General features: G+C 75.4%; 58 protein-coding genes (2 of these 58 running past the window's edge). 30 read left to right on the top strand and 28 right to left on the bottom strand.

The window, feature by feature from the left end; all coding sequences use genetic code 11:
* Both AC07VC_RS01415 and AC07VC_RS01410 read right to left on the bottom strand, forming a co-directional pair.
* Window positions 1-1061: the 5' portion of a Gfo/Idh/MocA family protein gene (locus AC07VC_RS01415; protein ID WP_494674686.1), read on the bottom strand. It extends 106 nt beyond the left edge of the window; 1061 of the gene's 1167 nt are visible here — the first part of the coding sequence; the start codon lies at window positions 1059-1061; its stop codon lies beyond the left edge, outside the window.
* Window positions 1058-1918 carry a sugar phosphate isomerase/epimerase family protein gene (locus AC07VC_RS01410; protein WP_494674687.1) on the bottom strand — a complete coding sequence of 287 codons (861 nt, stop codon included), beginning with the start codon at window positions 1916-1918 and terminating at the stop codon, window positions 1058-1060. Before AC07VC_RS01410 ends, AC07VC_RS01415 begins: the two co-directional genes overlap by 4 nt.
* Before the next feature lie 171 nt (window positions 1919-2089).
* On the opposite strand from AC07VC_RS01410, the gene AC07VC_RS01405 reads away from it, so the two are divergent.
* Both AC07VC_RS01405 and AC07VC_RS01400 read left to right on the top strand, forming a co-directional pair.
* Window positions 2090-2833, top strand: a complete 744-nt coding sequence (locus AC07VC_RS01405) for a copper homeostasis protein CutC (RefSeq protein WP_494674688.1) — start codon at window positions 2090-2092, stop codon at window positions 2831-2833.
* Complete coding sequence (locus AC07VC_RS01400) at window positions 2830-3834, top strand: bile acid:sodium symporter (RefSeq protein WP_494674689.1); 1005 nt, start codon at window positions 2830-2832, stop codon at window positions 3832-3834. Before AC07VC_RS01405 ends, AC07VC_RS01400 begins: the two co-directional genes overlap by 4 nt.
* 154 nt (window positions 3835-3988) lie before the next feature.
* Here AC07VC_RS01400 and AC07VC_RS01395 read toward each other — a convergent pair whose 3' ends face one another.
* Window positions 3989-4417 carry a hypothetical protein gene (locus tag AC07VC_RS01395; RefSeq protein ID WP_494674690.1) on the bottom strand — a complete coding sequence of 143 codons (429 nt, stop codon included), beginning with the start codon at window positions 4415-4417 and terminating at the stop codon, window positions 3989-3991.
* Window positions 4418-4606: 189 nt separating this feature from the next.
* Here AC07VC_RS01395 and glsA point away from each other — a divergent pair, with 189 nt between their 5' ends.
* The 3 genes from glsA (at window position 4607) to AC07VC_RS01380 (ending at window position 7389) form a co-directional block, all read left to right on the top strand.
* Window positions 4607-5590, top strand: a complete 984-nt coding sequence (glsA, locus tag AC07VC_RS01390) for a glutaminase A (RefSeq protein ID WP_494674691.1) — start codon at window positions 4607-4609, stop codon at window positions 5588-5590.
* An 82-nt stretch (window positions 5591-5672) separates the two neighbouring features.
* Window positions 5673-6830 carry an LLM class flavin-dependent oxidoreductase gene (locus tag AC07VC_RS01385; RefSeq protein WP_494674692.1) on the top strand — a complete coding sequence of 386 codons (1158 nt, stop codon included), beginning with the start codon at window positions 5673-5675 and terminating at the stop codon, window positions 6828-6830.
* A gap of 55 nt (window positions 6831-6885) precedes the next feature.
* Window positions 6886-7389, top strand: coding sequence for a MarR family winged helix-turn-helix transcriptional regulator (locus tag AC07VC_RS01380; protein ID WP_494674693.1), 504 nt, complete (start codon window positions 6886-6888; stop codon window positions 7387-7389).
* A 67-nt stretch (window positions 7390-7456) separates the two neighbouring features.
* Here AC07VC_RS01380 and AC07VC_RS01375 read toward each other — a convergent pair whose 3' ends face one another.
* Complete coding sequence (locus AC07VC_RS01375; RefSeq protein WP_494674694.1) at window positions 7457-8512, bottom strand: alpha/beta fold hydrolase; 1056 nt, start codon at window positions 8510-8512, stop codon at window positions 7457-7459.
* Between the two features lie 158 nt (window positions 8513-8670).
* On the opposite strand from AC07VC_RS01375, the gene AC07VC_RS01370 reads away from it, so the two are divergent.
* Both AC07VC_RS01370 and AC07VC_RS01365 read left to right on the top strand, forming a co-directional pair.
* Window positions 8671-9033 carry a PadR family transcriptional regulator gene (locus tag AC07VC_RS01370; RefSeq protein ID WP_494674695.1) on the top strand — a complete coding sequence of 121 codons (363 nt, stop codon included), beginning with the start codon at window positions 8671-8673 and terminating at the stop codon, window positions 9031-9033.
* Window positions 9030-10418, top strand: a complete 1389-nt coding sequence (locus AC07VC_RS01365; protein WP_494674696.1) for a hypothetical protein — start codon at window positions 9030-9032, stop codon at window positions 10416-10418. The genes AC07VC_RS01370 and AC07VC_RS01365 overlap by 4 nt, the downstream gene beginning before the upstream one ends.
* A gap of 45 nt (window positions 10419-10463) precedes the next feature.
* Here AC07VC_RS01365 and AC07VC_RS01360 read toward each other — a convergent pair whose 3' ends face one another.
* Entirely contained in the window at window positions 10464-10853 is a 390-nt protein-coding gene (locus AC07VC_RS01360; protein WP_494674697.1) for a VOC family protein, read from the bottom strand.
* Window positions 10854-10965: 112 nt separating this feature from the next.
* On the bottom strand, window positions 10966-11901 hold the full coding sequence (locus tag AC07VC_RS01355) for a helix-turn-helix transcriptional regulator (RefSeq protein WP_494674698.1): 936 nt from the start codon (window positions 11899-11901) through the stop codon (window positions 10966-10968).
* A 337-nt stretch (window positions 11902-12238) separates the two neighbouring features.
* On the opposite strand from AC07VC_RS01355, the gene AC07VC_RS01350 reads away from it, so the two are divergent.
* The 5 genes from AC07VC_RS01350 to AC07VC_RS01330 all read left to right on the top strand — a co-directional run bounded on the left by AC07VC_RS01350 (window position 12239) and on the right by AC07VC_RS01330 (window position 16507).
* Window positions 12239-13045 carry a sugar phosphate isomerase/epimerase family protein gene (locus tag AC07VC_RS01350; RefSeq protein WP_094114670.1) on the top strand — a complete coding sequence of 269 codons (807 nt, stop codon included), beginning with the start codon at window positions 12239-12241 and terminating at the stop codon, window positions 13043-13045.
* On the top strand, window positions 13042-14151 hold the full coding sequence (locus AC07VC_RS01345; RefSeq protein ID WP_494674699.1) for a Gfo/Idh/MocA family protein: 1110 nt from the start codon (window positions 13042-13044) through the stop codon (window positions 14149-14151). The genes AC07VC_RS01350 and AC07VC_RS01345 overlap by 4 nt, the downstream gene beginning before the upstream one ends.
* 117 nt (window positions 14152-14268) lie before the next feature.
* Entirely contained in the window at window positions 14269-15000 is a 732-nt protein-coding gene (locus AC07VC_RS01340; protein ID WP_494674700.1) for an alpha/beta fold hydrolase, read from the top strand.
* A complete protein-coding gene (locus AC07VC_RS01335) occupies window positions 14997-15830 on the top strand; it encodes a HEAT repeat domain-containing protein (protein WP_494674701.1) in 834 nt (277 codons plus the stop codon). The genes AC07VC_RS01340 and AC07VC_RS01335 overlap by 4 nt, the downstream gene beginning before the upstream one ends.
* Before the next feature lie 86 nt (window positions 15831-15916).
* Window positions 15917-16507, top strand: coding sequence for a dienelactone hydrolase family protein (locus AC07VC_RS01330; protein WP_494674702.1), 591 nt, complete (start codon window positions 15917-15919; stop codon window positions 16505-16507).
* Window positions 16508-16578: 71 nt separating this feature from the next.
* Here the strand turns inward: AC07VC_RS01330 and AC07VC_RS01325 are convergent, their stop codons facing one another.
* Complete coding sequence (locus tag AC07VC_RS01325) at window positions 16579-17385, bottom strand: hypothetical protein (protein ID WP_494674703.1); 807 nt, start codon at window positions 17383-17385, stop codon at window positions 16579-16581.
* The gene (locus tag AC07VC_RS01320; protein WP_494674704.1) at window positions 17382-17888 is read right to left on the bottom strand and encodes an RNA polymerase sigma factor; all 507 of its coding nucleotides are present in this window, start codon (window positions 17886-17888) and stop codon (window positions 17382-17384) included. Before AC07VC_RS01320 ends, AC07VC_RS01325 begins: the two co-directional genes overlap by 4 nt.
* 252 nt (window positions 17889-18140) lie before the next feature.
* Between AC07VC_RS01320 and AC07VC_RS01315 the strand changes: the two genes are divergently transcribed.
* Together AC07VC_RS01315 and AC07VC_RS01310 are read left to right on the top strand one after the other, a co-directional pair.
* On the top strand, window positions 18141-18857 hold the full coding sequence (locus tag AC07VC_RS01315; protein WP_104291165.1) for a CHRD domain-containing protein: 717 nt from the start codon (window positions 18141-18143) through the stop codon (window positions 18855-18857).
* Between the two features lie 185 nt (window positions 18858-19042).
* Window positions 19043-19525, top strand: coding sequence for a class F sortase (locus AC07VC_RS01310; RefSeq protein ID WP_494674705.1), 483 nt, complete (start codon window positions 19043-19045; stop codon window positions 19523-19525).
* Window positions 19526-19538: 13 nt separating this feature from the next.
* Here the strand turns inward: AC07VC_RS01310 and AC07VC_RS01305 are convergent, their stop codons facing one another.
* The 4 genes from AC07VC_RS01305 to AC07VC_RS01290 all read right to left on the bottom strand — a co-directional run bounded on the left by AC07VC_RS01305 (window position 19539) and on the right by AC07VC_RS01290 (window position 23007).
* A complete protein-coding gene (locus AC07VC_RS01305) occupies window positions 19539-19802 on the bottom strand; it encodes a hypothetical protein (RefSeq protein WP_494674706.1) in 264 nt (87 codons plus the stop codon).
* 14 nt (window positions 19803-19816) lie between these two features.
* Window positions 19817-20098 (bottom strand): hypothetical protein, encoded by a 282-nt coding sequence (locus AC07VC_RS01300; RefSeq protein ID WP_494674707.1) that lies wholly within the window; start codon window positions 20096-20098, stop codon window positions 19817-19819.
* 164 nt (window positions 20099-20262) lie between these two features.
* Window positions 20263-21510: a hypothetical protein gene (locus AC07VC_RS01295; protein WP_494724447.1), complete on the bottom strand. Its 1248-nt coding sequence runs from the start codon at window positions 21508-21510 to the stop codon at window positions 20263-20265.
* A 222-nt stretch (window positions 21511-21732) separates the two neighbouring features.
* Window positions 21733-23007 carry a hypothetical protein gene (locus tag AC07VC_RS01290; protein WP_494674709.1) on the bottom strand — a complete coding sequence of 425 codons (1275 nt, stop codon included), beginning with the start codon at window positions 23005-23007 and terminating at the stop codon, window positions 21733-21735.
* A gap of 168 nt (window positions 23008-23175) precedes the next feature.
* Between AC07VC_RS01290 and pcp the strand changes: the two genes are divergently transcribed.
* Together pcp and AC07VC_RS01280 are read left to right on the top strand one after the other, a co-directional pair.
* On the top strand, window positions 23176-23817 hold the full coding sequence (pcp, locus tag AC07VC_RS01285) for a pyroglutamyl-peptidase I (RefSeq protein WP_494674710.1): 642 nt from the start codon (window positions 23176-23178) through the stop codon (window positions 23815-23817).
* Window positions 23818-24070: 253 nt separating this feature from the next.
* The gene (locus AC07VC_RS01280) at window positions 24071-25264 is read left to right on the top strand and encodes an FAD-dependent oxidoreductase (protein ID WP_494674711.1); all 1194 of its coding nucleotides are present in this window, start codon (window positions 24071-24073) and stop codon (window positions 25262-25264) included.
* 75 nt (window positions 25265-25339) lie between these two features.
* Here the strand turns inward: AC07VC_RS01280 and sufU are convergent, their stop codons facing one another.
* The 3 genes from sufU to AC07VC_RS01265 form a co-directional block, all read right to left on the bottom strand.
* A complete protein-coding gene (gene sufU / locus AC07VC_RS01275) occupies window positions 25340-25780 on the bottom strand; it encodes a Fe-S cluster assembly sulfur transfer protein SufU (RefSeq protein WP_494674712.1) in 441 nt (146 codons plus the stop codon).
* Window positions 25777-27084 (bottom strand): SufS family cysteine desulfurase, encoded by a 1308-nt coding sequence (locus AC07VC_RS01270; protein ID WP_494674713.1) that lies wholly within the window; start codon window positions 27082-27084, stop codon window positions 25777-25779. Before AC07VC_RS01270 ends, sufU begins: the two co-directional genes overlap by 4 nt.
* Window positions 27085-27176: 92 nt before the next feature.
* A complete protein-coding gene (locus AC07VC_RS01265) occupies window positions 27177-28571 on the bottom strand; it encodes an MFS transporter (RefSeq protein WP_494674714.1) in 1395 nt (464 codons plus the stop codon).
* Between the two features lie 58 nt (window positions 28572-28629).
* Between AC07VC_RS01265 and AC07VC_RS01260 the strand changes: the two genes are divergently transcribed.
* On the top strand, window positions 28630-29379 hold the full coding sequence (locus AC07VC_RS01260; protein WP_494674715.1) for a phosphotransferase: 750 nt from the start codon (window positions 28630-28632) through the stop codon (window positions 29377-29379).
* Between the two features lie 34 nt (window positions 29380-29413).
* Here AC07VC_RS01260 and AC07VC_RS01255 read toward each other — a convergent pair whose 3' ends face one another.
* Window positions 29414-29842, bottom strand: coding sequence for an NUDIX hydrolase (locus tag AC07VC_RS01255; RefSeq protein ID WP_494674716.1), 429 nt, complete (start codon window positions 29840-29842; stop codon window positions 29414-29416).
* On the bottom strand, window positions 29839-30351 hold the full coding sequence (locus AC07VC_RS01250; RefSeq protein ID WP_494674717.1) for a MarR family transcriptional regulator: 513 nt from the start codon (window positions 30349-30351) through the stop codon (window positions 29839-29841). Before AC07VC_RS01250 ends, AC07VC_RS01255 begins: the two co-directional genes overlap by 4 nt.
* A gap of 228 nt (window positions 30352-30579) precedes the next feature.
* On the opposite strand from AC07VC_RS01250, the gene AC07VC_RS01245 reads away from it, so the two are divergent.
* The 3 genes from AC07VC_RS01245 to AC07VC_RS01235 all read left to right on the top strand — a co-directional run bounded on the left by AC07VC_RS01245 (window position 30580) and on the right by AC07VC_RS01235 (window position 33423).
* Window positions 30580-31242 (top strand): hypothetical protein, encoded by a 663-nt coding sequence (locus AC07VC_RS01245; RefSeq protein WP_104291155.1) that lies wholly within the window; start codon window positions 30580-30582, stop codon window positions 31240-31242.
* An 88-nt stretch (window positions 31243-31330) separates the two neighbouring features.
* A complete protein-coding gene (locus AC07VC_RS01240) occupies window positions 31331-32479 on the top strand; it encodes a S26 family signal peptidase (RefSeq protein ID WP_494674718.1) in 1149 nt (382 codons plus the stop codon).
* A gap of 14 nt (window positions 32480-32493) precedes the next feature.
* Window positions 32494-33423, top strand: a complete 930-nt coding sequence (locus AC07VC_RS01235; RefSeq protein ID WP_494674719.1) for a LamG domain-containing protein — start codon at window positions 32494-32496, stop codon at window positions 33421-33423.
* A gap of 114 nt (window positions 33424-33537) precedes the next feature.
* On the opposite strand, the gene AC07VC_RS01230 is transcribed toward AC07VC_RS01235, so the two are convergent.
* From AC07VC_RS01230 to AC07VC_RS01200, 7 genes are all read right to left on the bottom strand, one after another.
* Complete coding sequence (locus tag AC07VC_RS01230; protein ID WP_494674720.1) at window positions 33538-34515, bottom strand: nuclear transport factor 2 family protein; 978 nt, start codon at window positions 34513-34515, stop codon at window positions 33538-33540.
* Window positions 34516-34824: 309 nt separating this feature from the next.
* Window positions 34825-35517 (bottom strand): hypothetical protein, encoded by a 693-nt coding sequence (locus AC07VC_RS01225; protein ID WP_494674721.1) that lies wholly within the window; start codon window positions 35515-35517, stop codon window positions 34825-34827.
* 125 nt (window positions 35518-35642) lie between these two features.
* Window positions 35643-36248: a TasA family protein gene (locus tag AC07VC_RS01220; RefSeq protein ID WP_494674722.1), complete on the bottom strand. Its 606-nt coding sequence runs from the start codon at window positions 36246-36248 to the stop codon at window positions 35643-35645.
* Window positions 36245-36889 carry a signal peptidase I gene (locus AC07VC_RS01215; protein ID WP_494674723.1) on the bottom strand — a complete coding sequence of 215 codons (645 nt, stop codon included), beginning with the start codon at window positions 36887-36889 and terminating at the stop codon, window positions 36245-36247. The genes AC07VC_RS01220 and AC07VC_RS01215 overlap by 4 nt, the downstream gene beginning before the upstream one ends.
* Window positions 36886-37746, bottom strand: coding sequence for a sortase (locus AC07VC_RS01210; RefSeq protein WP_494674724.1), 861 nt, complete (start codon window positions 37744-37746; stop codon window positions 36886-36888). Before AC07VC_RS01210 ends, AC07VC_RS01215 begins: the two co-directional genes overlap by 4 nt.
* A gap of 140 nt (window positions 37747-37886) precedes the next feature.
* A complete protein-coding gene (locus AC07VC_RS01205) occupies window positions 37887-38768 on the bottom strand; it encodes a TasA family protein (RefSeq protein WP_494674725.1) in 882 nt (293 codons plus the stop codon).
* A complete protein-coding gene (locus AC07VC_RS01200) occupies window positions 38765-42112 on the bottom strand; it encodes a DUF7507 domain-containing protein (protein ID WP_494674726.1) in 3348 nt (1115 codons plus the stop codon). The genes AC07VC_RS01205 and AC07VC_RS01200 overlap by 4 nt, the downstream gene beginning before the upstream one ends.
* A 473-nt stretch (window positions 42113-42585) precedes the next feature.
* Here AC07VC_RS01200 and dnaK point away from each other — a divergent pair, with 473 nt between their 5' ends.
* From dnaK to AC07VC_RS01170, 6 genes are all read left to right on the top strand, one after another.
* Window positions 42586-44457: a molecular chaperone DnaK gene (gene dnaK / locus AC07VC_RS01195; protein WP_317230324.1), complete on the top strand. Its 1872-nt coding sequence runs from the start codon at window positions 42586-42588 to the stop codon at window positions 44455-44457.
* Window positions 44454-45107, top strand: coding sequence for a nucleotide exchange factor GrpE (locus AC07VC_RS01190; protein ID WP_494674727.1), 654 nt, complete (start codon window positions 44454-44456; stop codon window positions 45105-45107). The genes dnaK and AC07VC_RS01190 overlap by 4 nt, the downstream gene beginning before the upstream one ends.
* A 120-nt stretch (window positions 45108-45227) precedes the next feature.
* On the top strand, window positions 45228-46241 hold the full coding sequence (locus AC07VC_RS01185) for a DnaJ C-terminal domain-containing protein (protein ID WP_104291267.1): 1014 nt from the start codon (window positions 45228-45230) through the stop codon (window positions 46239-46241).
* A 1-nt stretch (window position 46242) separates the two neighbouring features.
* Window positions 46243-46791, top strand: coding sequence for a heat shock protein transcriptional repressor HspR (locus AC07VC_RS01180; RefSeq protein WP_494674728.1), 549 nt, complete (start codon window positions 46243-46245; stop codon window positions 46789-46791).
* Window positions 46788-47981 (top strand): class I SAM-dependent methyltransferase, encoded by a 1194-nt coding sequence (locus tag AC07VC_RS01175; RefSeq protein ID WP_494674729.1) that lies wholly within the window; start codon window positions 46788-46790, stop codon window positions 47979-47981. Before AC07VC_RS01180 ends, AC07VC_RS01175 begins: the two co-directional genes overlap by 4 nt.
* A 56-nt stretch (window positions 47982-48037) precedes the next feature.
* The gene (locus tag AC07VC_RS01170) at window positions 48038-48478 is read left to right on the top strand and encodes a DUF1905 domain-containing protein (protein WP_494674730.1); all 441 of its coding nucleotides are present in this window, start codon (window positions 48038-48040) and stop codon (window positions 48476-48478) included.
* A 48-nt stretch (window positions 48479-48526) separates the two neighbouring features.
* On the opposite strand, the gene AC07VC_RS01165 is transcribed toward AC07VC_RS01170, so the two are convergent.
* From AC07VC_RS01165 to AC07VC_RS01150, 4 genes are all read right to left on the bottom strand, one after another.
* Window positions 48527-49600: an acyltransferase family protein gene (locus AC07VC_RS01165; RefSeq protein WP_494674731.1), complete on the bottom strand. Its 1074-nt coding sequence runs from the start codon at window positions 49598-49600 to the stop codon at window positions 48527-48529.
* A 163-nt stretch (window positions 49601-49763) separates the two neighbouring features.
* Complete coding sequence (locus tag AC07VC_RS01160) at window positions 49764-50000, bottom strand: helix-turn-helix domain-containing protein (protein ID WP_494674732.1); 237 nt, start codon at window positions 49998-50000, stop codon at window positions 49764-49766.
* Window positions 50000-50638: a hypothetical protein gene (locus AC07VC_RS01155; RefSeq protein ID WP_494674733.1), complete on the bottom strand. Its 639-nt coding sequence runs from the start codon at window positions 50636-50638 to the stop codon at window positions 50000-50002. Before AC07VC_RS01155 ends, AC07VC_RS01160 begins: the two co-directional genes overlap by 1 nt.
* A gap of 81 nt (window positions 50639-50719) precedes the next feature.
* Window positions 50720-51139, bottom strand: a complete 420-nt coding sequence (locus AC07VC_RS01150) for a BLUF domain-containing protein (protein WP_317231010.1) — start codon at window positions 51137-51139, stop codon at window positions 50720-50722.
* Between the two features lie 508 nt (window positions 51140-51647).
* On the opposite strand from AC07VC_RS01150, the gene AC07VC_RS01145 reads away from it, so the two are divergent.
* The 4 genes from AC07VC_RS01145 to AC07VC_RS01130 form a co-directional block, all read left to right on the top strand.
* Complete coding sequence (locus AC07VC_RS01145; RefSeq protein WP_494674734.1) at window positions 51648-52706, top strand: amidohydrolase family protein; 1059 nt, start codon at window positions 51648-51650, stop codon at window positions 52704-52706.
* 75 nt (window positions 52707-52781) lie between these two features.
* The gene (locus AC07VC_RS01140) at window positions 52782-53762 is read left to right on the top strand and encodes an ABC transporter ATP-binding protein (protein ID WP_494674735.1); all 981 of its coding nucleotides are present in this window, start codon (window positions 52782-52784) and stop codon (window positions 53760-53762) included.
* The gene (locus AC07VC_RS01135) at window positions 53759-54748 is read left to right on the top strand and encodes an ABC transporter substrate-binding protein (RefSeq protein ID WP_494674736.1); all 990 of its coding nucleotides are present in this window, start codon (window positions 53759-53761) and stop codon (window positions 54746-54748) included. Before AC07VC_RS01140 ends, AC07VC_RS01135 begins: the two co-directional genes overlap by 4 nt.
* 22 nt (window positions 54749-54770) lie before the next feature.
* Window positions 54771-54844, top strand: partial view of an iron ABC transporter permease gene (locus tag AC07VC_RS01130; protein WP_494674737.1) — the beginning only. The gene runs 2086 nt beyond the window's last position; 74 of the gene's 2160 nt are visible here — the first part of the coding sequence; it begins with the start codon at window positions 54771-54773; its stop codon lies off the right edge, out of view.

Below are 54844 nucleotides of genomic sequence, written 5' to 3'. Positions count from 1 at the left end.
TGGTCGAGCCGCACCTCGCGACCGGTCGCGGCCGACTCGTAGACGGCCTCGAGGATGCGCGTGAGGTGCAGGCCGTGCGTCGCCGGCGCCGTGGACGCGCCCTCTCCGCGCACCATGCGCACGAACGCGTCGATCTCCGCCTGGAAGCCCTCCTCGAGGTCGAACGACAGCGCGTCGATGTTGGGTCGCAGCTCCACCACCGTGTCGTGCAGCTCCGTCGTGATCCGGAGCTCGGGCTCGAGCGTCGCCCCGCCGCGCTCGCCGAATACCTCGAACGACAGGTCGTCGCGCCCGTGCACGGAGTAGGAGGTCTCGATCGAGAGCACCGCGCCGTCCGCGAAGCGCACGAGCGCGCCCGCCAGGTCCTCGACGGGGTCGGTCGACGGCACCTGGTCGGCGCTGAGGTAGCGCGTCAGTCCGCGGATGTTCGTCCGGCCGCCGAGCTTCCGGAACGTGTACCCGGTCACCGCGACGGGCTCGGGGAAGTCCATGAGATACAGGGCCATGTCGATGAGGTGCACGCCGAGGTCGACGAGCGGACCTCCGCCGGAGATCGACCGGTCGGAGAACCAGCCGCCCGGATCGCCCGCCTGCCGGAGGAAGACCGCCTTCGCGTAGTAGATCGGCCCGAGGTCGCCCGCGTCGACGAAGCGCTTGAGGGTGACCGCGTTGGAGGAGTGGCGGCGCACGTAGCCGACCTGCACGGATCCGCTGCTCGCCGCCTCCGCGCGGACGATCGCCTCCGCCTGCGCGACGGTCAGGGCCATCGGCTTCTCGAGGAGCACGCTCTTGCCGGCCTCGAGCGCGGCGACGGCGATCTCCGCGTGCGTGTCGTTGCGCGTGCAGACGCTGACGGCGTCGATGCCGGGGGAGGCGAGGAGCTCCCGGTGGTCGGTCGCGACGAGGGTCGCGCCGGCCTCGGCGGCGCGTGCGGCCGCCCGGTCGGCGTCGACGTCGCAGATGCCCGCGACCACGACGTCCGGGTTCTGCGCGTAGGCCGCGAGGTGCAGGCCCGCGATGGTGCCGGCGCCGATGACGCCGATGCGCACGGGACCCCTCATCGGACGGCCTCCGCGGCGAGGCGCTGCGCGGCGGCGAGGCCCGCGGCGAAGCCCGTGAGCGGGTCCTCGAGCCCCTCGTACTCGATCGACACCGGCCCGTCGAAGCCGGATGCCGCGACGAGCCCGAGGAGGCGGCCGATGGGCAGGTCGCCCGAGCCGACGACCGCGCCGCGGATGCCGCGGCCGCCGAGCGTCGTCATCCACGTGTCGTCGGGCGGCACGTCGCGCACGTCGAAGTCCTTGAGGTGCACCACGGCGGCGTGGGGGAGGAGGCGCGGGACGGCGGCCTCGGGATCCTCGTCGACGCACAGGGAGTTGCCGACGTCGAGCGTGACGCGGAAGCCCGGCCGGTCGACGGCCTCGACGAGCCGGAGGACGCGGTCGCTCGCGTTCATGCTCATGCCGTGGTTCTCCACGGTGGTGGCGATGCCGAGCGTGGCGGCGTGGTCCGACAGCGCCCGGCAGACGGGCACGATGGTCGCGAACGCGCGCTCGAAGGCGTCGTCGTCGGCCTCCCGCCACGGCCAGGCGAACACGTCGTGGCGCAGCAGCGGGATCCCCAGCTCGTGCGCGACCCGCAGGTGTGCGTGCAGGCGGGCGACCTGGGCGTCGAGGTCGGGGTCGAGCAGGTCGGCGCCGACCGCGTAGTTCGCGAGCTCCACCCCGCGGGCGTCGGCGCGGTCCCGGATGGCGGCGACGAGGCCCGGGTCGTCGACGAGCTCGCTGCCGAGCCCCGCGATGGAGATCTCCAGGTGGCTGGCGTCGGAGTCGGCGACGAGGTCGATCACGTCGGGGACGGTCATGGTGCCGGCCTCCAGGGCCGGGGCGAACGTGTAGGAGCTGACGCCGATGCGCATGTGCGGCCTTCCGGATCCCGCGGCCGAGCGGCCGACGTGACCCACGGTAGGCGGGCGCCGTCCGCGGGCGGTTCGGACGCGACCGGTTCGACGGAGACGTAACCACCTCCCGGCGGACGGGGGAACGGCGGGGGTGGGCGCGACCCCGGCCGCCCGTGCTTCCATGGGCGCATGCCCCGACCCTCCGACCCGTCCCCCCGTCGACGCGTGGCCGTGGAGGTCGCGGTCCAGGACGCCGCGTCCGCGCGCACCGCGGCATCCGCCGGCGCCGACCGGGTCGAGCTGTGCTCCGCGCTCGCGACGACGGGCGGCGTGACCCCGAGCATCGGGCTCGTGGAGGCGGCGGTGGCCGTGGGGCTGCCCGTCCACGTCCTCGTGCGCCCGCGCCCCGGCGGGTTCGTGCACGACGCCGACGAGCGCGCGGTCATGCTGCGCGACGTCCGGGCGGCGCTCGCCGCGGGGGCGGCGGGCATCGTCTCCGGCGGGCTCACGGACGACGGGCGCGTCGACGCGGACCTGGTCGCCCGCCTGGTCGACGCCGCGGGCGGCGCCGTCGTCACCTTCCACCGCGCGATCGACGCGGTCGAGGACCGGCGGGCCGCGCTCGACGTGCTCCTCGCGGCGGGGGTCGGCCGCGTGCTCACGTCCGGCGGCGCCGCACGGGCGGGCGACGGGCTGCCGGCCCTCGCGGAGCTCGTGGCTCGGGCGGACGGGCGGATCGAGGTCCAGGCCGGCGGTGGCGTCACGGTCGAGGCGATCCCCGCGCTGGTGGCCGCGGGCGTCGACTCCGTGCACCTCTCCGCGCGGCGGCGCGTGGCCGCGTCCCGCGTCGGGCCCGGCGGCGGGGAGGCCGCGCACGACGTGACGGACGGGGACCTCGTGGCGGCGGCCGTACGGGCGGCGCGCGCGCTGTGACCGGCGCCGCCACCGGCGTCGTGCCGTGGCTCGAGCGCCACCAGGTCGCCCTCTACCTCGCCGCGATCGCCGTCGGCGCCGGCATCGGGCTCACGGTCCCCGGCGCCCATCACCTCGAGGCCGCCATCGAGCCGGTGCTCGCGCTGCTGCTGTTCGCGACCTTCCTCGGCGTCCCGTTCGCCGCCATGGGACGCGCGCTCCGCGACGTCCGGTTCCTGGCCGCGGTCGTGGTGGCGGACTTCGTCGTCGTGCCGCTGATCGCGTACGGCCTGTCCCGATTCGTGGCCGACGACCCCGCGCTGCTGTTCGGGGTGCTCCTGGTGCTGCTGACCCCGTGCATCGACTACGTCATCGTCTTCGCCGGGCTCGCCGGCGGCGCCGCCGACCGGCTCCTCGCCGCGGCGCCGCTGCTGATGCTCGCCCAGATCCTCCTCCTGCCGGCGTACCTGCTCCTGTTCATCGGACCGGAGGGCGTCGCCGTGGTGGAGGTCGGGCCGTTCGCCCGCGCGTTCGTGGTGCTCATCGTCCTCCCGCTGACCGCGGCGGCGATCGTGCAGGGCATCGCCCGCCGTGGCCACCCGACGGGACGTGTCATCGAACGGTCGATGCTCGCGGCGATGGTCCCGCTCATGATGGCCACGCTCCTCACCGTCGTCGCGTCCCAGGCGGCCGCCGTCGGCGCCGCGGCCGGCCGGCTGCTGATCCTGGTCCCGATCTACGTCGGGTTCCTCCTCCTCGCGACCCTCGCCGGCATCGGCCTGGGGCGGCTGTTCCGGCTCGACGTGCCGGCGACGCGGGCGCTCGTGTTCAGCGGAGCGACCCGCAACTCCCTCGTCGTGCTGCCGCTCGCCCTGGCGCTGCCGGCGTCTCTCGCGCTGGCCCCGGTGGTCGTCGTCACCCAGACCCTCGTCGAGCTCGTCGGCATGGTGGTCCTCGTCCGGGTGATGCCGCGCCTCGTCCCGTCGACCGTCGCCGGGGATCCGCGCGACGCCGTCGGCTGAGCCGGCTCGCGGGTCCGCCCCGCACGGCGCCGCGCCGCCGCCGCGCAGTCGCCGCCGCGCGGACGACGATGCGGCCGGCACCGTGGAGGTGCCGGCCGCGTCATGCCGTGATGTCCCTGTCGGACGCGGGACCGCGAGGTCCCCGCGGGCGAGGTCAGTAGGCGGCCCGGGGCGGCCGCGCGTCGTGCACGGACCACCGGACGGACCTCGCCGGGTCGATCGCTCCCTTCGAGCCGATGAAGTGGAGCTCGTCCGTGCACTCGCCGTCGCCGTAGCTGAACGCCTCGTACGACTGGCCCTGCCGCAGCAGGATCCTGTTGACCACGTAGCCGTTCGTGAGCCGCGTGGCGTTGGGGCCCGCGCCGACGATCAGGGGCACGCAGACGCTGTTGCTCCCGCCATCCGTGACCAGGACGGAGAGGACGTCGCTGGACGCCCCGGTGTGGCGGGTCTGGATGTCGATGGACCTCAGCGCGCCGCTGGCGTCGGCGGGGGCGGTGCCGGCGGCGAGGAGGGCTCCGCTGATGAGGAGCGTGGCGACGACGGCGCCGCGGCTGGTCCTGCGGGGATGGATCCTGGGCATGGCTCTCTCCTGTCGGAAGGGGGGGGTGGCGCGGGGAGGGACGGTGCTCGCGCGAGCCGATCGCGGGGGATCGCGCGGCACAGGAGTCTGCGCCGACACGACGGCACGTCCGGCACGATGTCCCCAGCCGGCGGGCCGGAGCGCCGGGCCGGGCCGTCGCCCGCGGCCGCACCCTGCGAGGGTGGGAGCATGCCCGCACCCGGATCCGCCCCGCACGACCCTGCACGCGACCCCGCCCACGACCCCGCCCACGCGCTCGACCTCGAGCGGATGCTCGCGGGCGTCGCGGAGGAGGACGGCGGCGCGGTCGACGACAGCATCCCGCAGCTGGCCGACGCGGATCCCGGGCTCGCGGGCATCGCGCTCGTCACGCCCGACGGCCGCACGCACCGCGCCGGGGACAGCGCGCACCCGTTCTCCGTCCAGTCGGCGGTGAAGCCGTTCCTGTTCGCCCTGGCGCTCGCCGACACCGACGGGGACGCGCTCGACGCGGTCGGCATCGAGCCGACGGGCGAGGCGTTCGACGCGATCAAGCTGGAGAGCGGCACCGGCCGTCCGCCGAACCCGATGGTCAACGCGGGCGCGATCCTCACGGCGAGCCTCGTCCGCGGGTCGTCCCTGGCGGAGCGCTCGGAGCGGATCCTCGCGGGCCTCGGCGCGTTCGCGGGCCGCCGCCTCGAGGTCGACGAGGAGGTCGCGGAGTCCGAGCGCCTCCTCGGCGACCGCAACCACGCGCTCGCGCACCTGATGCGCTCGGAGGGCACGCTGCACGTGACGGCCGACGAGGGCGTCGCCGCGTACGCCCGCGCGTGCGCCGTGCTCGTCTCGGCCGAGACGCTGGCGGCGATGGGCGCGACGCTCGCGTGCGGCGGCCGGAACCCGCTGACGGGCTCGCGCGTGGTCTCCGAGCGCGTCGCGCGCGACGTGGTCTCCGTGATGGCGACCTGCGGCGTCTACGACGGGTCCGGCCGGTGGATGCGACGGGTGGGCGTGCCCGCCAAGTCGAGCGTGTCCGGCGCCCTCGTGCTCGCGGCGCCGGGTCGGCTGGGGGCCGCGGTCTTCAGCCCGCCCCTCGACGACCAGGGCACCAGCGTGCGCGGCGCGCGGCTCGCGCAGGGCCTCGCGGACGCCCTGGGCCTGCATGCGTTCGGCGCGGTCCGCCCCGAGGGTTGACACGTCAACCACTCTGCGAGATGGTGGACACGTCAACCACCGCGTCGGGCTCCCGGCGCGCGACCGACCGGGAGGATCCGCCATGACCGCCGCCGAGGCCACCGCCGGGGCCGCTCCCGGGCGACCCGCGATCATCGACCCGACGCGGTTCGAGATCGGCCTGGACTCGTTCGGCGAGCTCGCGACCGACGGCGACCGGGTCCTCGGCGACGCCGAGACCGTGCGCCTGCTCGTGGAGGAGGCGCAGCTCGCGGAGGCCGTGGGCCTCGACGTCTTCAGCGTCGGCGAGCACTACCGGGCGGGCAACGTCGACTCGGCCACGCCGGTCCTCCTCGCCGCGGCCGCGCAGGCCACCTCGACCATCCGGCTCGGCACGTCCGTCACGGTGCTGTCGACGCAGGACCCCGTCCGGCTCTACCAGGAGTTCGCGACGGTCGACGCGATCTCCGGCGGACGCACCCAGGTCGTGCTCGGCCGCGCATCCGCCACCGAGTCCTTCCCGCTGTTCGGCTACGACATCGCGCAGTACGAGGAGCTGTTCGAGGAGAAGCTGGAGCTCTTCGTGCGGCTCATGCGCGAGGAGCGCGTCACCTGGTCCGGCCGGCACCGCCCGCCGCTGGACGACGTGCGCCTGCAGCCGCGCATGCCCGAGGGCGGCATCCCCGCCTGGATCGGCATCGGCGGCAGCCCCGACTCCGTGGTGCGCGCGGCCCGGTACGGCCTGCCGCTCATGATGGCGATCATCGGCGGGCGCCCCGAGCGCTTCGCCGGCCACGCGGCGCTGTACCTCCGCGCCCTCGCGCAGGCCGGCCACGCCGAGCTGCCCATCGGCCAGCACTCCCTCGGCCTCGTCGCCGACACCGACGAGGAGGCCCGCGAGCTGTACTGGCGCCACTGGGAGCCGGTCGTCACGCGGATGAGCGAGGAGCGCGGCTTCTACGCGCCCACCCGCGAGCGGTACACGGAGGAGACGGTCACCGGATCCCTCTTCGTCGGCTCGCCCGACACCGTCGCCCGCCGCATCGCGTGGATCGCGCGCGAGAACCACCTCTCCCGGTTCGACCTCAAGTACGACCTCCTGCACATGCCGCGGCAGGCGCGCGAGCGCAGCATCCGCCTGCTCGGCGAGGAGGTCGCGCCGCGCGTGCGCGAGCTGCTCGCCGCCGACACCGGGGGCGCGCGGCTCGCGGGCCGCCCGCCGGCGCGCATCACCGCGGACGGCGGACCCGTGCACGCCTGAGCCCGACCGGGGCCGGCGACGCCCCGGTAACCTGGATCCACCGAGGAGGACGACCGTGCACGAGACGCCCGCAGCCCCGCGCCGCCGGCGCTCGCCGACCCCGGCGGAGCTGCACGTGTGGCGCGAGTACCTCGAGACGGCCGAGGCCGTGCGCCGCACCCTGGCGTCGGACTTCCAGTCGACCTCCGGCATCTCCACGGGCGACTACGGCGTGATGCTGGCGCTCAGCGAGGCGCCGGAGCACCGGCTCCGCTCGTCCGACCTCGCCGACGTCGTCGGCTGGGAGCGCAGCAGGCTGTCGCACCACCTCCGCCGCATGGAGGAGCGGGGCCTCATCCGCCGCGACCGGGACGCCTCCGACAGCCGCGGCGCGTGGATCACCCTGACCGCCGAGGGCGCCACCGTGTTCCGCAGCTCCTCCTCCTCGCACCTGCGCCTCGTCCGGGAGGTGTTCATCGACGCGCTCGACCCCGAGGAGCTCGAGGCGGCGCGCGTCGTCGCGGCGGCCCTCCGCCGCCACGCCGCCGCACGGGCCGCGTCCCACCCGCCGGCTCCCTGACCGCCGAGCGCCCCTGACCTCTGGCGGCACCTGTCCGCCGACGGCCCCTCGTGCGTGCCGGCTCCGCCTACCCGGCGCCCTCGCGGCGCTCGCGGGCACGCTCGGCCGCATCGGCCATGGCCTCCGCGTGCGCGGTCTTCGCGGCCCCGAGGGCCTGGTCGTCGTCCCGGAGGATGGCGACGCCCTCCGCGACCTGGGCCGTGAACGCGCGCAGCGAGTCGGCGGGGGTGGGCGCGAAGTCCTCGTGCTCGTCACCGTCGCCCGCCAGCTCCTCGGGGAGGCGCCGCAGCTCGGCCGATCCCGCGTCCTCGGCGCGCCGCGCGGCGTGCTCGACGCAGAGGCGGGCGACCTCGTCGGCGTGCGCGTGCATCACCGAGTGCGCCGCCCCGGGGATCTCCCACAGCCGGGCCCGCGGCAGCAGCCGTCCCATCTCCTCCACCCAGGCGCGCGGGGCGACGGCGTCGTGCTCCCCGCGGATGACGAGCGTGCTGGCTCGGATGCGGGGGAGGCGGTCCTCGATCCGGTACCGCATCATCTTCGGCAGCACCCGGAGGAACCAGCGCACCCCGCAGACCAGGTAGGCGCGGATCGCGAGCACCTTGATGCGCGACGGCTCGTGCAGCGTCGACTGCAGGAACCGCACCGCGGCCCGCGGGATGGTGCGCTCCCGCGGGTACACGACCGGGCCGATGAGCACCAGCGTGCTGAGCCCGGGCCGCCGGGAGGCGAGGTCCGCCACCACCTGCGTGCCCATCGAGTGGCCGACGAGCACCGGGTCGTCGAGGCCGAGCCCGTCGATCGCGGCGCCCACCAGGTCGGCGTACTCGCTGATCTCGAGGGCGCGACCCGGGTGCGCGACGCCCGCGAAGCCCGGCAGGTCGAGGGCGTGCACCGGGCCGTGGTCGTTGAGCACGGGGGCGAGGCGCTCGAAGTAGTCCGACGAGACGCCGATGCCGGGGACGAGCACGAAGGGGCGGTCGCCGTCGGTGCCGATGGTGCTGATCCGCACCGCGAGGCCGTCGCGGACGACGCGCGTGACGGTGACGCGCGTGTCGGAGCGGTCGCGCGGTCGGGGAGCGGGACGGCGGCCCGCCGGTCGGGCGGCGTGCGGGCGGTGGGCCATGCGGGCTCCTCGGGGTGGACGGCGCGCGGATCCGCGAGGCGTCCACGCTAGGGCACCGCGCCTCGGGGGACGCCGTGCGGGGGCCGGGCGGACAGGCCGGCCGCGGGGCGCCTGCATCACCATTGCCGACATATTCCCACTGTGGGTATGCTCCGACCATGACCGAGACCGCCTTCTGGATCCTCACCGCGCTCGCCGCGGGCCGTCGCCACGGCTACGCCGTCCTCGCCGACGTCGCCCGGCTGAGCGACGGCGCCGTGACGCTGCGCGTGACGACGCTCTACGCATCGCTCGACCGGCTGGTGCGCGAGGGCCGGATCCGCGCGTCCGGCGAGGAGGTCGTCGACGGCCGCGCGCGCCGGTACTACGAGATCACCGACGCCGGCCGCGGCGAGCTCGAGGCCGAGGCCGACCGCCTCGACGCGCGCGCCCGGGCGGCGCGCGCGAGCATCGCCCGTTCGGCGCCCCGGCCGCGTCCCGTCGCCACCCCCCGCGCCACCTCGACGGCGGCGACCGCGTGAGCGCCTCCCGCCGCGCGGCCTACGCGCGGCTGCTCCGCTGGTACCCCGCTGCCTGGCGTCGCGCCGACGGCGGCGTGATGCTCGACACCCTCGAGGAGCACGCCGACGCGGAGGGCCGCGCCCGACCCGACCGCGCCGAGGCGTGGTCCATCCGGGCGCACGGGCTGGTGGAGCGCACGACCCCGCGGGCGGTGCTCGCGCTCGCCGCCCTCGCGCTCGTGCTCGCCCTGGTCGGGCCGGTCTCGCTCCTCACGGGAGCCGGCGCCCTCCTCGACTCGCCCCTCCCGCTGGCCCTGCCGTGGGCGGGAGCCCTCCTCGCGAGCCTCGCGCTCGTCGGCCTGGTGGCGCGGGCCGGCGCCCTCCGCGCCGAGCACGCCCTGCTGGGGGCGGCGCTCGCCGGGCCGGCGTGGATCCTCGGCGGGCTGGCGGCCGCGTCCTGGGCGATGGGCTTCGCCGACGCCGACGCGGGGGTGCCGGTCGGCCTCCTCGGTCGCGCCGCCGTGGTGCTCGCGCCCGGCGCGTGGATCCTCGGGGCGGCGGCGCTGGCGGTCGTGCTCGACGGGCTCCTCGCCATCCCGTCGCGCCCGGCCCGGAGGATCGTCGCGGTCGGCGTCGCGCTCCCGGGCGCGCTCCTCCTCGGGCTGCTCGCCCTGTCGTACGGCGCCGTCGCGCTGGCGATGGCGGCGCTGCTCGTCGCCGCGCGGCGGCGGATGCGCGAGGCGGACGGCGGGGCGGTCGCGGTCCCCGTCGCCCCGGGTGCCGTCGCGACCGCCGAGTCCTCCGGCGGGGCGTCCGTCCGGGGTCCCGGTCGCGTGCCCGTCCACCCGGCGCCGCTGACCGCGCGCGCCCGCCGGGCCGTCGTGGTCGCGGCGCTCGCCGGATCCGCCCTGGGCCTCGCATGCGCCGCCTTCGCGCTCGCGGGCAGCGCGTGGCTGCCCGCGGTCGGCGACGCGACGGATGCCATGCGCGCCGGGATCCTCGCGGGCTCCCTCGTCGCGCTCCTCCCGCTCGCGGCGGGCGCCGCGGCGGTCCGCCCGCGTCTCGGCCGGGTGGCGGTGCCCGCGGCCCTGGCGATGGGCGCGGCGCTCGTCACGGTCGCGGCGAGCTACGCGGTCCCCGGCATCGACGCCGCCGCGGGAGAGCTGCTCCCGCTCGCGGCGGCGCTCGTCGGGCTGGCCGGCGCCCTGCTGCTGCTCCCCGTGCTGCCCGGCGGTCCGGCCCTGCGCGGCCTCCTCCTGATGGGCGCGGCGCTCGGGATCGCGGCGGTCGCCGGCATGACGGTCGCCCTGGTCGCCGCGTTCGTGGCGCCGGTCCTCGGCATCGTCGTCGCGGTGCGCGTCGGACGTCGGTCCACCCGCGCGCGTCCGCGGCAGCAGCCGGCCTAGGGACGGCAGCCGGCCCGGGTCGGCTGCCGTCCCTAGGCCAGCTGCTCAGGCGGTGGCGTCCCCGCCCGAGACGCAGAGGCAGAACGGGTGGCCCGCGGGATCCGCGTACACGTCGAAGCGGTCGGCGGCCGTCGGGTCCTCGGCGGGCTGCAGCAGGCGCCCGCCCAGGGCGAGCACGCGCTCGCGGCCCGCGTCGAGGTCGTCCACGTAGAGGTCGAGGTGCATCTGCATCTGCTGGCGGGGGCCCTCGCCCGGCCACGTCGGCGGGACGAAGTCGGGCGCGAGCTGGAACCCGAGGCGCCACTCGCCGTCGACGCGGACGCTGTGCCAGTCGTCCTCCGCGTCGACCTCCCCGCCGAGGAGGCCGGCCCAGAAGGCGCTCTCCGCGGCCAGGTCGGAGGCGTCGAACACGGTGATGGTGCGGTGGATCCTCACGGCTGCTCCTCCTCGTCGTCGAGCGGTGCTGCCAGCCTGGCACCCGGTCGACGGTCCGGGAAGGGCGGTCCGGGACGGGCGGTCGCTCGGAGCGCGCACCGGGAGCCGACGGCTAGCGGTGCAGCGTGACCGCGGGATCGACGCCGTACGCGTCCCGGTAGTGCCGGGCGAAGCGCCCGACGTGGGGGAAGCCCCACCGCAACGCAATGTCCGCGACGCTCGGCCCCCGCGTGGGGTCCGCGTCGACGAGGTCCATGTGCGCCGCGGCCAGCCGCGTCCGGCGGAGGTACCGGCCGGGGGTCACGCCGTCGACCCCGTGCGCGGCGAAGGCGCGCTCGAGGTCCCGCACGCTGACCCCGGCGGCCTCGGCGGCGTCCGCCGGGGTCACCGGCAGGGAGGCGTGGTCGTCGAGGAACCCCGTCGCGCGGTGGTACGCGGTGCGCAGGGCCGCCACGGTCTCGTGCCGCCGCACGCGGTCGCCCGTGAGCCGGAACGCCTCGAGCGTCGCGACGGAGACGAGCCGCAGCGCCTCGGCGCGCAGCATCGCGGTGTCGAACGACGCCGAGAGGGACGCGGCGGCGTCGTACGTGCGCAGCCACAGGCGCGCCGTCTCGTCGCTGACCGGGTGCGGGTCGTCGAAGCGCAGACGCAGCCGGTCGTCCGCGTACGTGACCCGGGCGAGGCGCTCGAGCTCGACGGGATCGAGGACCAGGGTGCGGGCGCGCACGTGGTCGACGCGGGCGGTCAGGCGCGTGCCCGGCTGGAAGAGCGCGGGGGCGCGGGAGAGCTCGCCGGACTCGCGCCCGGACTCCCAGGCGTAGCCGGCCGCGGGGGCGCACGTGACGGTGATGGCGCGGCTCTCCGCCACGCACTGGAACGTGCCGTCGAACACCACGGAGCCGAGCGCGAACCGGGGCTCGGCCACCATGTCCTCGGCGTAGCCGAAGTCGTCCCCCGCCAGCTCGACGTGGCCGTACAGCTCGCGGAGGGTCCGCTCGGCCTCGTCCGCCCGGCGGGTCCGGACGCGGTGGCGCACCAGCTCGGTCACGGGACCTCCGTTCGACGTCGGGGGCCGCCCCGACGACGGCCGCGCACCTGGCCGCCCGCTGACGTGCTCCGTGCTGTGAGAGGGAGGATACCGCCGCCCCCGGGGGTCCGCCACGCCGGGCGGGGGAGGGGCGGCTCCCGTCGCATCGGGGGCCCGGCGGGATCCATGACCGGATGCGTCGCCGCGGCACTGGGATCCGACGCCCGACCGGCGGTAGGTTTGACGACGGCGCCTCTCGCGCCGACCACCCTGCGGGCATCGTCGCTCAGGTCGTCCACGGACGGCGGGAGCGGACGACGGCCGTCGGGCCACCAGTCCCCTCCTGAAAGGAGCGACCATGACCGCCCCCTCCGTCCAGCTCTACACGGTCCGCGACGCTGTCTCCGCGGACCTCCAGGGCGCCGTCGCCCGCGTGGCCGAGATCGGCTACACGCAGGTCGAGCCGTACGCGTTCGTCGAGCGCGCCGACGAGTTCGCCGCGGCCTTCGCCGCGTCCGGCGTCACCGCGCCGTCCGGCCACGCGCCCGTCATCGACGGCGACGACGACCAGGCCGCCCGCACCTTCGACGCCGCCGCGAAGCTCGGGATCCGCACCGTCATCGACCCGTTCATCCCCTCGGAGCGCTGGCAGACCGCCGACGACGCGCACCGCATCGCCGACCGGGTCAACGACCTGCAGGCGCAGGCCGCCGCGCGCGGGCTCGCCTTCGGGTACCACAACCACCAGTGGGAGTTCGCGAACAAGGTCGACGGGCGCCCCGTCTACGAGCTGTTCGTCGAGCGCCTGAACGCCGAGGTCGTGCTCGAGCTCGACACGTTCTGGTCGACCGTCGGCGGCATGGACACGCCCGCGCTCCTCCGCTCGCTCGGCGACCGCGTGCAGTTCCTGCACGTGAAGGACGGCAGGATCTCCGAGGCGATCGCGAAGGTGCTCCCGAGCGCCGAGTCCGCGCTCGAGGTCCCGGCGGAGCTCGCGCAGGCGTTCAAGCTGCAGCTCCCCGCCGGCCAGGGCGACGTCGACGTCGCCGCCGTGCTGGCCGCCGCGCCGCACGCGCTGCGCGTCGTGGAGTTCGACGACTACGAGCACGACGTGTTCGACGGCATCGCGGCGTCGTACGCCTGGCTGCAGGAGAACGACAAGTGAGCCGCGGCACCGGCCGCGTCGGCGTCGGCGTCATCGGAGCGGGCGTCATCTCGGGCACCTACCTGGAGAACATGACGGCGTTCCCGGACCTCGAGGTCCTGTTCGTCGCCGACATCGACCTCGACCGGGCGCGCTCGCGCGCCGAGGAGCACGGCGTGCCGGGACACGGCACCGTCGAGGAGCTGCTCGCGATCGACGAGATCGAGATCGTCGTCAACCTCACGCTGCCCGCCACCCACGCCGAGGTCGGCCGCCGCATCGTCGCCGCCGGCAAGAACGTCTGGAGCGAGAAGCCGCTGGCCCTCGACCACGCCTCGGGCGCGGATCTGCTCGAGGCGGCCCGCGCGGCCGGCGTGCAGGTCGCGTGCGCCCCGGACACCGTGCTCGGCGCGGGGATCCAGAGCGCCATGCGGTCCATCGCCCGCGGCGACATCGGCGAGCCGCTCACGGCGACGACGATCTTCCACGTGCCCGGCCCCGACGCCTGGCACCCGAACCCCGAGTTCCTGTTCGCGCACGGCGCCGGACCCCTCTTCGACATGGGCCCGTACTACGTGACGACGCTGGTGCACGCGTTCGGCGCGGCCGAGAAGGTGAGCGCGGTGTCCTCGACGTCGCGCACCACCCGCACCATCGGCAGCGGCCCGCGCGCGGGCACCGACTTCCCGGTGGAGGTGCCCACGCACCACGCGGCGCTCATCTCGTTCGCGGGCGGCCAGTCGGCGCAGTCCACGTTCAGCTTCCAGAACGCGCTGCCGCGGGCCGGCTTCGTCGAGATCTCGGGCAGCGAGGGCACCATCGTGCTCCCCGACCCGAACATGTTCGACGGCGAGAGCCAGCTGTGGCGCTTCGGCCAGGAGGAGCCCGAGACGCTGGCGGCGGCCGGATCCACGTACGGCCGGGGCTCCGGCGTGCTGGACCTGGCGCGCAGCATCCGCGGCGGCGACCCGGTGCGCGCGTCCGGCGAGGTCGCGGCGCACGTCCTCGACGTGCTGCTCGCGATCCGCGACGCGGCCGAGAGCCGCGAGGTCGTGCAGGTCGCGTCCACGGTCGAGAAGCCGACGCCGCTCGCCGAGGACTGGGACCCGGCGGCCGCGACGCTGTAGCGCCGCACCCGCACGACCCGCACGACCCGCTCGACCTGACGGCCCCGCATCCTCCCCTGGATGCGGGGCCGTCGTCATGCGGCCCCGCGGGCCCCGCGCCGGGAGGACACTGGACCCATGCAGCTGCACCGCGTCACCACCGGGTCCGGTCCCCGCCATGTCGGCCTGGTGCACGGGCTCGGCGCGGACGGCGCCACCTGGGCCCCCGTCGTCGACCGGCTCGTGGCGACCGGCCGGTTCACCGTCACCGCGATCGACCTCCGCGGGCACGGCCGGAGCGACCGCGCCGGGTCCTACGGCGTCGAGGAGATGGCCGACGACCTCGCGGAGTCCCTGCCGCGCGGGCTCGACGCGGTCGTCGGGCACTCGCTGGGCGGATCCGTGCTGGTGCGCGCCGTCGCCCGCCTCGAGCCCGCGCACGCCGTGTACCTCGATCCCGGGTTCCGGCTCGCGCTGCCGACCGCCGGGATCCGCGGCCGCCTGTTCTGGGCCGCGCCGCTCGTGGGCCTGGCCGCCGCGCAGATCCCGCGCGCGCGTGCGGCCGCCCGCGTGCGCGCCGCGTACCCGGCCGCGGTCCGCGCCTCCCTCGACGCCGCGCAGGGGCGCTTCGACCGGCGCATGGCCGTGGGCGTGTTCCGCGACGTCGCCTTCCACCCGGTCGCCGTGAGCGCGCCGGCCGTGCCGTCGACGATCGTGCTCTCCGACGACGCCCCCGCCGTGCTGCCCGACGCGTACGCCGCCGAGCTGACCGCCGCGGGATGGGATGTGCGCCGCCTCCCGGGCATCCACCACGACATGCAGCTCGAGGACCCGGACCGGGTGCTCGCCGAGGTCGGGGACGTGCTGTGACCGACGGCCCCGAGGCCGCGGAACGGCCCGACCGCCCGGCCGACGCGGAGATCGCCGCCCGGCTGGCCGCCGCCCTGCGCGCGCCCGACCCGTCCGCGCGCCTCCAGGCCGCGCTCACCGCGGGCACCCGGCCGGACCCGGCGCTCGTCGAGGGCCTCGTGCACCGCTGCCGAGTGGAGCCCGACCTCAACGTGCGCGAGATGCTCACGTGGGCGCTCCTCCGCCACGACCGCGAGGCCACGATCCCGGCGCTGGTCGCCGAGCTCGCCTCGCCCATCCCGCAGGCGCGCAGCCAGTCGCTGCACACGCTCTCCAAGATCGGGGACCGGCGGGCGCTGCCGGCGATCACCCCCGCGCTCCTGCGGGACCCGGACGAGCACGTGGCGCGGACGGCCTGGCGGACGGCCTCCGGGCTGCTCGACGCCGACCGCGACCCGGCCGGTGCGCGCCTGCTGCTCCGCGAGCTGGCGTCGCAGCTCGGCCGCGGATCCGCCGAGATGCAGCACAGCCTGACGCGCGCGTTCGTCGCGGTCGGCCGGGCGTCGCAGCCCGTCGTCGAGCGGTCGCGGCAGGCGGCGGACGCGCGGGTGCGGATCCACGCGCTCGCCACCCTCGCCATGCTCCGCGACCCGGAGCTGCGCTTCGACGACGCGGTGGACGCGGCGCGGCGCTCCTCGTTCGGCGCGCACCTGGTGCGCCCTCCGGCTGGCGGGCAGCCGGTGGGCGATGCGTCGGCGGACAGGGGTCCCCGTGGCACGGGCCCCGCGGGCACGGACGCCGCGGGCAGCGCCGCCGCCGATGCCTCCGCCGACGGCCCTTCCGCCGGCTGACCGCGCTCCCTATCGTGGGCAGCGACGGCCCCGCGCGGCGCAGGGCCGCGAGGACCCGCGTCCGCGCGGCGGACGGAGGCGCACCCGTGGCCGAGATCGTGCTGTTCCACCACGTGCAGGGCGCGACGCCCGGCGTCCATGCGCTCGCGGATGCGCTCCGGGACGGCGGGCACGCCGTGCACGTGCCCGACCTCCTCGCCGGCGCCCTGCCGGAGAGCGTCGAGGCGGGCCTCGCGCTCATGGCGGGACTCCACGACGACGTCATGGCCGATCGCACCGCGCGCGCCCTCGACGGGCTGCCCGCGGGGCTCGTCTACGCGGGCGTCTCCTGGGGCGGATCCATCGCCCAGCGCCTCGCGCAGACCCGCCCCGGCGCGCGCGGCGCGCTCCTCTACGAGTCGTTCGTGTCGCTCACGGCCGAGTGGGCGTTCGGGCCGTGGCCCGCGGGGGTGCCGGTGCAGGTGCACGGCATGGCGCGGGATCCGTTCTTCGCGGGCGAGGGCGACCTCGAGGCCGCGCGCGAGCTGGTGGACGCGGTCGGCCCCGAGCTCGCGGAGGTGTTCGTCTACGACGGGGATGCCCACCTGTTCACGGACGCGTCGCTGCCGTCGTCGGATCCCGTGGCCACCGCGCTCGTGCTCGAGCGCTCCCTGGAGCTGCTGGCGCGCATCGGCTGAGGGCGCACCGGGCGGCTGCCGACCGGGTCCCCGCGGCGGCGGGACTCGATGCCGAGCGTGTCCGGCAGGGGTCAGGCGTCCACGGGCGGCAGCTCGGCGACCGCGACCCGGTCGCCGGCGGCGTCGCGGATCTCGACGGACGCCGCGTCGGCGCGGAGCACGTCGGCGTTCATGCGGCAGTCGATGCGCACGGCGGATCCGAGCATGGACCCGGACGCGTGCTCGCCCCCGCGGGCGTCGACCACCACGACCGTGAAGGCGTCGCCCGCGGGCAGCCCGTCGATCGACAGGACGGTCTCGGTGCCCCACGTGTGCGCGACGACGTCGCCCTCGACGTCCACCCCCGCGGGCGCGCCCGCGAACGTCACGTCCTCGACGGCGCCCAGCGTCCCCGCCGGTCCCGTGGCCACGTCGGCGCGCGGCGTCGCGAGGGACGCGCCGCCCACGGCACCGACCACGAGGCACGCGGCGGCGCCGGCGACGAGGAGCAGCGGGCGGCGTCGGGAGCGGGCGGTGCGGCGCGCGGCGAGGTCGTCGGCGGCGGGGCCGTCGTCGGCGGGACCGTCGTGGTCGGGGCCGCGATCGGGGGTGCCGGCCGGGTCAGCAGCCTCGCCGTCGCCCGCCGCGACGCGCTCCACCCGCCGGGCGAGCTCGGCACTCGGTCGCGCGTCCTGCCACGCGCCGATGCCGCGGATCGCCGACGGCAGGCCGCCCAGCAGCGCGATCTCCGCGTCGATCGTCGGGTCGGCCGCGCGCAGCGCGTCGAGCTCGGCGATCTCGGCGGGCGAGAGGTCGTCGGCGAGGGCCGCGGCGATGAGCTCGGCGCGCCGGTCGTCGGTGTCGTCGGCGCCCGGGTCGGGGGTGCGGTCGTCGGTCATGGGCGGGGGTCCACTTCGTCGAGATGCGTGCGGAGTGCGCGGAGCGCGTGGAAGACGCGGGTCCGCAGGGTGGCGACGGGCACGCCCGTGGCCGTGGAGAGCTCCTGGTAGCTGAGGCCGGTGAGGTGCACGGCGACGACGGCCTCGCGGTGCGCCTCGCTGAGCCGGGCGAGGCCCTCCACGATGCCGAGCCGGTCGAGCGGATCCGCCTCCTGCGTCGCCGCCTCGGGCGCCTCCTCCTCGGCCACGATCCGCGGGGTGCGGGCCCGGGCGCGGTGCACGTCGAGGATCACGCGCCGCTCGATCGCGAAGAGCCAGGTGCGGGCGCTGCCGCGTCCGCCGTCGAAGGAGTCGCGGGCCCGCCACGCGCGGAGGAACGTCTCCTGCACGCAGTCCTCGGCGAGGCCGCGGTCCTGCAGCGCGTTCACCGCGAAGCCGAGGAGCGCGCTCCCGTGCTCCGCGAACGCCTGGCGCACGTCGAGCCCCGGCGTGCCTGCGCTCATCGTGCTCCGCTCGGGGGAAGGTGCCGGGGGCGTCAGGACGAGCGCCATCGTGATCCCCCTCAGCCTAGGCGCGCGGGATGCGCGCCCTCGAGGGGGGATACGCGCGCCGAGGGCCGGGCGTTCACCGGCGGGTCGCATCACGTGCGGCGGGACGGATCCGCTCCGCCGATGAACGCGGACCGCCCGCCGTGCGTATGCCCTGTCAGGAGCGGCGTCCGTCCGGGGTGCCGCGGTCCACGAAGGGCGCACGCGATGACGCACACGAACCTGATCCGCACCATGACCATCGGAGGCGCCGCCGCGGCTGCCCTCACCCTGCTCGTCGCCACGCCGGCGTCCGCCGAGACGACCGTGCCGACGCCGGACCGCTTCACGAGCGCGTTCACCGTGATGGCGACGCCCGACCAGGTGCTCAACGCCGACGGCGTCGCGACTCCCGGCGAGTCCGGCGCGACGGGCCGCTTCGACCTCCGCCTCGACTCCGCGTCGAACACCATCTGCTACGACATCACGCTCACGGGCGTGACGGGCGAGTACCAGAGCCCCGCGAAGACGGCGACGCACATCCACCAGGCCGCGGTCGGCAAGGCGGGCCCGCCCCGCATCGCGTTCCCGAACCCGACGGACGCCGGGAACGGCACGCGCACGAGCTCCGGCTGCATGCAGGGGCCCTTCACCACCGGGATCATGAGCCCCCAGGGCGCGGACACCGGCGAGGGCTTCACGGTCGCGCAGATCGAGGCCGACCCGTCGGCGTTCGCGGCCGACACCCACACCGCCTCGTTCACGGCCGGCGCCGTGCGCGGCCAGCTGACCCAGGTGCCGGTCGGCGGCGTCGACACGGGCGCGGGCGGATCCGCGACCTCCTCGACCGACGCCCTGCCGCTCGTCGGCGCGGGTGCCGGCGCCGTGGCGCTCGCCGCCGCGGGCGTCGTGCTGATGCGCCGCCGCCGGGCCCAGGAGTCCTGATCCCCGGAGACCGCACCCCGACGGGCGCGCCGCACGCGCGGCGCGCCCGTCTCCCGCGCGTGCTCGCGGGTGCGCTGATCCCGCTGCTCCTCGCGGGATGCGCGGCCGCGGATCCGGGGGCCGGAGCCGCCCCCGCCGCGCCGCCGGCTCGCGCGTCCGCCGCGCCCTCGCCCTCGCCGGATGCGGTGCCGCCCACGACGGCGCCGCAGGTCGTGCAGGGCACAGGCGTCGTGCCGACCCGCGTCGCGATCCCCGACATCGACCTCGACCAGCCGCTCATCGGCCTGGGCATCGCCCCGGACGGCCGCATGGAGGTGCCCGTCGACTTCGACGACGTCGGCTGGTTCACGGGAGGCGGGCGCCCGGGCGGCCGCGGACCCACCGTGATCGCCGCGCACGTCGACTCGCGCGTCGGCCCGGCCGCGTTCGCGCGGCTGGCGGAGCTCGAGGTGGGCGACGAGGTGCAGGTGGCGGACGTCGACGGCGGCACGACGCGCTACGCCGTCACGGAGGTCGCCGACTTCGCCAAGGCCGACTTCCCCACGGCGCGGGTCTTCGGCGCGCAGCCCACGGACCAGCTGCGGCTCATCACCTGCGGCGGGATCTTCGACCGCAGCGTGGGCCACTACGAGGACAACCGCGTGGTGTTCGCGGAGCCCGTGGGCTGATCCGCGCCCCGGCTCAGCCCACGGGCTCCGCGGGGCCGCCGGCCGCGTCCGCGAGTCCCGCGCGCAGCCGGGCGGTGCGCTCGCGCACGAGCTCGATGCGCGCCTCGTCGAGCGCGGCGGTGGCGGCCAGCGCACGGGTGGCGGCGAGGGCCGCGCGCACCAGCGCCACGAGCGCGACCGCGGCCAGGGCCACGAGCGCGACGCCGAGGAGCAGGGGGATCGACCAGACGAGGTCGTAGGCGCTCGGCATGAGGATGCTGTCGGTCGTGCCGTCCATCTCCGGGCACCCGCTCAGACCGTGGGCCCGGTGGGGGCGCTCGGCCCCGTGGGACCGCCGACGGGCGAGTACGGGCCGCCTGCACCGTCCCCGTCGTCGGCCTGCAGCCGCGCGGTCTGCTCGCGCACGAGCTCCCGCCGCGCCTCCTGCAGCTCCGTCGTGACGACGAGCGCCCGCCGCGCGGTGAGCGCGAGGCGGATGAGCACCACGAGCGCGAGCACCCCCAGGGCCACGAGGGCCAGGATCACGAGGACGTACAGGGCGATGCCGATGCTGGCGCCGGGGGAGGGGATCATGCCGACGACGGTATATGACCCGAGGGTCGCGTGCGGGGCCGGTTCCGCCCGTCGTCGTGCGGCGACGGGCCCGGCCTCGGGGGAGGGACCGGGCCCGCCCCGGCCGACCGCGTCGCGACCGCCGCCCGCCGCCCGCCGCGGGCCCGCGGACCGCAGCCGGCCGATCAGCCGACCGCGCGCCCCGCGCTCGTGCGCGTCTGCGTCGCGGGGTACGACGGCAGCGTGCCCGTCACGCGGACCGACAGGACGTGCCCGCGGTCGGCGCCGGTGATGGCGTACGCGCTCGTGGTCGCACCGGGGATGGGGCGGCCGTCGCGCAGCCAGGCGTAGGACAGCTGCACCGAGGCGGGCCGCCACGATCCGGGCCGCGCGGTCACCGTCCGGCCGACGGACGCGATGCCCGAGACGACGGGCGTTCCGGCCACGACCACCGGCTGCGGCACCCGCGGGGTCGGCGCGGAGATCCGCTCCACGGAGGCGTACCCGTCGCGCGCGCCGCGCACGGCGACCGTGATGCGGGCCCCGATCCGGTTCGCGTCGACCAGGAACGTGGGCCCGGTGGCGCCGAGCAGCGCCTTCCCGTCCGCGTACCACTGGTACGAGAGCCGCACGGGGGCGGGCTGCCACAGCCCGGTGCGCACCGACAGGGTCGCGCCGTAGACGGCCTGGCCGAGGATCGCCGGCGGCGGGGTGGAGGTGAGGGGCCGCGATCCGGGGGCGCTGCCGGTGGTGCCGACGGCCTCGGCGGTAGCCCACAGGTCCGGCACGATGCCGTACGTGAGCGCGAATCCCACGGAGGAGTCGTAGCCGCGGTCCACGGTCACGGATCCCACGGCGTCCGTGACGACGAACTCCCCGCCGCCGTCGAGCTGGTAGAAGATCTGGCTGTCCTCCGGCAGGTTCCCGTTGAGGGCCTCGCGCACGTCCCACCGGAAGGTGACCGTGGTGCCGGCCACGACGACCTCCGGCGTGTACGGCCGCGAGGAGCCGGAGGAGCGCACGGGCTCGGGAGCGCTGGCGGCGCCCACGACGGGCGACCCGCCCACCGTCCCGGCGATCCGCACGCTGAGGAGGTGCGGCCCGGCAGGGGCGGGCGCGACCAGCGGGCCGCCGGACGGGGAGACGGGGACGGTGCCCTCGGTGCGCCACGGGCCGGTCCCGTCGAGCCGGTACTCGTAGCGGAGCCCGGACGCGTCCGCGATGCCGGTGAGGTCGGGGAGGAGGAAGCCGTCGATGGTGGGCTCCACCTCGGTGCCGTAGCCGGAGGGCTCGAAGTCGGGCGCGGGGATCGCGACGGCCGCCGCGGCCGCCTCGGATGCCGTGGTCGGCGTCGTGGTCGGCGTGCCGACCGTCCGTGCGGATGCGGGGGACATCCCCGAGAAGGCGAGCCCGGCGACGAGGACCAGGCTCACCGCGGCCGTCGGACGGCCTGCTCTCCGTGCCGTGCGGATCATCGTCGGACCGTCCGTTCCCGGGCTCCGTCGCCCGATGAGGCGAATCCTCGTCCCTGCTCCGGCGGTCCGCATCCCCCCGTCCGGGTGCCACGCCCGCCGCCCCGCGGGGTGCCCGCGCCGGGACGCACGACGGGCCCGGATCCCGTGGGGGAGCCGGGCCCGTCGCGGGTCGGATGCGGGTCAGCGCACCTTCACGCCCGCGCTCGCGCGCGCCTGGTTGTCGTACGTGTAGATGACGGCGCTCACGATGGCGGTGACCGTGTGGCCGCGGTCCGCCTCCGTCAGCGTGTACGTCCGCGCGGTCGCCCCGGGGATCGCCTTCCCGTCGCGCTTCCACTGGTAGCCGAGGTCCAGCGACGCGGGCTTCCAGATGCCGGGCTGCGCGGTGAGCGTGCGGCCGACGACCGGGTTGCCGGTGATGCGCGGCGTGCCCGCCGTGATGACGGGCTGCGCCACCACCTTGGTCGGACCTGAGGTGCGCACGGCGGCGACGTACCCGTCGCGGGATCCGCGCACGGAGACGGTGAGGCGGTGCCCGATGTCGTAGCCGTCGACCTTCCGGGTCGCCTGCGTCGCCCCGGGGATCCGCTCGCCGTCGCGGAACCACTGGTACTCGTACGCCGTGGCGGCCGGCTGCCAGGTGCCCGTGCGCACGGAGAGGGTGGACCCGTACTCGACCGTGCCGACGATCGACGGGAGCGCGGTCGACGTGAACGGGCGCGCACCCGGGGCGTCGGCGGTGATGCCGTCGACGTGGACGTAGCGCCAGGCGGTCGGGGTGGGCCCGAAGACCAGGTCGAAGCCGACGCGCTTCCCGTAGCCGGGCGTGACGGTGAGCGATCCGGTGACGTCCACGGGGACCAGCGGGCCCTCGTCGACCTGGGTGAAGACGTCGCTCTCCTCCGCGGTGAAGCCGTTGAGGGCCTCGAGCACGTCCCAGCGGAACGTGACGGACGGTCCGTCCACGACGACCTCCGGCGTGTACTCCAGGGTCCCGCCGACCGCCCGCACCTCGATCGGCGCCGATGCCGCGCCGACGACGGGCACGCCGTCGACCGTGCCCACGACGCGCATGCTGAGCAGGTGCGTGCCCGCGGAGGCCGGGACGTAGATCTCGTCGTCGCCGCTCACGTAGCCCGAGAAGGCCAGCGGGGTCCAGGGACCCGTGCGGTCCAGCTGGTACTCGTACGTGAGGCCCGAGGGGTCGTCGATGCCGGTCAGGTCGACCGTGGCGAGGCCGTGGAACTTGGCTCCCGCGCTGTAGTCGAAGCCGTACGGCTGCACGACCGGCGCGGGCACGCGGATCGCCGCGGCCGTCGAGCCGGTGGTCCCTGCGACGGGCGGCTGCGCGGTGGCGGCCTGCGCGGGCACGGCGCCCGCGAGCGCGGTGCCGGCCGCGATCACGACGGCCAGAGCGGTGAGCGGGAGACGTCGTCCCCCTGCGGTGCGGATCATGCGGTCCTTCCATCCCGGGGCGTCCTCGTCCCCCGGTAGATCGTCCTCCGTGCCCGGTCAGCAGTGCATCCCCCCGTAGGGGTCCTCCCCGCGAGGGGCGTAGCGTGGATCCCGCGCCGGCCGACCCGCGCCCGCCCGTCCCCCTCCCCGCACGTCAGGAGCCCCCGCATGACCACCGTCCTCCTCACCGGCTTCGAGCCCTTCGACGGCGACGCCAGCAACCCGTCGTGGACGGCCGTGCAGGAGGTGCGGGACCGCTGGGACGGCGACGCGGAGATCCACGTGCGGCAGCTGCCCGTGGACTTCGCGCGGGTCGACGACGCGCTGCGCGCCGCGCTCGCCGAGGTGGATCCCGACGTCGTGGTCGCCGTGGGCCTCGCGGGCGGCATCGAGACGCTCGAGGTGGAGCGGATCGCCATCAACGTCGACGACGCCCGCATCCCCGACAACACCGGATCCCAGCCCATCGACGAGCCCGTCGTCGCGGACGGCCCCGCCGCCTACTTCAGCACCCTGCCGATCAAGGCGGCCGTCGCCGCGGTGCGCACGAAGGGCATCCCCGCGGTCGTCTCGCAGACCGCCGGCACGTACACCTGCAACCACGTCTTCTACCTGCTCATGCACGAGCTGCGTGAGCGCCCGGCGGTGCGCGGCGGCTTCGTGCACATCCCGTACTCGACGGAGGAGGCGATCGGCACGGACCGGCCCTACCTGCGCATGGAGGAGATCGCGGCGGGCCTCACCGCGGTGGTGCAGGCGACGCTCCGCAACGCGACGGACGTGAAGGCGGGCGGCGGCTCGCTGGACTGAGGATCCCGCAGGGGTCGGACCGCACCGCCCCGCGGGGCGGCCACCCCGCCTCCGCCGTGGGGACCCGCGGAGCGGGCCGCGCCCCGCACGCACTAGCCTCGCCCGCATCGCCCCCGGGCGGTCCGTCACGCGCGGTCGCGGCCGTCTGGCCCCGTCCGTCCCCGCCGACGACGCGGCGCACGCCGATGCCCCGCGACGACCGCCGATCCCGGGCGGCCGAGGGGCCCACCATGACCGTCCACGGGACATCCGCATGCACGTCGTGATCGCGGGCGGCGGCATCGCGGGGCTCGCCACGGCCATCGCCGTCCACCGCGCGGGCCACGCGACGACCGTGCTCGAGCGCCGCGAGACCGCGGAGGAGGCCGGCTCGTGGCTCCAGGTCGCGAGCGAGGGCATGGCCGCGCTCGACGCCCTCGGGCTCGGCGACGCGGCGAGCCGCCTCGGCGAGGCGACCCCGTGGGTGCGGATCCACGCGGCGGACGGGCGCCGCCTCGCCGACCTCCCGCTCGGCCCTCCCGCGGGCGCGCGCCACGTCACGCGCTCGGTGCGGCGGGCGGAGCTGCACGCGCTGCTCCGGGCGGAGGCGTCGCGCGTGGGCGTGCGGACCGTGCACGCGGCAGCCGTCACGGGCCTCGAGCAGGACGCGCGGGGAGCGACCCTCGTCAGCGCGTCCGGGGAGCGGCACACGGGCGACCTGGCGGTGGGCGCGGACGGCGTCGGATCGGCGGTGCGGGCCGGGCTCGGGATCGGCGGCCGGGCGGCGGACGACCGTCCCGGGCTGGTCTACGTCGGCGGCACGGCCCGGGCGGGCGCGCTGCCCGCCTCCTGTGCGGCCCCGTCGGGCACGCTCGAGTTCCGCTTCGGACGGGACTGCTTCGTGGCCTGCGCCTCCCTGCAGGACGGCACCGTCGGATGGTTCGCGAACCCCCGCGTCCCCGCCCCTCGGCGCGGACGGACGCCGGTCGTCCCGGCGGCTCCGGAGGACTGGGCGCGCCTGCTGCTGCGGCTCGTCGGGCGGGACGAGCTGCCGCTCGCGCACCTCGTGGCGGCCACCCCCGAGCTCGGCGTCCGCGTGCAGCGCCGGGAGGCGCCTCCCGCGTGGGGCTCCGGCCGGGTCGCGCTCGTCGGCGACGCCGCGCACGCGATCTCGCCCGCGTCCGGGCAGGGCGCCTCCCTCGCGCTCGAGGACGCCGCGGTGCTCGGCCGCCTCCTCGCCGACGGCACCGACCCGGACGGCGTCGTGGCGCGGCTCGCCCTGCGGCGCCATGCGCGGGTCGTGTCGGTGATCCGGCAGGGCGAGGAACTCGACCGGATCAAGCACCTCGGCCCGGTGGGCCGCGTGCTCCGCGACCGCGTGGTGATCCCGCTCACGGCCCGTCGACCCGTGCCCGATGGCACCGACGCCGGGACCGTCACCGGCACGCGCGATCCCGCTCGGTCCTGAGGGCCCGGCGGCCCCGGATCGGCGCGCGTGGCCGGCCGGCGTCCGCGTCCGATGACCGCCGCCGGCCTTCGCGCGTCAGCGTCCGGCCAGGGCCTCCTCGAGGGCGGTCCACGGCAGGATGGCGCACTTCACGCGCCCCACGTACCTCGCGACCCCGTCGAGCGCGACGGCGTCGCCGAACGCCTCCGGGTCGAGCTGCAGGGTGCCGCGTCCCCGCATCACGGCGCGGAACTCCGCGATGCGCTCGAGCACCTGGGGCACGGGCGCGCCGTCGACGACGCCCACGAGCATCGAGGCCGACGCCTGCGAGATGGCGCAGCCCCGCCCCTCCCATCGCACCTCGGCGACCCGGTCGTCCTCGACGCGGATCCCGAGGGTCACCTCGTCCCCGCACGTCGGGTTCACCTGGTGCGCCCGCAGCGCCCAGCCGTCGGTGGCGCCGCGGCCCTCGGGGGTGCGCGAGTGGTCGAGGATCAGCTCCTGGTAGAGCCCGCCGGAGCCCGCGGCGGCGGTCACCGTCCCACCCCGAAGAAGGCGACCGCGTCCTCGACGCCCTGCAGGAGGAGGTCGACCTCGGCGTCGGTCGTGTACAGCGATCCGCTCGCCCGGGTGGACGCGGTGAGCCCGAGCCGGCGGTGGAGCGGCTGCGCGCAGTGGTGCCCGACGCGCACGGCGATCCCGCGGTCGTCGAGGATCTGCCCCACGTCGTGCGCGTGCACCCCCGCGAGGTCGAACGCGGCGAGGCCCACCCGGTCCCGGCCGGCGCCCGGGCCGATCACCCGCACGCCGCGGATCCCGGTGAGGCCCTGCACGAGGCGCTCGCCGAGGCGGCGGCCGTGCTCCCCGACCCGGTCCATGCCGACCGCCTGGAGGTAGTCGACGGCGGCGCCGAGCGCCACCACCTGGGAGATGCGCTGCGTGCCCGCCTCGAAGCGCTGCGGCGGCGGCAGGAACTCCGCGGACTCCATGGTGACGGTCGTGATCATCGACCCGCCGGTGAGGAACGGCGGCAGCGCCTCCAGCACCGCACGGCGCCCGTAGAGCACGCCGATGCCCGTCGGCGCGAGCATCTTGTGCCCGCTGAAGACGGCGAGGTCGACGTCGAGCGCGCGCAGGTCCACCGGCAGGTGCGGCACCGACTGGCAGGCGTCGAGCACGACGAGCGCCCCGACGGCGTGCGCCCGCGCCACGACGGCGGCGAGCGGCGCGACGGCCCCGAGCACGTTGGACACGTGCGCGAGGGCGACGACGCGCGTCCGGTCGGTGATCACGTCGTCGAGCGCGTCGAGGAGGAGGGCGCCGTCGTCGTCGACCGGGATGAAGCGGAGCAGGGCACCCGTGCGGCGCGCGAGCTGCTGCCAGGGGATGAGGTTGGAGTGGTGCTCCGACTCGGTGACCACGATCTCGTCCCCGGCTCGCACCCGGATGGCGTCGGGCGCGCTCGCCTCGCCCAGCCCGTGCGCGACGAGGTTGATGCCCTCCGTCGCGTTGGAGGTCCAGACGATCTCGCCCGCGTCGACGCCGACGAACCGCGCCACCTTCTCGCGCGCCTCCTCGAACTCCTCCGTCGCGAGCGCCGCGAGGGTGTGCGCGCCGCGGTGGACGGCGGCGTTGCGGTGCTCCAGGTAGGCGCGCTCGGCGTCCAGCACGGCGCGCGGCTTCTGCGAGGTCGCGGCGGAGTCGAGGTACACGAGCGGGTGCCCGTCCACCTCCGTGTCGAGCAGGGGGAAGTCGCGGCGGAGGGCGGCGATCTCGTCGCCGGTCAGTCCGGCGGGTCGCGCCGGTCCGGCCGCGGGGACGTCGTGCGGTGCGGTCTGCATCCGACCACTCCACCCGCAGCGGGCCTCCGGCGCAACACCGTGACGACCCCGGCGCGTCGCGGGCGGGCGGGCGCCGGGGTGCGCGACCCGCCTCAGGCCGCGCGCGCGTCCGCCCCGCGCACCCGCGTCATGAGCACGAGGCCCGCGAGGAGCACGATCACGATGCCGATGATCCCGAAGCGCGTGTCGCCCGTGATCGCGACGGCGATGCCGAAGAGGCCGGGCGCGAGGAACGACACCGCGCGTCCGGTGGTCGTGTAGAGGCCGAACATCTCGCCCTCGCGGCCCGCGGGGGAGATGCGGGCGAGGAACGTGCGGCTCGACGACTGCACCGGTCCCACGAACAGGCAGAGGAACAGGCCCGTCGCCCAGAAGCCGGCCTTCGCGTCGCCGACGGCGAGCACCGCGGATCCGCCGACCACCAGGCACGCGAGCGAGACCAGGATGACGGGCTTCGCGCCGAAGCGGTCGTCGAACCATCCGGCCGCGAACGTGCCGATGCCGGCGACCACGTTGGCGGCCACGCCGAACAGCAGCACCTCGGTGGTGCTGAAGCCGAAGACCTGGGCCGCGATGATCGCCCCGAACGTGAACACGGCGGCCAGCCCGTCGCGGAACACCGCGCTCGCGAGGAGGAACACGAGCACGCGCGGCGACTCCCGGTAGAGCTCCACGATGCGGCGGAAGAGCACGCGGTACGACGCGACGACCCCCTGCCGCGCGCGCCCGGGCGCCGACGGGATCTCGGGCACGCCCACCAGCACGGGGATCGAGAACACGGCGCACCAGATCGCGGCCACGAGGATCGCGATGCGCACGTCGAGCGCGCCGCCCTCCGCCCCCGACGGCAGGCCGAGGAGCCCGGACGCGCCGGGCGTCCCGAAGTCGAAGAGGAAGAGGCCGAGCAGCAGCGCGAGCAGCACGATGCCGCCCACGTAGCCCATGCCCCAGCCGAGGCCGGACACCCGGCCGACCGTGCGCGGGGTGCTCACCTGCACGAGCATCGCGTTGTAGTTCACGCTCGCGAACTCGAAGAAGACGTTGCCGGTGGCGAGCAGCGCGGCGCCGAGCCACAGGTAGGAGGGCACGGGCTCCACCAGCACCATGCCGAGCATGGCGAGCACCACGACGCCCGTGTTCACGCCGAGCCAGAGGCGGCGCCGACCGGATCCGTCGGACCGCTGCCCGAGCACGGGCGCGAGCAGCGCGATGAGGAGGCCCGCGATGGTGAGCGCGAGCGAGATGACGCCGGAGGTGTCGGCCTTCGCGGCGACGAGCGCGGGGTTCCGGTCGTCGTCGCCCGCGGCCGCGACGATCGCGGGATCCACGAACAGGCTGCTGGCGAGGTAGGTGCTGAAGACGAAGGTGGTGACGACCGCGTTGAAGGCGGCGGATCCCCAGTCCCACAGCGCCCAGGCGGCGACCCGTCGGCGGGGTGGGACGGTCTCGTCGGGCGCGTGCTCGCCCGCGGGCGCGGTGGTGCTCATGCTCGCAACCTAGTCGGTGGACGTGTCGCGCCCGGGGCGGGCGGCCTAGCCTGGCCGGATGGACGGACCCCTCGCCGGCGGCAACATGAACAGGGTGGAGCGCGAGGGCGGCACCGTCCTCCGCGACGCCGGCCCCTGGACCCCGACCGTGCACCGCTACCTGCGGCACCTGGCGCTCGCGGGCGTCGTCGGGATCCCCGAGCCCCTCGGCGTGGAGGACGGCCGCGAGCGGCTGACCTTCCTCGAGGGCGACGTGCCCGTGTACCCGCTGCCCGCCTGGGTCTGGACCGACGACGTGCTCGAGCAGGCCGGCCGCCGCCTCCGCGAGCTGCACGACGCGAGCGTCGGGTTCGCGCTCGACGGCGCCGTCTGGCAGTCGCCGACGAAGGTGCCCGCGGAGGTCGTCTGCCACAACGACTTCGCGCCGCACAACCTGGTGTTCGCCGACGGCCGCCTGACGGGCGTGATCGACGTCGACATGTGCTCGCCCGGGCCGCGCATCTGGGACCTGGCGTACCTCGCCACGCGGGCCGTGCCGCTGTCGGGGTCGGCGCAGGACGGCGCCCCGGGCATGGACGACGCGCGTCGCCGCGTGGGCCTGCTGCTCGCCGCGTACGGATCAGGCGCCTCCTTCGCCGACGTCCTGCGCGTCGCGATCCTCCGCCTCCACGACCTCGCCGCGGTCTCGATCGCCACGGCCGACGAGCTCGGGAAGCCGCACCTGCGCGACGACGCCGCGTACTACTCGGCGGACGCCGCGTTCCTCCGCGGGGTCCTGGACGCCGACGGGCCCGCTGCCGCCCGCTAGTCCGAGCCCAGTCGCGCCGCGTGCCGCCCCGGCCTCAGCCGCGCGGCAGCCGCCCCGCGACCTCCCGCAGCACGTCGCGGTCCTCGTAAGCCAGCTCCATGCCGACGGCCTCGTCCACGGGGAACCACGCGACCCGCTGTCCCTCGGTGAGCCGGATGTCCTCGGCCGCCACGTCGAGCCGCGCGGTGAACGTGTGCTCCACGCCGTAGGAGCGCGTCCGGCTCATCAGGTGCACGACGTCCGCGGCCGGGATGCGCGCCCCGAGCTCCTCCTCGACCTCCCGGACGATGCACGCGAGCGGGGTCTCGGGCGCCTCGAGCATCCCGCCGGGCAGGGCCCACATGCCGGGGAAGGGGATGGCGGGGATGTCGTCCCGCAGCTGCAGGAGGATGCGCCCGGCCGCGTCGACGAGCACCACCTGGCACCCCTCGGGCAGGGCGGCCGCGGGGTCCGTCGTGCTCATGCGCGCGCGGCTCCGGCCGCGTCCGGCCCGTCGAGCGTGTGCGCGGTCATCGCGATCGCGGCGCGCGCGATGTCCTCCGCCGTCTCCTCGGTGCCGAGGGACGGCGAGGCGTGCAGCGCGGCGGCGGCGGCGCGGTAGTCGTCGGTCATCCGCTCCAGCGTCGCGCGGCCGGCGTCGGTCAGCTCGAGGAAGACGCTGCGGCGATCCCGCGGGTTCGGCACGCGGTCGAGGTGCCCGGCGCCGACCAGCCGGTCGATCACGGCGGTCACGGCGCCCGTGCCCATGGAGATCTCCGAGGCCAGGAGCTTCGGGGTCATGCGGCCGAGGTCGCCGACCACGCTGATCACGGTCAGGTCGGTCACGTTCACGCCGATGTCCTGGGCGATCCGGGTGCGCAGGTGGCGCTGCGCGGTCTCGATCATGTGCAGCGCGTTCGCCAGGGACTCCACGGCCGTCGGGTCCACGGCCGTGGACTCGTCGGGGCGGGAGGCGGTTCTCTCCGGGGTCATCGTCGGGCGTCCCTGTGTCGGGGGATCCGGGCGGATCCCGAGGCGGTCCAGCGACTGTAACGCGCGCTCGCAGCCCCCTGTCCCCCCTCGGCGCGCGGTGGCCCCCGCAGTGGGGGGATTGCACTAATCCCAAGTAGCTGTACATTCGAGTTACTTGCAAAGCGAGTCACCGATCTTCTCCTCGGGGGCTCTCACAGCCCCCTTCCATCCCGATCCAGGAGCCAGAACATGTCGCACCACATCGCCCCCGCCGCCAAGACCCGCCGCGTCCGCTTCGCCCCCCTCGCCATCGCGACGGGCGTCGCCGCAGCCGTCCTCCTCTCCGTGTCGATGTCCGGCACGCTCTCGGGCTTCGTCGCCTCGATCACCAACAGCAACAACACCGCCGCCTCCGGCACGCTCGTCATGCAGGAGTCGCAGACCGGCGCCAACGGCACCCCCACCGTCACCTGCCTGAGCACGAGCGCCACGGGCGGCGTCGACTCCAACGCCGCGACCTGCTCCACCATCAACAAGTTCGGCGGCTCGACCACGATGATCCCCGGCCAGACGGTCACCAGCGTCGTGAACATCAAGAACGTCGGCACCTCGAACGCCGCGACCTTCACGCTCACCCCGGCCGCCGCGTGCCTGCAGACGAAGAACGGCGCCGTCAACGGCTCCGCCACCGACTTCTGCTCCAAGCTCAACGTCGTCATCACCTCCGGCGGCACCAACGTCTTCTCCGGCACCGCGGCGACCCTCGCCGGCTCGCCCGCCAAGACGCTGACCGCCCTCGCCGCCGGCGCCAGCAGCGACTTCACCTTCGCCGTCACCCTCGACGCCTCCGCCGGCAACACGTACCAGGGCCTCGGCGCCTCGCTGCCCCTCACCTGGACCTTCGCCAGCTAGTCCCCGCACGACCCCGCACGACCCCGCGGGGCCGCCACCGGCGGCCCCGCTCCATCCATCCGTCAGCCCCTGACACGGGAGGTGCACCATGACCGACATCCAGGACCGCGCGAGCACCACAGCGCTCCGCGACCTCGAGCTCGACCTCGAGCTGGACATCGTCACGGAGGACGCGCACCTCGACCCGACCGCCCCCGTCCTCCCCGCGCGCGGCGCGACCCGACGCGCCGCGCGCACCTCCCGCTCCGTCCGCCGCCGCACGATCGCGATGTGGGCGGCCACCGTCCTCCTCACCGCCCTCGTCGCCGCGACGCTCCTGTTCCAGGCCTCCGGCGGCCGCTGGTTCGTCGTGCAGACCCCGTCGATGGGCACCACGGCCCCCGTCGGCACGCTGCTGCTCACCACCCCCGTCCTCCTCGAGGACGTCCAGGTCGGCGACGTCGTCAGCTTCCACCCCTCCACCACCCCGGACGAGACCTACACGCACCGCGTCATCGCCGTCGACGCCGACGGCCTCACCACCCAGGGCGACATCAACGGCGCCGTCGACCCGTGGAAGACCGACCAGACCCACCTCATCGGCGAGGCGACCACGATCCTCCCCGGCCTCGGCTGGCTCGCGAAGGGCCTGCCCCTGTTCCTCGCCGGCCTCGTGATCGTCATGATCCTCACCCGCCTCATCTCCTCGCCCACGCACCGCGCCTCGATGCGCATGCTCGGCACCTCCCTCGTCGCGACGCTCGTCGTGTTCGTCCTACGCCCCTTCGTCGCCCTCGTCGTCCTCGACGCCGTCACCCGCGGCGACGACGTGCAGGCCAGCATCGTCAACACCGGCCTCCTCCCCATCCGCGTCGCCGTCGAGGGGGGCACGAGCACCACCCTCGTCGCCGGCCAGGTCGGCGAGGTCACCGCCCCCGTCGGCGAGACCGGCCAGTTCCACGACATCGCCACCACCCTCGACCTGCCGCTCTGGGGCTGGATCCTCTTCTACGGCCTCTGCGCCGTCCCCCTCCTCTACACGCTCATCGTCGGCCTGCCCGCCGAGCGCGAGGAGCGCGTGCTCGCCGTCGCGGCCGTCGATCCCGAGGCCGTCGCGGAGGACGCCGCAGCTGCGGACGACGCGGCCGCCCTCGAGTCGCTGGCCCTCGCCGCCGCGACCGGGCAGACTGTCCCCACGGACGTCTCGGGGGAGCACGACCGCCTCGAGCCCGCGTTCTCCGCGGCCGCCGGGCGATGAGCGAGGGGGATCGCATGGGACTCGCCGACCGCGTCCGCCGCCGCAGCGCAGCGCTCCGGCCCACGGGCCGACGCCGCCCCCGCGCCGCCGCGGTCGCCGCCTCGGCCGTCGCCGTGGTCCTGGGCGCGGTGCTGCTGCTCGCTCCCGGCACGAACGGCGCCTACACCGCGTCGATCCGCAACGACAACAACAGCGCCGCGTCGTCCGCCGCGTACTTCACCTGCTCGAGCGCCTTCGCGGCCGACAAGGCCAACGCCCTGTTCGCCTACCCGCTGAACGAGGCGAGCGGATCCCGTCAAGCCGCCGACATCGCGTCCGGCGCCTACCCGGGCACGTTCCGGCCCCTGCCCCTGCTGACCACCCAGCCGACCACCATGGTCAGCGACACGTCCACGGCCGCTGGCCGGGCCTGCCCGCGCGACCCCGGCGGCGCGTACGTCCTCGACGGGAACGACTTCGTCACGAACTCGCTGCAGGCGGCAGCCCCCGCGACGTTCAGCACCGAGGTGTGGTTCAAGACCACGGTCCGGGGCGGGAAGCTCATCGGCTTCGGCAACTCGGCGACCGGGTCCTCCTCGGCCTACGACCGCCACACCTACGTGGCGACCACGGGCCAGCTGGTCTTCGGCACCTACAACAACGGCAACTACCAGACCCTGACCAGTCCGGGCGTGGTCGCCGACGGCGCCTGGCACCACATGGTCTCCACCATGTCGCCGACCGGGGGCATGACGCTCTACGTCGACGGCGCCCGGGTGGCCGGCAACACGGCCTTCACCGCACCGGAGGCCAACTCCGGCTACTGGCGGATCGGCTACGACAACACGTCGGGCTGGCCGAACGCCGGCAGCAACTACTTCGTCGGCAGCATGCGCTTCGCCGCCGTCTACAGGACCGCCCTCACGCCCGCGCAGGTCCAGGCCCACTACGTCGCCGGTCGCTGACGAGGCGGCCAGGCGGTGCCCCGGCATCGCGCCGTCGCACCGTCCCGTCGCACCGTCCCGTCGCGCCTCGGCGGTGAGCCGCACCCGGCGGCGCGCCGCGGTGATGCGCGCAGATCAGCGCGCGGGCACCACGTCCCAGTGCTCGCGGATGAGGCCGTCGTCCACGCGGAAGACGTCGGCGGCCAGGAACGGGTCGCCCGCCTGGGCGTCGACGGCCTGGGAGAAGGTCCAGACCAGGTCGCCGTCCGCGAGCGAGATGACGGACTGCTGCGCCGGGAACCGCGCGCCGCCGCTGAAGAGCTGCTTCAGCGCCGCCGTGCCGTTCGGCGCGACGGGGTTGTGCTGCAGGTACGCGGAGTCGAAGGAGCGGTCGAGGACGCTCACGTCCCGATCCCGGAAGAGGGCGTCGTACGCGCCGACGGCCAGCCGGCGGTCCGCCTCCTCCTGCTGCTCCGTCGGGCGGGGCGCGTCCGGTGCGCCCACGTAGAGGTCGCTGAACATCGTGTTCGCGTTGCCGCTGGCGGGGGTCCCCTGCGCGATCGCCTGGTCGAAGGACCAGCGCTCGGTGACCTTCCCGTCCGCGAGGCGGAAGAGGTCGACCGCGGCCTCGCCCGTCCGCTCGTCGGCGGGGTCGGAGGCGACCTGCCAGTGGACGGCCACGAGGTCGCCGTCGGCGGCGGTGCGCTTGACGACGGCCTGGGCGCCGGGGACGCGCTGGTGCGCGGCGGCGAACTCGGCGAGGAGCCCGTCCGGTCCTGCCGCGGCGCCCGCACCGTACGCGACCGCGTCGGGGGAGACGGCGGCACGGGCCGCCTCCTGCGCCTCCGCGGAGGCCGGATCCGGGAACGCCTCCGTGAGGAGCGTGGAGATCACGTCCGCGTTGCGAGCCTCCGCGGCGGAGTCGCCGCGGTCGGCCGTGGTGCCGCCGTCGCCTGCCGTGCCGGTCGTGGCGACGGCGGACGTCGCGTCGGGGGTGGAGCCGGGGGCGGCGGAGGGCGATCCCGCGGCGGAGCAGCCGGCGAGGACGACGACCCCGGCCAGGGCGGCGGCGCCGCGGGCGATCAGGGGGACAGGGTTTCGTTGAACTCTCATGCACACACGGTGGGGCCTCCGGCTGGGAAGACCCGCTGTGCATGGATCGCGCGCTCATCAGCGATTCCTGGTACGTCGCGCGCTCCACGCCGACCTGGCGCCGACGGGAATCGCCGCGCCGCCCGCCCGTTGCCGCCTCCGTTCCGAAGGCCATGCACCGGGTCCGAGTCACCCGGCAGGGGCCCCCTCGCCGCGCATGCGAGGGGGCTTCCCTGTGCCCGGGGAAAGGCGCCGGACGCACGACGAACCGCCCGGCGTCGAGGGCCGGGCGGTTCGTGTGGTGCGTTGCCGGCGTGTGCCGGGTGGGTGCTACTTGGTGTTGACGGTGATCTTCGCGATGCCGACGACGAGCTCGTCGGTGACGGCGTCGGTGCCGAAGGTGGTGTTCAGCAGCGCGGCGGCGTCGGGGCTGACCTTGACGGTGGTGCCCTCGAGGACGGCGTTGTCGCCCTCCATCTGGAGCGGGTTCAGGGTCGTGCCGTCGAGGTTGAAGATGTAGACGTCGTTCATGACCTCGCCGTCGCCGACCTGGACCGAGCCCGTGAGGCGGCTGGTGCCGGGGTCGATGACGAAGTCGGTGAGCTTCACGACGGTGTCGCCGGCGGTGAGGCTGATGCCGGAGCCCTCGTGGTCGATCTCGCCCTGGACGTAGGGGCGGTAGTCCATCTCGGGGTCGTAGTAGTCCACGTTGCCGCCGGTGATGGGGAACGCGAGGGTGCCGGTGGCGCCGTCGAGGGTGGCGGTGCCGATGACGCCGGGGGTCAGGCCCAGCGTCGTGAGGGCGCCGGTGAAGCCGGAGTCGAGGGTGACCTGGGTGTCGACGCCGGTCAGGGTCGGGATCGACGCGAGCGGCGTGGGGTCGGCCTCGGTCGTCGCGGACGCGGACGGCGCGGCGGAGGTGGAGGACGAGGGGGTCTCGGCGGGGGTCGAGCAGGCCGCGAGGCCGACGACGAGGAAGCCCGCGGTGGCGAGGCCGAAGACCGACTTGGTGAGGTTGCGCATGATGGATCCTTTGCTGTCAGGGCGACCGACGTGGTCGCCGTTTGGAGTCGCAAGGTCCTTCGGCGCCCCTCCGGAGAAGGTTGGGTCCCGTGATGTTTCCGTGACCTGTGGGGATCCTCCGCGGGTCAGCGCTGCTCGCCCGGGCGCTGGTTCCCGAGGACCTGGAGGGTGACGGACCCCGACAGCCCCTGCGCGGTCGGGGGCGCGGACTCGGGCAGGCGCAGGGTGAGGCGGAGGTGGTCGCGGACGCCAGGGGCGCGCGCGGGCGACTGGGTCAGGATCACGCGTCCCTGCGCGGGACGGTCGGCCACCACGGCCGTGACCGTGCCCGAGCAGACGGCCGTGCCCGGGGCGCCGGTCCACGGGACGGAGCACCGGTCGAGCGCGAGCTGCAGGCCGTCGGAGGTGCTGCCGAGCGCCGATCCGCCGAGCTCCAGGGCGAGCTCCGAGGCGGCCACCGACCCGGTGTTCGTGAGGTCCACGATGCGCACCGCCTGGCCGCCCGGGCGGAGGCCCGTGACGGGCACCGTCGTCTGGTCGGTGCCGGCGGCGCCCCAGTCGAGCGTGACGGCGCCCGCGGAGATCCGGGTCACGGCGTCGTCGCGGTCGACGAGGACGGCGTAGGCGGCGCCGCCGCCGAGGAGCGCGGCGAGCAGGGCGGCTCCCGTCGCGAGGCCCACGCGACGGCGCGCGGGACCGCCGGAGCCCGCGACGACGTGGCGGCCGCTCACGACCGGCCCTCCGCGGCGCGCGGCGGGCGGCGCCAGACGGCCACGAGCGCCCACGCGGTGACCAGGGCGCCGGCGGCGCCGAAGGCGAGGCTGCGCGTGCCCGGATCGCTGAGCCACACCCCGGGCCAGCCGAGGTACGGGACGACCGCGGTGCGGCGCTGGATCTCGTCGTCGCTGACCGTGACGATCCAGGGGTCCGGGGACGGGTTGTTGTCGCCCTGCGTCTCCATGACCAGCAGGTCCGGGCTCCAGCCGTCGATGCGGTCGGCGTACTCGGGCCCGTACACGGTGACGACGCGGTGGATGACGCGGATGGCGGGGCCCACGGGCGCCGTGAACACGATCACGTCGCCCACCGCCGTGTCCTCGCGGTCCACGGGCTGGGTGACCGCGAGCGATCCCACGGGCATGCCCGGCGCCATCGAGTTCGAGAGCACGGGCACGAACCGCGCCGTGCCGGTGAGCGTCAGCAGCAGGACGACGACGACGACGAGGGCGAGGACGACGCTGACGACGCCGCCGAGGGCGGCGAGCGCGCGGGCGAGGGGACCGCGGCGCCGGCGCAGGGCCGCGGCGGGCGTCCCGGGATCCGGGACCGCGGCCGGGGCGGCGGCGTCGACGACGTGCGCGCGGCGGCTCACGACGCGGCCTCGGGCGGAACCGGGGGTCCGGCGTCCGCGCCCCGACGGCGACGCCGGGACGCGATCAGGAGGAGGGCGCCGACCGCGAGCGTGAGGAGCCCGCCGGAGAGGGCGGAGGCGATGTCGCGTCCGGTGACCGGCAGGGGCCCTCGGCGGGGGTCGTCGTCCGCGGCGGCCGGCAGGGTGCCCGCGCCGGCGTCCGGGGGGTCGGTCGCGTCGCCCGGGACCGGGTCGCCGTCGCCCGGCTGAGGGTCCGGGTCGACGGGGCCGGGGTCCACGGGGTCGGGCCCCGGTCCTGCCGCGTCGAGCAGGGAGAACGTGACGCGGAGCGACGCGGCTGTGTCCTCGGCCTCGTTCCCGGCCGAGGCGGGGAACGAGACGCGCACGCCGACGCTCGTGCTGTCGCCCGCGGCCAGCGGGATGCTGGTGCCCAGGCGGCCGAGGGTCGCCGCGGGACCGGTGCCGAGCCGGACGACGGGACCGCGGCACGTGAGCGGGCGGTCGGCGACGGCCGCGTACCCGGCGTCGCACCGCACCACGTCGAGCTGGAGGCCGTCGCGCGGATCGCCCGCGAGGGTCGCGTCCCCGCCGGCGTCGAGGTCGACGAGCACCGGCGAGCCGGAGGCGGAGGCATTGATGACCTCGGCGGCCCACACCACGGAGTCGCCGGGCGCGAGGTCGCGGAGGCGCGACGCGGGGCCGGGGACCTCGCGGACGACGAGGGCGCGCTCGTCCGCGGAGGCCCCGTCCACGAGCGGCGCGGAGGGGGGAGCGGAGGATGCGGCGGCCGCGGGGGCGGCGGCGAGCAGCGTCAGGCAGAGCGCGGCGGCGGCGGCCGTGCCGGTGCGTGCGTGCATGAAGGGGGCTTCCGGGTCGTCTGCGCGGGGGAGAGGGGGAGCTCCGCGCGCGGGTCGTGCGGTCGAGCGGGGCGCCGACGCGATCGGCGCCCCGCTCGGGGACGGTCGGGTGCCGGCGCGTGCCGGACCCGACCGTCAGATCAGCGCTGCAGGCCGTCGCGCTGGATGGCGGACGCCGTGTACGTGATCGTCGCGGACGCGTTCTCGTAGTCGTTGTCCGCGGCCGTGGGGAGCACGAGGCGCATCAGCGTGCTGAGCGCGACGTCCTCCGAGTCGGACGGGAAGGTCCCGTCCGCCGTGGGGGTCACGCCGAAGGCCGCGGGGGTCAGCGTCACAGCACCGGCGGCGCCGGTGAGGGCGGAGAGCTTCCCGGTGCTCGTGACGACCTGGGCGCCGTCGCACGTGTACGGCCCGCGGTCCGCGGCGGCCGCGGTGGTCCACGTCCCGCCCGAGCAGGTCACGAGCTCGTAGGTGAGGCCCTCGGCGCCGGCGACGAGCGACTCGCCGCCGCCCGGGAGCGTGACGTCGTCGGTGCCGGGGACGTCGTCCGTGACCGCGACGCCGAACGTCACCGCGGCGACGAGGTCGCCGTCGTTGGTCGCAGCCGGGAGCTCGAGGTCGATGGGGCGCTCGACGGTGTCGCCGGGGGCGATGTCCGACACGGTGTAGTCGCCGGTCGCGACGATGTCGAGCTGGCCCGCATCGACGTCGAGCGACGCGGTGTCCGAGTCCGTGAAGACGGCGAACGCGCCGGCCGTGGCGAGGGCGCCGACGGTCAGGATCGCGCCCGTGGCGATGATCTTGCGCCAGGGTGCGGGGCGCTTCTCCGGTGCGGTGGTGCTCATGGTGCTGTTCCCTTCGATGGTGGTGCTGATGAGGTGGTGCAGGTGCGTGGTGGTGCGGGGTCGTGCGGCGTCGTCGCCCGGAGGGGCGGGACGCGCATCCGGGCGACCGGATGCGGGGGTCTGCGGGGGCCGGCGCGGCGGCGGATCGGCCGCGCGCGGGCGGGGGGTCGCGGTCATCCGCAGCCCCTCGCGTCGACGGCGGCGGGCTGGGGGACGGCGGCCGTGGCCGCGCTGGCGACGCCCGTCCACCGGTGCAGGTCGGGTCGGACCCGCCACTGGTAGGAGCGGGACTCGCCCACGCGGTCGTCGGTGAAGCCGGTGGCGTCGGCGCCGAGGCGGGCGACCTGCATCCAGGCGCCCGGCGTGGCGCCGGCGACGCGACGCTCCACGAGGAACGCGGTCGCGCCCGGCGTCGCGGCCCACGCGAGCGCGGTGCTCGGCCGGCCCGCGACGCAGCTCGCCGTGGCGGCGCCGATCGTCGTGGTGCTGGTCCAGGAGCCGGTGCCGGCTGCCTGCGTCGCCGTGTCGCGGTGGTGGAACCCGCGCGGGGCGAGGGGGGCGGGGTCGACGAAGACGGTGATCGTGGAGGAGACGACGATGCCGGTGCCCGGGGCCGACGGCCGGTCGGTCGCCGAGTAGGGGATCACGATGGTGCCCGTCCACCCGTCCGCGGCCGGCGTGTAGGTGCATGCCGTCGCCGCGCACGAGAAGGTGCCGCGCAGGCCCGAGGGCGGGGTCGCCCCCGTCACGGCCAGCGCGTCGCCGTCGGGGTCGGTGTCGTTGAGGGTCGGATCCACGGACACAGCGGGCCCGCCGGTCGTCGCCACGATGCGGTCCGGGCGTGCCACGGCGGCCCGGTTCAGCGGCGTCACCGTGACGGTCACGCGCACGTTCCAGGTGCCGACGGAGCTCGACAGCGAGTAGTCGAAGACGTCGGTGCCGGTGAAGAAGTCCGCCGAGCGGTACGTGCAGCGCCCGCGCTCGGTGCCGGTCGCGACGCAGGTGACGCTGCCCGAGACGGGGCTGGCCGGGACGGGTCCGGCGGCGCCGCCGACGAGGGTGGGCGTCGCGGACTGCTGGGCGCGGCTGAGGGTCGCGCCGGTCGCCGCGCGTCCGTCGTTGGCCAGCACGTCGATCACGACGGGCACGCCCTGGGCGGTGGTGGCGGCGTCGGGCAGCGGGTCCGGCACGGCGGTGACGGTCGCGGTCGCGGTCTGCGTGATCGTGGCGCCCGCCGATGTCGTGGCCCGCACGGTCGCGGTGTTGACGATGGAGCCGGACTGCACGTCCGCGGCGGTCGCCGCATAGGTGGAGGTGGCCGTCACGACCTGCCCGGGCGCGAGCGTGCCCGCGGTCCCCGGCCAGGTGTAGGCGGGCGCCGAGACGCCCGGGCGGGGATCCGAGACGCTGACGCCCGTGAGGGTCGTCGTGCCCGTGTTGGTGGCGCGGAACGTGTACGTGATCGGGCTGCCCGCGGCGGGCACGTTCGCGACGGACGCGGTCTTGGTGAGGGCGATCGTGGCGGTCCGCGCCAAGGAGACGTTCCGCGTGGCCTGTCCGGACGCCACGATGCCCGCGGGGCTCGTGCCGCGCGCGGTCGCCGTGTTCGCGACGGATCCCGCGTCGAGGTCGGTCTGCTTGACCGTGTAGCGCGCGGTCGCCGTGACCGATCCCCCGATGGGCAGGGAGCCCGCGGTGCCCGGCCAGGTGCCGTACGTGATCGCGGAGAGTCCCGCGAGCGGGTCGGTGAGGGCCACGCCCGTGAGCGGCACGTTGCCGCTGTTCGTGATCCGGAAGGAGTAGTCGATGGTGGCGCCCACCGCGGCGCCGCCCGTGAGGACCGCGTCCTTCGTCACCGTCACGGCCGGGCCGTGGTTGACCTGGATGGTGGAGGTGGATGTGGCGGTGGGGGCGGCGACCCCCGCGAGCGTGCGGCCGTTCGCGGTGGCGGTGTTCACGAGGGTCGTGCCGGCGTTCACGTCGGCCTGGGTGACCGTGTACGGGGCGGCGGTGAAGGTCGCGGTGGAGGTCCCGATCCCGGCGGCGGACGCCGTGGTCGGGGTGAGGGACGCGGTCGCGGGGGTGATGCCCGTGACCCGGGGATCCGTCACGGCCACCTGCTGCAGGGACACGTTCCCGGTGTTCCGCGCGGTGAACGTGTAGGCGATGCGCTCCCCGACGTCCGCGCGGCCGTTGCCGTTGGAGTCGGTGAGCACGCCGACCTTCTCCAGCGAGAGGGCGGGAGCGGGGGTGGCGATGGGCGCGGTCACGGTGCTCTGGTTGCTGTTGACGGGGATGAGGACGTTGAGCGCGCTCGCGGTCGCGGTGTTCACGAACGGTCCCGCGAGGGCCTCGGCGGCGGTCACGCGGTGCTGGCCCGTGCAGGTCATCGACCCGCCGATGATGATCCCCACCGCCACCGGGCAGGAGATGCCGGTCGCGTTCGGGTCGGTCACGGTCGGGTTGAGCAGCAGCACGCCCGCGGTGTTCGTGAGGACGAACTGGTAGGGGATCACCGAGCCCTCGACGTAGGCGGCGGGCTGCGCGACGGTGCGGTCGATCTGCTTGACGAGGTTGAGGGCGCGGAGGTCGTCGATCGAGGAGACGCGGACGTTGCGGATCAGGTGCGCGTCGGTCTGGCCGCCCGTCGACCCGACGTACCCGAGCTTGAAGGAGGAGGGCGCGGGCGTGGTCATCGTGTACTGCAGGACCTGCGTGAGGCCGGAGTCCGCGAGCCCCGCGGTCTGACCGTGGTAGACGGTGACGACGGGGAGGCGCGCCGACGAGACGGTGATGCGGATGCTGCGGCCGAGGTCCGCGCCGGGCGCGGTGGCCGTGGTGGTGGTGGCCACGCCGCGCAGGGTCTTGCCGGTCGGGAGCGTCGCGCCCGTCAGGTAGCAGTACCCCGCCGTGCCCTGACCGGGTCCGCGCAGGGCGATCGCGTTGGGGCGCTGGCCGGGCGGCGTGACGCAGGCCGAGCCCGTGGTCCCGCCGCCGTTCGTGCTCGAGAAGCCGCCGTAGGCGTCGAGTCCCACCCCGAGGTAGCCGCCGTTGACGCCCGGGATCGTCCCGGCCTGCGAGTAGCCGAGCGCGCTCCCCGCCGCACCGGCCCCGGTGAGGGAGACGCCGCCGTCGGCGAGGAAGAAGCCGATCCCGTCGGCGCCGCTGGTGGCCGTGCCGTACTGGTACTGGTCGAAGCGGATGTCGAGTCCGCCGTTCGCGGGGATCGCGGTGTCGTAGACGACGCCGCCGGTGGCGTTGCCGCGGTTGTCGGTCAGCTGCAGGGATCCCGGCGTGGTCGCGGCCGCGGGGGCGAGGGTGCGGCTCGAGCAGATGCCGAGCGTGCTGCTGCCGCTCGGCGGAGCCGTCGTCGCGCGGGTCAGGCAGGCGCTGCCGAGCGGCTTCCAGGCGGGATCCGGCACGTTCGCGTTCCCGAAGGACTCGGCGATGAGCTGCGTGGCCGCGGTCGCGGGCTGCGCGGGCAGGGTCACGAGGAGCGTGGCGGCGAGGGCGGCGACCACGGTCGCGGCGATGCGCCGGACGAGAGGACGGCGCGGCCTGTCCGTCTCCGGTCGGGCAGCATGGACAGCACGCGCTCGCGCCACCTCGACCACCCCCGTGCTCCGGTGCGCCCCGGGCGGGGCGCCTCAGGCCCCCCGGCCTGCCATCTGACGCTAATCTGCTGATCAGAGCGGGTACAGGGTCCCAGTAGCGATCTAGGTGAACCAGTAGCCCCCATTCGACGTCCCCGGGCCCCCGCCCGGGGCACACGCCGCGGCATCGGCACCCGGATCCTGTGAGTTGAGCCGACATCGCTCAAGTCCGCTCCCCCCGACTTGACGCTCGGGGGAGCGCGAGTAGAGTTGAGTCATCGCGGCTCAAGTAGCACGCCGCTGACGAAGCGGCACCGCGAGACAGACTCCGCGGCACACCCGCGTCACCCACGAAGCGACCCCGTGACCCGGGCGTCGCGGCAATAGAAGGAGAACACCCCATGGCTCGTGCAGTAGGAATCGACCTGGGTACCACCAACTCGGTGGTCTCGGTCCTGGAGGGCGGGGAGCCCACCGTCATCGCCAACGCCGAGGGCGCGCGCACCACGCCGTCCGTCGTCGCGTTCACCAAGGACGGCGAGGTGCTGGTCGGCGAGACCGCCAAGCGCCAGAACGTCACCAACGTCGACCGCACCATCTCGTCGGTCAAGCGCCACATGGGCACCGACTGGACCGTCGGCATCGACGACAGGAAGTACACGTCGCAGGAGCTGTCGGCCCGCATCCTCGGCAAGCTCAAGCGCGACGCCGAGCAGTACCTGGGCGACTCGGTGACCGACGCGGTCATCACCGTCCCCGCGTACTTCAACGACGCCGAGCGCCAGGCCACGAAGGAGGCCGGCGAGATCGCGGGCCTCAACGTCCTGCGCATCATCAACGAGCCCACCGCGGCGGCCCTCGCCTACGGCCTCGACCGGGGCAAGGAGGACGAGCTCATCCTCGTCTTCGACCTCGGCGGCGGCACGTTCGACGTCTCCCTCCTCGAGGTGGGCAAGGACGACGACTTCAGCACCATCCAGGTCCGCTCCACCGCGGGCGACAACCGCCTCGGCGGCGACGACTGGGACCAGCGCATCGTCGACCACCTCGTCAAGCGCTTCAAGGAGTCGACGGGCGTCGACGTCTCCAACGACAAGATCGCCAAGCAGCGCCTCAAGGAGGCCGCGGAGCAGGCGAAGAAGGAGCTCAGCTCCTCCACCAGCACGAGCATCCAGCTGCCCTACCTCTCCCTCACGGAGAACGGCCCGGCCAACCTCGACGAGACGCTGACCCGCGCCAAGTTCGAGGAGCTCACGAACGACCTGCTCGAGCGCACCCGCAAGCCCTTCGAGGACGTCATCCGCGAGGCCGGCGTCTCGGTCGGCGACGTGGCCCACGTGGTCCTCGTCGGCGGATCCACCCGCATGCCCGCCGTCGTCGAGCTCGTCAAGAAGCTCACGGGCGGCAAGGAGCCCAACAAGGGCGTCAACCCGGACGAGGTCGTCGCCGTCGGCGCCGCGCTCCAGGCCGGCGTGCTGAAGGGCGAGCGCAAGGACGTCCTGCTCATCGACGTCACCCCCCTGAGCCTCGGCATCGAGACCAAGGGCGGCATCATGACCAAGCTCATCGAGCGCAACACGGCCATCCCCACCAAGCGCAGCGAGACCTTCACCACGGCCGACGACAACCAGCCGTCCGTCGCGATCCAGGTCTTCCAGGGCGAGCGCGAGTTCACCCGCGACAACAAGAACCTCGGCACCTTCGAGCTCACGGGCATCGCCCCGGCGCCCCGCGGGATCCCGCAGGTCGAGGTCACCTTCGACATCGACGCCAACGGCATCGTGCACGTGTCCGCCAAGGACAAGGGCACCGGCAAGGAGCAGTCGATGACCATCACGGGCGGATCCTCGCTCGCGAAGGAGGACATCGAGCGCATGGTGCGCGAGGCCGAGGAGCACGCGGCGGAGGACAAGACGCGCCGCGAGCAGGCCGAGGTGCGCAACAACGCCGAGCAGCTCGCCTACTCGATCGACAAGCTCATCAAGGAGAACGACGACAAGCTCCCCGAGGACGTCAAGTCCGAGGTCCAGGGCGACGTCGACGGCCTGAAGAGCGCCCTCGCGGGCGACGACGAGGCCGCGGTGAAGACCGCGTTCGACAAGCTCTCCGCGAGCCAGACCAAGCTCGGCGAGGCCATCTACGCGCAGGGCCAGCAGGAGCAGGCCGCCGGTGAGGCGTCCGAGGGCGCGCCCGAGGCGAAGAAGGACGACGAGGACATCGTCGACGCCGAGGTCGTGGACGAGGACGACGAGGACAAGAAGTCCGACCGATGACCGAGGACACCGCGAACGGCGAGGGCACGACGCCCGAGGACGAGGGCACCGAGCAGTCGGCCGCCCCGTCCCCGGCCGGGTCCGACGCGACGGCGGACGCCGCGGCCGACGCGGCCTCCGTCCCCGGTGAGGACGGCGCGTTCGTCGAGGCCGAGGGCCCCGACGTCGAGACGACCGACGCCATGGACGAGGAGCTCCAGGACCTCATCGAGCAGACCCGGAACGAGCCCGTCGAGGGCGACTCCGAGCACCTCGTGGACCTGAAGCGCGTCACCGCGGAGTACGCCAACTACCGCAAGCGCACCGAGGCCAACCGCGAGATCGAGCGGCAGCGCGCGGTCGGCGACGTGGTCAAGGGCATCCTGCCGGTGCTCGACGACCTCGACCGGGCCGAGAAGCACGGCGACCTCGCGGAGGGCGGACCGCTCACCGCGATCGTCGCCAAGCTGCGGACGAGCGTGGAGCGCATCGGACTGGTCAAGGTGGGCGCCGTCGGCGACGCCTTCGACCCGCAGGTGCACGAGGCGATCTTCCAGAAGCCGAACCCCGAGGTCCAGGTGGACACCGTGGCGGACGTCGTCGAGAGTGGCTACTACGTCGGCGAGACGCTGCTGCGGGCCGCGAAGGTCGTCGTCGACAAGCCGGAGTAGCACCATCATCCGCAGCATCCACGAGGCTGCACCCACCCCGGTCCGGGCCCCCGCGCACGCGGGCGCCCGGACCGGGTCGTGCGGCCCCCACCACGAGACGAAGAAGAAGGGAGGCGTCTGATGGCCAGCCAGGACTGGTTCGACAAGGACTTCTACAAGGTCCTCGGAGTGTCCAAGGACGTCTCGGAGGCCGACCTGAAGAAGGCCTACCGCAAGCTCGCCCGGCAGTACCACCCGGACAGCAACCCGGATCCGTCGGCCGAGGCGCGCTTCAAGGAGATCAGCGAGGCGAACGCCGTGCTGTCCGACAAGGAGCAGCGCAAGGAGTACGACCAGGTCCGCGCGATGGGCTCGGGCGCGCGCTTCACGGCGCCCGGTGCCGGCGGCGGCCAGGCGGGCGGGTTCGAGGACGTGTTCGGCGGCATGTTCGGCCAGCAGGCCGGCGGCCGCGGGCGGCGCGCCGGGTTCGGATCCGGCCAGCCGCAGTACGGCCAGGGCGGGTTCGAGGACATCCTCGGCGGCATGTTCGGCAACGGCGGCTTCGGCCAGTCGACCGGCGGCTACCGCGGCTACGGCGCCCCCACGAAGGGCCGCGACGTCACCGCGTCCACCACGATCGACTTCCTCACCGCGGTGCAGGGCGACGTCGTGCGCCTGCAGGACTCCGACGGCCGCCCCATCACGGTGCGCGTGCCGGCGGGGGTCACCGACGGGCAGAAGATCCGCCTGGCCGGCAAGGGCGAGCCCTCCGGCGACGGCGGCGCGACCGGCGACATCATCCTCACCGTGCACGTGCGGCCCCACCCCGTGTTCGAGCGGGACGGGCTGAACCTCCGGGTGAACGTGCCCGTCACGTTCCCCGAGGCCGCGCTCGGCGCGACCATCGAGGTGCCCACGCTCGGCGGCGACCCGGTGCGGCTGAAGGTCGCGCCCGGCACGTCCAGCGGCAAGGTGCTGCGCGTCAAGGGACGCGGCGTCACCACCCCGAAGGGCACGGGCGACCTGCTCGCGCGCATCGAGGTGGCGGTGCCCTCGCGCCTCACCGACGCCCAGCGGATCGCGCTCGACGCGTTCGCGGGCTCGGGACCCGCCGAGGACCCGCGCTCCGAGCTCATCGAGCGGGCCCGGGGCTGACATGGACCCCCGCGACGCCATGGACGAGGACGCGCCCGTCTTCGTGATCTCCGTGGCGGCCGAGCTGTCGGGCATGCACCCGCAGACGCTCCGGCAGTACGACCGGCTCGGGCTCGTGTCGCCCACCCGCACGGCCGGGCGCTCCCGCCGCTACTCGATGCGCGACATCGTGCAGCTGCGGGAGGTCGCCCGGCTGGGCGCGGAGGGCGTCAGCCTCGAGGGGATCGCGCGGATCCTGGAGCTCGAGAACCAGGTGACCGAGCTCCGCGGCCGCGTGCGGCAGCTCGAGTCGGCCCTCGCCGACGAGCTCCTCTCCCGACCCGGCCGCCGGGTGTTCGCGGCCCGCGGCGACGGCGACGTCGTGTCGCTCCGCGCGGGCGTGCGCCCCTCCCGGCAGACCGAGGTCGTGCTCTACCGCGCGGCGCTCACCATGCCGGACGCCGGACGCGGATCCGCAGAGCGCGGATCCGCAGAGCGCGGGTCCGCAGAGCGCGGGTCCGCCGAACGCGGGTCCGCCGAGCGCGGACCCAGCGGGCGCGACGCGCGGTGAGCGACACCGCCGACGAGCTCCTCGACCTCGGCGCGCTCCGCCGCCGGCCCGACGTGGAGGCCGACAACCTCTTCGCGGTGGACGCCGCCGACCGCCTGCTCCTCGACGAGCTGATCGCGCTCCTCGCGACGGCCGCGGACGCCGGGCATCCCGTCCGACCGGACGAGCTCGTCGTCATCGGCGACCAGTACGGCGCGCTGGCGCTCGGCGCGGCCGCGGCGCTCCGGCGGTCCGGCGCGACGGATCCGCTGCGCCTCCGCGTCCACCAGGACGCGCTGGGCTCCGAGACCGCGCTCGACCTCAACGCGGAGCTCGTCGGCGAGACGGCCGTGATCGCCCACCACGGCCTCGACGACGCCCTCGCCGCCGGCGCCCGGGTGGTCCTCGCGCGCCTCCCGCGCAGCCTCGACGCCCTCGACGAGTGGGCGGGCCTCGTCGCCCGGGCCGCCGCCGACGACGTCACGGTGCTCGCCGGAGGTCGCGTCAAGCACCTCACGCCCGCCATGACCGACGTGCTCCGCCGCCGGTTCGCGGACGTGCACGCGACGCTCGCGCGGCAGAAGTCCCGGGTCCTGGTCGCGCGCGGTCCCGTGCGCGGGGACGACGGCGACCCCTACCCGCGCGGCGGGTCGCACCCCGACCTCGGCCTCGAGGTCCGCGCGCACGGCGCCGCGTTCGCGGGTGCCCGCATCGACATCGGCACGCGCTTCCTGCTGACCTTCCTCCCCGAGCTGCCCGACGACGCCCGGTCCGCCGTCGACCTCGGCTGCGGCACGGGCGTCATCGCCTCGGCCGTGGCGCTCGCCCGGCCGGAGCTGCGCGTCGTCGCGACCGACCAGTCGTGGGCCGCCGTCGACTCCGCGCGCGCCACCGTCGCCGCCAACGGGCTCGCGGGGCGGGTCACCGTGGTGCGCGACGACGCGGGTGCGACCGTGCCCGACGGATCCGCGGACCTCGTGCTCCTCAACCCGCCGTTCCACACGGGCGCCACCGTGCACGCGGGCCTCGCGCCGCGCCTCTTCGCCGCGGCCGCCCGCATGCTCCGCCCCGGCGGCCAGCTGTGGACCGTCTACAACAGCCCGCTCGGCTACCGGCCGCAGCTCACGCGCATCGTCGGGCACACCCGCGAGGCCGGGCGGAACGCGAAGTTCACGGTCGCCGTCTCGACGAAGCCGGATCCGCGGGCCTAGCCTCAGGATCGACCGCGGGCGACCCGCGCCCGGCGGCCGCGTATCGAGGAGCCGCCATGCCCACCTTCCGCACCCGCGTCCTGCAGGCCCGCGGCAACGCCACCGGGTTGCCCGTGCCCCCGGAGGCGCTGGAGGAGCTGGGCGCCGGGAAGCGCCCCGCCGTCGTGGTCACGGTCGCGGGGTACTCGTACCGAACGACCGTCGGCACGATGGGCGGCCAGCAGCTCCTGCCGCTCAGCGCCGCGCATCGCGCCGCCTCGGGGATCGCCGCCGACGACGAGGTCGAGGTCACCATCGAGCTCGACGCGGCGCCGCGCGAGGCCGTCGTCCCCGAGGAGGTGGCGGCCGCGTTCGCCGCCGATCCTGCCCTCGCGGAGGCGTTCGGCGCGCTCTCCTCCAGCCGTCAGCGCGCCCTCGTGGACCCGATCGGGGAGGCGAGGACGGACGAGACCCGCCTCCGCCGCGTCGAGAAGGCGCTCGCGGCGCTGCGGGGCTGATCCGCGGGAGCCGGTGCCGCGGCCGCGCGCGGCCTTTCCGGGCAGCGCTCAGCGGCGGGCGACGGCCTCCTCCTGGACCGTAGCGGGGCGTCGCTGCGGCCCCTTCAGCCGCAGGGCCGGCTTCTCCACGAGGAACCAGCTCGCCGCGGCCACCGGCAGCGTCACCGCGATCGAGATCACGGCGAACGCAGGCACTCCCCAGGCACTCGCACCCGCGGTCGCGAGGAGCTGCTGGATCGGGAAGCCGTAGATGTAGGTGCCGTAGGAGAGGTCGTTCCGCACACGGAGCCGGGGGCTCTTGCCGAGCGCGCCCAGGCAGATGACGAGATACGCGACGGGAAGAGCCGCGATCACCCGGTAGTCCGGCAGCCAGGCGGAAGCGGCGACGGCCACGGCGGCCATGGCCATCAAGGGCGGCGAGACGGGGATCGCATCGCGATAGCGGTGGATCAGCGCTCCTGCCAGGAACATGATCCCGAACCGCGATCCCGTGACGACGTAGAAGTTCTCGACCGGACCGTAGGAGGTGGCGAGGACACCGACCGTCGCGACCACGAAGAGCGCGGGGAAGGTCGCCCGGTGCTTCATGAGCCCGAGGAGGCCGACGGCGAGGACGCCGACATAGCAGCTCGCCTCCCAGAAGAGGGTCCAGAGGGCGCCGTTCCACGCGTCGGGATACGGGACGTCGGAGGGCGTTCCCGCGATGTCGTACTGGAGCATGTAGAGCGCGGCGTTGCGCACGACGTAGGAGACGGAATCCGCGACGAAGCCCGGCGGGAAGGCGGAGCCGCGGATCAGCACCGCGAGCGGTGCGAAGACCGCGGCGGTCACGACCAGGCATGTCCAGAAGGCCGGGAGGATTCGCAGAGCGCGTGCGCGGAGGAACGTACGCCAACGCGGGTCTCGGACCCAGCTGGAAACGATCAGGTAGCCGGAGATGGCGAAGAACCCGTCCACGCTGATCCGGCTGACGATCTGACGCAGGGGTGCGAAGTCGATGTCCGCACCGCTCAGCGGGAACGAGTGCCAGACGATGACCGAGACGGCGAGGGCCAGCCGGAGGGCGTTGAGGGCGTTGTGGCGGGGATCGAAGACGACCCCGAGGGCGGGGGAGCGTGACACGGGCTGCTTTCGGGTAAGCGGAGACGAGAGGGGCGGAGTCGGGTCTCCGCGAGCTGGGTGGCTCGTCGGCTGACGCTATCGCCCCACTCCCGTCAGACGCCATCGTCCGCGGACCCCCAGAATGGCCGCTGCTCCTCTTGCGAGCGCCCCGGCGCGACGCCGATCAGGGGAGCGGCGGATCGAGCACCAGGAGGTCGCCGATCTCGCACTCGAGCGCGCGGCACATCGCGACGAGGGTCGAGTAGCGCACCGCCCGCGCGCGGTCGTTCTTGAGGACCGAGAGGTTCACCTGGCTGACGCCCACGATCGCGCTGAGCCGGGTCAGCGTCATGCCGCGAGCCGCCAGCAGCTCGTCGAGGCGGCAGTGGACGCCGGTGGGCCCGTCGTCGTCCGCGGCCATCAGACGAGGCCGCGGGTGTCGCGCTGCAGGCGCTCGCCGTGCTCGACGACGAGGCCGACGATCATCAGGGCGAACCCGAGCGCGATGGTCGACAGGTCGACCTCGGCGACCACGGGCCAGAAGCCCTCGAGCCCCGCGGCGGGGTCGTTCAGCTCGCCGCCGACCAGCCATGCCACGCCGGTGCGCATCCCGAGCGAGCACAGGGCGGCGATCATGACGGTGCCGCCCGCGAGCGTGACGACGAGGCTGAGGCGGCGCGCGAGCGGATCCGGCCGCAGCAGCCGGCGGGCGAGGATCGCGACCGTGGCCGCCAGCGCGATGCCGACGGACGCGTCGAGGGCGATGCGCACCACGTGCATGACGACGATCCCGTCCGACAGGCCGCCGACGGCGACGTCGGCAGTCCGGTAGGCGCCCGAGCGGAGGTCCGCGGGGCCGGCGTCGGCCTCCGCCGGGAGCGACCCGCGCATCTCCAGCGACGTGTGCACGACGCCGGTCCGCACCGTCTGGACCGCGCTCGCGACGGCGGAGGCCGCCACGGCGAGGAGCACGAGGACGGCGATGACGAGGGCCGCCCGGAGGACGCCGCGGGTGGTGCGCACGGCGGCGCCCGTGCTGGTGTAGGAGGAGGTGCTCATGGTCGCGTCCCATCGATCATCGTTGCAACGAATGTCGATATGGTCGCACGCGCCCCGCCTGCGTGTCGAGGGCGGGGCGGCTCACGCGGGGTGGGTGCGGAACCACTCCAGGAGCCAGCGGGCGCGGGACGGCGCGTCCGGACGGGCGGCGGCGGAGGCGGGGCGGTCGAGGAAGTCGTCGTACCCGTCCAGCTGGCGGACCGTCGAGTCGTCGACCGTGCGGAACCCCATGGACCAGGCGGGGAACCGCCGCGCCGGGATCCGCTCGTCGAGCAGCAGCCGCACGTCGGTGTGGCGCGGATCCGCGGCGATGGTCGCGAACACCGCGCCCACGGCGTCGTCCGGGCCCTCGAGCACCTGCATGAAGCGGCCGTCGCGGTGCAGCAGGAGGCCGGTGAGGCCCGCCGGCTCGTTGTTCCGCACGCACTGGCCGAGCAGCTCGGCGAGGTCGTCGTCGGACAGGTGCCGCGTGGCGGTGCTCGTGTAGACGGTCGTGCGCATGGATCCCCCTCGTGCCGTGGACCCATCCTCCCGCGTGGCGGGGGACGGCGGGGCACGGGTGGCGGCCCGGCGCGGCTCCTGTGCGGACAAGAGCCCGGCTCGCTCGCGGGTACGTGGCGTGCCGGGCTCCTGCTGCTCCCACGTCCGTTCGGGTCGGATCGCGGAGGGATCTGAGAGCGGCCCCGCGGTGCGGGGGATGCGGCGGGGCGCTGCTCGGGTATCCATTCGCGCGACGGCATCGGGGGGAACCCGTCGCGCTAGGAAGACTCTAGGGGCCCGGTCCTCCATATGGGGGACATCTCGTGCACGAAGCGCGGGTGATCCGGGGGTGAGGGGAGGGTGAGCGGCCCGCAGTGGTGCGGATCCCGGGTGCTTCGGGGGGTGGGAGCGCGCGGCGGCGCGTGGGGGACGGATGCCGTGCGGAGACGGTCAGCGGATAGTCGGAGGTGGAGGGAGGGCGCGGGCGGCGGCGGACGGTGCGCGCGCCGCGCCTCCTACGCTCGGGGGCATGCCCGACTCCCGCGCTCCCCGTCCGGACCGTGCTCCCCGTCCCGCGGGCGGCGCCGGCGTGCGCGGCGACGCGTGGCGCGTGCGGGAGGTCCGCCTGGAGCGCACGCACCGGGACGTCGCGGTGCGGATCGACGGCGGCGGCGTCGCGCTCGCCGACCCCGCGGATCCGGTGCGCGGGCGGCTGGACCTCAGCCTCTCCGACGGCGTCGTCGACCGGCACGTGCACCTGGGGCTCGTGCCGTACGCGGCGCTGGCCGGGTCGCCGGTGACGGCCGTGGTCGACCTCGGCGGGGATCCGGTCGAGACGGCGCGCATCGCCGCCCTGCCGCCGGACGGCGTGGACGTCCGCTACGCGGGTCCGTTCCACACCGCCTTGGGCGGTTACCCCTCCGACCGCGCGTGGGCGCCCGCCGGGAGCGTGCGGGAGGTGGCACGTGTCGGCGACGCGGCACCCGCGGTCGCGGAGGCACGCGCGGGCGGCGCGGACGTGATCAAGGTCGTCCTGCACGACGGTGGTCCTCTCCTCGCCGACGACGTGCTCGCGGCCCTCGTCGACGCCGCGCACGCCGCCGGGCTGCCCGCGGCCGTGCACGCGGAGGGCGCGGGTCAGGCGGGCCGGGCGATCCGGGTGGGCGCCGACGCGCTCGTGCACGTGCCGTGGACCGAGCGGCTGGACGACGCGACCCTGGCGGAGTCCGTCGCGCGCGACGTGCTCTGGATCTCCACCCTCGCGATCCACGAGGGGCCGGACCTCGCGGCGGCCCTCGACAACGCGCGCCGCTACGTGCGGGCCGGCGGGCGGGTCGCGTACGGCACCGACCTCGGCAACGGCGACCTGCCGGTGGGGCTCTCCGCGCGCGAGGTGACGCTGCTCGGCGAGGTCGGGCTCCGCGGCGACGCCCTGCTCGGCGCGGTGCTGGGGAGCGCGCCCGGCGGCATCCGCCACGCGCTGGCGAGCGCCGAGCCGCTGCCGTCCGGCGCGGAGGCCACCGCGGAGGAGCTGGTCGCCTGGCTCCGAGGCGCGCACCGGCTGGGGCCGGCCGACCTCACCGCATGACCCGGCCGCAGCCCTCCGTCGGATCCCGCGCCCCGGCTTGGCGAAGGCGGTGAGGTTAGGCTAACCTCACCTTTCGTGACCTCCCCCGCTCCGACCTCGCCGATGCCGCGCGCCGTCGACCCGGACGCGACGCCGACGGCCCCCGCGGCGCACCCGCCGCGCACCCACGCGGCCACCGCCGCGTCCGCCCTCGACGCCCGCGGCGTCACGGTCGCGTACGGGGACACCGAGGTCGTGCATGGCGCCGACCTCGAGCTCCTGCCGGGGCGCGTCACGGTGCTCGTCGGCCCGAACGGCAGCGGCAAGTCGACGCTGCTGCGGACGATGGCGCGGCTGCAGTCCGCGCGATCCGGGTCCCTCACCCTGCGCGGCGGCGACGCGGACGGCGCAGCATCCGGCGGCACCGCATCCGCGGACGGCACGGCCCCCACGGACGGCACGGACGCGCTCGACCTCTCCCTCCGCCGCTTCGCGCGCCGCGTCGCGCTCCTCACCCAGGGCCGTCCGACGCCCGGCGGCCTCAGCGTCCGCGACGTCGTCGAGTTCGGCCGCTACCCGCACCGGGGCCGCTTCGGCGGGGCGGATCCCGAGGGCCGCGCCGCCGTCGACCGCGCCCTCGACCTCACGGGCCTGGTCGCCCTCGCCGACCGCGGCGTCGACCAGCTCTCCGGCGGCCAGCTCCAGCGCGTCTGGCTCGCGAGCTGCCTCGCCCAGGAGACCGGCGTGCTCCTGCTCGACGAGCCCACCACCTACCTCGACCTGCGCTACCAGGTCGAGCTCCTCGACCTCGTGCGCGACCTCGCCGACGACGGACGCATCGCCGTCGGCGTGGTGCTGCACGACCTCGATCAGGCCGCGGCGCTCGCGGACACCGTCGCGCTCCTGCACGACGGCCGGATCGTGAGGACCGGCACCCCCGCCGAGGTGCTCACCCCCGACCTCCTCACGGAGGTCTACGGCATCCCCGTCGAGGTCCACGCGGACCCGACGACGGGCAGCCTGCGCACCCGCGCGGTCGCCCGCCACCACCACAGGAACGAGAGGCTCCACCCGTGACCACGAGACGACGCACCCTGGCGATGACCGCCCTCGCCGCCGCGACAGCGCTCACGCTGACCGCATGCGGCACCACCGAGGAGGCCTCGACGGGCGCCGGATCCACTCCGAGCGGCGAGTCCATCACCCTCACCGACGGCACCGGCGCGGAGGTCACGCTCGACGGGCCCGCGACGAAGGTCGTCGGCACCGAGTGGAACGTCGTCGAGAACCTCGTCTCGCTGGGCGTCGACCCGGTGGGCGTCGCGGACGTCGAGGGCTACAGCGCGTGGTCCTCCGCCGTCCCGCTCGTGAACGAGCCCGCCGACATCGGCACGCGCGGCGAGCCGAGCGTCGAGACCATCGCGTCGCTCGCGCCCGACCTCATCGTCGCCACGACCGACCTCCCGGCGGACGCCATCGAGCAGCTGAAGGCCATCGCGCCCGTGCTGCAGGTCGTCTCCGCGGACGGCACGCAGCAGATCCAGCAGAGCGAGGACAACCTCGAGCTCATCGCGCAGGCGACGGGCACGGAGGACGAGGCGACGAAGGTGATCGACGCGTACGACGCCGCCGTCTCCGACGCGAAGGCGCAGCTCGACGCGGCCGGCCTCGCCGGGTCGCGGTTCCTGTTCGCGGACGCCTACGTCGACGCCGGCGCCGTCTCCATCCGCCCGTTCGGCCCCGGCTCGCTCATCGGCGACGTGACCACCGAGCTCGGCCTCGAGAACGCCTGGACGGGCGAGGTCGACCCGGCCTACGGCCTGGGCACCACCGACGTCGAGGGCCTCACCACGGTCGGCGACGTGCAGTTCCTCTACAACTCCAACGCCACCCAGGGCGACGACCCCTTCGCGCAGACCCTCGCGGGCAACGCCGTCTGGCAGTCCCTCGCGTTCGTGCAGGCCGGCGACGTGCACCGCATGCCCGACGGCATCTGGGCCTTCGGCGGCCCTGCCTCGATGACGGCGTACGCGGAGGCCGTCACCGACCTGCTGGTCGGCTGATCCGCGCCGCCCGGCCCCTCCCATGACCGCTCCCGCCCGCACCGCGCCCCCGACGGCCGACGCGCCTCCCGCGTCGGCCGCCGGAGCGGCGACGAT

This window comes from Clavibacter sp. GW821-FHT01D01 (assembly GCF_059422605.1).
Note: the sequence above shows the minus strand (reverse complement) of the source record. Positions and strands in the feature narration are given on the sequence as shown.

Coding starts and splice junctions, on each gene's coding strand:
- AC07VC_RS01170 (WP_494674730.1), top strand. CDS start 48,038: ATGCCCACCTTCCGCACCCGCGTCCTGCAGGCCCGCGGCAACGCCACC.
- AC07VC_RS01290 (WP_494674709.1), bottom strand. CDS start 23,007: ATGATCCGCACCGCAGGGGGACGACGTCTCCCGCTCACCGCTCTGGCC.
- AC07VC_RS01325 (WP_494674703.1), bottom strand. CDS start 17,385: ATGACCGACGACCGCACCCCCGACCCGGGCGCCGACGACACCGACGAC.
- AC07VC_RS01225 (WP_494674721.1), bottom strand. CDS start 35,517: ATGCGCAACCTCACCAAGTCGGTCTTCGGCCTCGCCACCGCGGGCTTC.
- AC07VC_RS01250 (WP_494674717.1), bottom strand. CDS start 30,351: ATGACCCCGGAGAGAACCGCCTCCCGCCCCGACGAGTCCACGGCCGTG.
- AC07VC_RS01265 (WP_494674714.1), bottom strand. CDS start 28,571: ATGAGCACCACCGCGCCCGCGGGCGAGCACGCGCCCGACGAGACCGTC.
- AC07VC_RS01350 (WP_094114670.1), top strand. CDS start 12,239: ATGACCGCCCCCTCCGTCCAGCTCTACACGGTCCGCGACGCTGTCTCC.
- AC07VC_RS01280 (WP_494674711.1), top strand. CDS start 24,071: ATGCACGTCGTGATCGCGGGCGGCGGCATCGCGGGGCTCGCCACGGCC.
- AC07VC_RS01205 (WP_494674725.1), bottom strand. CDS start 38,768: ATGACCGCGACCCCCCGCCCGCGCGCGGCCGATCCGCCGCCGCGCCGG.
- AC07VC_RS01370 (WP_494674695.1), top strand. CDS start 8,671: ATGACCGAGACCGCCTTCTGGATCCTCACCGCGCTCGCCGCGGGCCGT.
- AC07VC_RS01185 (WP_104291267.1), top strand. CDS start 45,228: ATGGCCAGCCAGGACTGGTTCGACAAGGACTTCTACAAGGTCCTCGGA.
- AC07VC_RS01260 (WP_494674715.1), top strand. CDS start 28,630: ATGGACGGACCCCTCGCCGGCGGCAACATGAACAGGGTGGAGCGCGAG.
- AC07VC_RS01385 (WP_494674692.1), top strand. CDS start 5,673: ATGACCGCCGCCGAGGCCACCGCCGGGGCCGCTCCCGGGCGACCCGCG.
- AC07VC_RS01305 (WP_494674706.1), bottom strand. CDS start 19,802: ATGGACGGCACGACCGACAGCATCCTCATGCCGAGCGCCTACGACCTC.
- AC07VC_RS01395 (WP_494674690.1), bottom strand. CDS start 4,417: ATGCCCAGGATCCATCCCCGCAGGACCAGCCGCGGCGCCGTCGTCGCC.
- AC07VC_RS01230 (WP_494674720.1), bottom strand. CDS start 34,515: ATGAGAGTTCAACGAAACCCTGTCCCCCTGATCGCCCGCGGCGCCGCC.
- AC07VC_RS01340 (WP_494674700.1), top strand. CDS start 14,269: ATGCAGCTGCACCGCGTCACCACCGGGTCCGGTCCCCGCCATGTCGGC.
- AC07VC_RS01320 (WP_494674704.1), bottom strand. CDS start 17,888: ATGAGCGCAGGCACGCCGGGGCTCGACGTGCGCCAGGCGTTCGCGGAG.
- pcp (WP_494674710.1), top strand. CDS start 23,176: ATGACCACCGTCCTCCTCACCGGCTTCGAGCCCTTCGACGGCGACGCC.
- AC07VC_RS01235 (WP_494674719.1), top strand. CDS start 32,494: ATGGGACTCGCCGACCGCGTCCGCCGCCGCAGCGCAGCGCTCCGGCCC.
- AC07VC_RS01210 (WP_494674724.1), bottom strand. CDS start 37,746: ATGCACGCACGCACCGGCACGGCCGCCGCCGCCGCGCTCTGCCTGACG.
- AC07VC_RS01145 (WP_494674734.1), top strand. CDS start 51,648: ATGCCCGACTCCCGCGCTCCCCGTCCGGACCGTGCTCCCCGTCCCGCG.
- AC07VC_RS01240 (WP_494674718.1), top strand. CDS start 31,331: ATGACCGACATCCAGGACCGCGCGAGCACCACAGCGCTCCGCGACCTC.
- AC07VC_RS01160 (WP_494674732.1), bottom strand. CDS start 50,000: ATGGCCGCGGACGACGACGGGCCCACCGGCGTCCACTGCCGCCTCGAC.
- AC07VC_RS01270 (WP_494674713.1), bottom strand. CDS start 27,084: ATGCAGACCGCACCGCACGACGTCCCCGCGGCCGGACCGGCGCGACCC.
- AC07VC_RS01375 (WP_494674694.1), bottom strand. CDS start 8,512: ATGGCCCACCGCCCGCACGCCGCCCGACCGGCGGGCCGCCGTCCCGCT.
- AC07VC_RS01255 (WP_494674716.1), bottom strand. CDS start 29,842: ATGAGCACGACGGACCCCGCGGCCGCCCTGCCCGAGGGGTGCCAGGTG.
- AC07VC_RS01410 (WP_494674687.1), bottom strand. CDS start 1,918: ATGCGCATCGGCGTCAGCTCCTACACGTTCGCCCCGGCCCTGGAGGCC.
- AC07VC_RS01315 (WP_104291165.1), top strand. CDS start 18,141: ATGACGCACACGAACCTGATCCGCACCATGACCATCGGAGGCGCCGCC.
- AC07VC_RS01180 (WP_494674728.1), top strand. CDS start 46,243: ATGGACCCCCGCGACGCCATGGACGAGGACGCGCCCGTCTTCGTGATC.
- AC07VC_RS01405 (WP_494674688.1), top strand. CDS start 2,090: ATGCCCCGACCCTCCGACCCGTCCCCCCGTCGACGCGTGGCCGTGGAG.
- AC07VC_RS01155 (WP_494674733.1), bottom strand. CDS start 50,638: ATGAGCACCTCCTCCTACACCAGCACGGGCGCCGCCGTGCGCACCACC.
- dnaK (WP_317230324.1), top strand. CDS start 42,586: ATGGCTCGTGCAGTAGGAATCGACCTGGGTACCACCAACTCGGTGGTC.
- AC07VC_RS01300 (WP_494674707.1), bottom strand. CDS start 20,098: ATGATCCCCTCCCCCGGCGCCAGCATCGGCATCGCCCTGTACGTCCTC.
- AC07VC_RS01150 (WP_317231010.1), bottom strand. CDS start 51,139: ATGCGCACGACCGTCTACACGAGCACCGCCACGCGGCACCTGTCCGAC.
- glsA (WP_494674691.1), top strand. CDS start 4,607: ATGCCCGCACCCGGATCCGCCCCGCACGACCCTGCACGCGACCCCGCC.
- AC07VC_RS01245 (WP_104291155.1), top strand. CDS start 30,580: ATGTCGCACCACATCGCCCCCGCCGCCAAGACCCGCCGCGTCCGCTTC.
- AC07VC_RS01190 (WP_494674727.1), top strand. CDS start 44,454: ATGACCGAGGACACCGCGAACGGCGAGGGCACGACGCCCGAGGACGAG.